This window comes from Hahella sp. CR1, from assembly GCF_029813005.1.
In the GTDB taxonomy this organism is placed as follows: Bacteria; Pseudomonadota; Gammaproteobacteria; order Pseudomonadales; family Oleiphilaceae; genus Hahella.
The window spans coordinates 345540-403210 of sequence record NZ_JAPELK010000006.1 but is presented as its reverse complement, the minus strand read 5'-3'; the positions used below and the strand labels follow the sequence as shown (position 1 = coordinate 403210).

The 57671-nt window shown below is 59.1% G+C and carries 34 protein-coding genes (2 of these 34 cut by a window edge); 6 read left to right on the top strand and 28 right to left on the bottom strand.

Translation table 11 applies throughout. From position 1 onward, the window contains the following. Window positions 1-234, bottom strand: the 5' portion of a protein-coding gene (locus ONV78_RS17230; protein ID WP_279504951.1) for a thioesterase family protein. 171 nt of this gene lie to the left of the window's left edge; the window shows 234 of its 405 coding nt (coding positions 1-234); the start codon lies at window positions 232-234; its stop codon lies off the left edge, out of view. 157 nt (window positions 235-391) lie between these two features. Here ONV78_RS17230 and ONV78_RS17225 point away from each other — a divergent pair, with 157 nt between their 5' ends. Together ONV78_RS17225 and ONV78_RS17220 are read left to right on the top strand one after the other, a co-directional pair. Then, window positions 392-751, top strand: a complete 360-nt coding sequence (locus tag ONV78_RS17225) for a MerR family transcriptional regulator (protein WP_279504949.1) — start codon at window positions 392-394, stop codon at window positions 749-751. 73 nt (window positions 752-824) lie between these two features. Continuing rightward, entirely contained in the window at window positions 825-1403 is a 579-nt protein-coding gene (locus tag ONV78_RS17220) for an NAD(P)H-dependent oxidoreductase (protein WP_279504947.1), read from the top strand. Between the two features lie 73 nt (window positions 1404-1476). On the opposite strand, the gene ONV78_RS17215 is transcribed toward ONV78_RS17220, so the two are convergent. Further along, complete coding sequence (locus ONV78_RS17215) at window positions 1477-2046, bottom strand: rhomboid family intramembrane serine protease (protein ID WP_279504946.1); 570 nt, start codon at window positions 2044-2046, stop codon at window positions 1477-1479. 420 nt (window positions 2047-2466) lie between these two features. Here ONV78_RS17215 and ONV78_RS17210 point away from each other — a divergent pair, with 420 nt between their 5' ends. Both ONV78_RS17210 and ONV78_RS17205 read left to right on the top strand, forming a co-directional pair. Then, on the top strand, window positions 2467-3855 hold the full coding sequence (locus ONV78_RS17210; protein ID WP_279504944.1) for an undecaprenyl-phosphate glucose phosphotransferase: 1389 nt from the start codon (window positions 2467-2469) through the stop codon (window positions 3853-3855). A 72-nt stretch (window positions 3856-3927) separates the two neighbouring features. Beyond that, window positions 3928-5460: a hypothetical protein gene (locus ONV78_RS17205; protein WP_279504942.1), complete on the top strand. Its 1533-nt coding sequence runs from the start codon at window positions 3928-3930 to the stop codon at window positions 5458-5460. A 183-nt stretch (window positions 5461-5643) separates the two neighbouring features. On the opposite strand, the gene ONV78_RS17200 is transcribed toward ONV78_RS17205, so the two are convergent. From ONV78_RS17200 to epsL, 15 genes are all read right to left on the bottom strand, one after another. Next, window positions 5644-6759, bottom strand: a complete 1116-nt coding sequence (locus ONV78_RS17200) for a hypothetical protein (RefSeq protein ID WP_279504940.1) — start codon at window positions 6757-6759, stop codon at window positions 5644-5646. Window positions 6760-7136: 377 nt separating this feature from the next. After that, the gene (locus ONV78_RS17195) at window positions 7137-7619 is read right to left on the bottom strand and encodes a glycosyltransferase (RefSeq protein WP_279504938.1); all 483 of its coding nucleotides are present in this window, start codon (window positions 7617-7619) and stop codon (window positions 7137-7139) included. After that, a complete protein-coding gene (locus tag ONV78_RS17190; protein WP_216740000.1) occupies window positions 7616-8059 on the bottom strand; it encodes a UDP-N-acetylglucosamine--LPS N-acetylglucosamine transferase in 444 nt (147 codons plus the stop codon). The genes ONV78_RS17195 and ONV78_RS17190 overlap by 4 nt, the downstream gene beginning before the upstream one ends. A gap of 2 nt (window positions 8060-8061) precedes the next feature. Continuing rightward, window positions 8062-9171, bottom strand: coding sequence for a glycosyltransferase family 4 protein (locus ONV78_RS17185; protein ID WP_279504932.1), 1110 nt, complete (start codon window positions 9169-9171; stop codon window positions 8062-8064). Next, window positions 9168-10241, bottom strand: coding sequence for a polysaccharide pyruvyl transferase family protein (locus ONV78_RS17180; RefSeq protein WP_279504931.1), 1074 nt, complete (start codon window positions 10239-10241; stop codon window positions 9168-9170). The genes ONV78_RS17185 and ONV78_RS17180 overlap by 4 nt, the downstream gene beginning before the upstream one ends. Before the next feature lie 4 nt (window positions 10242-10245). Next, a complete protein-coding gene (locus ONV78_RS17175) occupies window positions 10246-11511 on the bottom strand; it encodes a glycosyltransferase family 4 protein (protein WP_279504929.1) in 1266 nt (421 codons plus the stop codon). Beyond that, window positions 11508-13109, bottom strand: a complete 1602-nt coding sequence (locus tag ONV78_RS17170) for a hypothetical protein (protein ID WP_279504928.1) — start codon at window positions 13107-13109, stop codon at window positions 11508-11510. The genes ONV78_RS17175 and ONV78_RS17170 overlap by 4 nt, the downstream gene beginning before the upstream one ends. Then, window positions 13106-14611, bottom strand: coding sequence for a hypothetical protein (locus ONV78_RS17165; protein ID WP_279504927.1), 1506 nt, complete (start codon window positions 14609-14611; stop codon window positions 13106-13108). The genes ONV78_RS17170 and ONV78_RS17165 overlap by 4 nt, the downstream gene beginning before the upstream one ends. A 69-nt stretch (window positions 14612-14680) precedes the next feature. Beyond that, window positions 14681-15361 carry an exosortase-associated protein EpsI, B-type gene (gene epsI, locus ONV78_RS17160; RefSeq protein ID WP_279504926.1) on the bottom strand — a complete coding sequence of 227 codons (681 nt, stop codon included), beginning with the start codon at window positions 15359-15361 and terminating at the stop codon, window positions 14681-14683. Further along, window positions 15354-16232: an exosortase B gene (gene xrtB / locus ONV78_RS17155; RefSeq protein ID WP_279504925.1), complete on the bottom strand. Its 879-nt coding sequence runs from the start codon at window positions 16230-16232 to the stop codon at window positions 15354-15356. Before xrtB ends, epsI begins: the two co-directional genes overlap by 8 nt. Before the next feature lie 29 nt (window positions 16233-16261). Then, window positions 16262-17131, bottom strand: a complete 870-nt coding sequence (epsG, locus tag ONV78_RS17150) for a chain length determinant protein tyrosine kinase EpsG (protein ID WP_216740008.1) — start codon at window positions 17129-17131, stop codon at window positions 16262-16264. Then, window positions 17131-18579 carry a chain length determinant protein EpsF gene (epsF, locus tag ONV78_RS17145; protein WP_279504924.1) on the bottom strand — a complete coding sequence of 483 codons (1449 nt, stop codon included), beginning with the start codon at window positions 18577-18579 and terminating at the stop codon, window positions 17131-17133. Before epsF ends, epsG begins: the two co-directional genes overlap by 1 nt. Window positions 18580-18607: 28 nt before the next feature. Continuing rightward, complete coding sequence (gene epsE / locus ONV78_RS17140) at window positions 18608-19444, bottom strand: polysaccharide export protein EpsE (RefSeq protein ID WP_216740010.1); 837 nt, start codon at window positions 19442-19444, stop codon at window positions 18608-18610. Between the two features lie 14 nt (window positions 19445-19458). Further along, window positions 19459-20421 carry an EpsD family peptidyl-prolyl cis-trans isomerase gene (locus ONV78_RS17135; protein WP_279504920.1) on the bottom strand — a complete coding sequence of 321 codons (963 nt, stop codon included), beginning with the start codon at window positions 20419-20421 and terminating at the stop codon, window positions 19459-19461. 109 nt (window positions 20422-20530) lie between these two features. Continuing rightward, window positions 20531-21712, bottom strand: a complete 1182-nt coding sequence (gene epsL / locus ONV78_RS17130) for an XrtB/PEP-CTERM-associated polysaccharide biosynthesis outer membrane protein EpsL (RefSeq protein WP_279504919.1) — start codon at window positions 21710-21712, stop codon at window positions 20531-20533. A gap of 472 nt (window positions 21713-22184) precedes the next feature. Here epsL and ONV78_RS17125 point away from each other — a divergent pair, with 472 nt between their 5' ends. Continuing rightward, window positions 22185-22478: a hypothetical protein gene (locus tag ONV78_RS17125; RefSeq protein WP_279504917.1), complete on the top strand. Its 294-nt coding sequence runs from the start codon at window positions 22185-22187 to the stop codon at window positions 22476-22478. A 208-nt stretch (window positions 22479-22686) separates the two neighbouring features. Here the strand turns inward: ONV78_RS17125 and ONV78_RS17120 are convergent, their stop codons facing one another. Then, window positions 22687-23364: a PEP-CTERM sorting domain-containing protein gene (locus ONV78_RS17120; RefSeq protein ID WP_216740014.1), complete on the bottom strand. Its 678-nt coding sequence runs from the start codon at window positions 23362-23364 to the stop codon at window positions 22687-22689. A 708-nt stretch (window positions 23365-24072) separates the two neighbouring features. Here ONV78_RS17120 and ONV78_RS17115 point away from each other — a divergent pair. Further along, window positions 24073-24819 (top strand): hypothetical protein, encoded by a 747-nt coding sequence (locus ONV78_RS17115; RefSeq protein ID WP_279504916.1) that lies wholly within the window; start codon window positions 24073-24075, stop codon window positions 24817-24819. An 89-nt stretch (window positions 24820-24908) separates the two neighbouring features. On the opposite strand, the gene ONV78_RS17110 is transcribed toward ONV78_RS17115, so the two are convergent. The 10 genes from ONV78_RS17110 to ONV78_RS17065 all read right to left on the bottom strand — a co-directional run. Next, entirely contained in the window at window positions 24909-25760 is an 852-nt protein-coding gene (locus tag ONV78_RS17110; protein ID WP_279504915.1) for a 3-hydroxyacyl-CoA dehydrogenase family protein, read from the bottom strand. 85 nt (window positions 25761-25845) lie between these two features. Then, window positions 25846-26553 (bottom strand): GNAT family N-acetyltransferase, encoded by a 708-nt coding sequence (locus ONV78_RS17105; protein WP_279504912.1) that lies wholly within the window; start codon window positions 26551-26553, stop codon window positions 25846-25848. Window positions 26554-26660: 107 nt separating this feature from the next. After that, window positions 26661-27482, bottom strand: coding sequence for an alpha/beta fold hydrolase (locus tag ONV78_RS17100; RefSeq protein ID WP_279504910.1), 822 nt, complete (start codon window positions 27480-27482; stop codon window positions 26661-26663). After that, entirely contained in the window at window positions 27475-28584 is a 1110-nt protein-coding gene (locus tag ONV78_RS17095; RefSeq protein WP_279504909.1) for a cupin-like domain-containing protein, read from the bottom strand. The genes ONV78_RS17100 and ONV78_RS17095 overlap by 8 nt, the downstream gene beginning before the upstream one ends. Window positions 28585-28596: 12 nt before the next feature. Then, window positions 28597-33591, bottom strand: coding sequence for an SDR family NAD(P)-dependent oxidoreductase (locus tag ONV78_RS17090; RefSeq protein WP_279504907.1), 4995 nt, complete (start codon window positions 33589-33591; stop codon window positions 28597-28599). Window positions 33592-33667: 76 nt separating this feature from the next. After that, window positions 33668-40063, bottom strand: coding sequence for an AMP-binding protein (locus ONV78_RS17085; RefSeq protein WP_279504905.1), 6396 nt, complete (start codon window positions 40061-40063; stop codon window positions 33668-33670). 75 nt (window positions 40064-40138) lie between these two features. Next, window positions 40139-46651 carry a non-ribosomal peptide synthetase gene (locus tag ONV78_RS17080; protein ID WP_279504904.1) on the bottom strand — a complete coding sequence of 2171 codons (6513 nt, stop codon included), beginning with the start codon at window positions 46649-46651 and terminating at the stop codon, window positions 40139-40141. After that, entirely contained in the window at window positions 46641-49769 is a 3129-nt protein-coding gene (locus ONV78_RS17075; protein WP_279504902.1) for a serine hydrolase, read from the bottom strand. The genes ONV78_RS17080 and ONV78_RS17075 overlap by 11 nt, the downstream gene beginning before the upstream one ends. Then, window positions 49762-56310 (bottom strand): type I polyketide synthase, encoded by a 6549-nt coding sequence (locus tag ONV78_RS17070; protein ID WP_279504900.1) that lies wholly within the window; start codon window positions 56308-56310, stop codon window positions 49762-49764. The genes ONV78_RS17075 and ONV78_RS17070 overlap by 8 nt, the downstream gene beginning before the upstream one ends. Beyond that, window positions 56307-57671, bottom strand: the 3' end of a protein-coding gene (locus ONV78_RS17065) for an AMP-binding protein (protein ID WP_279504899.1). The gene runs 1956 nt beyond the window's last position; only the last 1365 of its 3321 coding nucleotides appear in the window; its start codon lies off the right edge, out of view — the gene reads right to left on this strand; the stop codon is at window positions 56307-56309. Before ONV78_RS17065 ends, ONV78_RS17070 begins: the two co-directional genes overlap by 4 nt.

The following is a 57671-nucleotide window of genomic DNA, read 5'->3' as shown; positions in this document are numbered from 1 at the left end:
GCTAATGTCGATGACATCGTCCCAGGCCATGGGCGCAAGAAACTCAATGGAAAGCGCCCGCGCCGGCGGCAGAATGCCCATGTCCAATATCTCACGGATTCCCGGCGCGCCAAGTTTATGGGTCAGGAATTCGTGCACCGCCTCTATCACGAAATACGAGATACAGGGCGTATAGACAATCCCGGCTGGGTCACAGTCTCCAAACAGGATTGTCCGCTTTGTCGTAAAACTCATGGCGTTCACTCGTTAATCACTTCTTTTCCGTTAATTTTTCGCCGCGCCAACCTTGGTCACGCGACCCCTACTCGAAATCCTGAACTTTCAGCCTCATCTCTATGCCGAACAAGCATAGAATACTCGCTATCACGTAGATTTCAGGAGACCGCTGCACATGTATATCGGCAAGTTGGCGAAATTGACAGGAACCACGCCGAAGGCCATTCGCCACTATGAAACGTTGGGTCTGTTGCCTGAGCCCCAGCGCAGAGAGAAATACCGCGTTTACTCTGACGATGACGTGGAAGCGGTCACGCTGATCAAGCAGGCCCAGTCGCTTGGATTCAAATTGTCCGAACTCAAAAAACTGGTTGAGGACGTCAATGTATCCGACGGCTTTCCCTTCGATGCGGCGATAGCCATGGTCAAGATGAAACGGCAAACGCTACACGAAGAAATGCAGGCGATGCAAAGTCTGGACAAGCGCCTCAGGCAGCTTCAGGAAGATCTGCAAAACTCATCCTGTCGTTGTTGACTCTGCCCCTAAGGACAGGGTTTAGCATCTGCGCCATCAAACGGATATCTGATTAAGTGTTTGGAGGTAGTAGATGAAGAAAATACTGGTGCTCAACGGCAGTCCTAAAAACGGCGGACTCACTGGCGCGCTGTCTCAGCAGTACGCAAGCGTCGCAGAAGAAGCAGGGTTTTCGGTTAGCAGGGTGAATCTGGGTGAGTTAACTTTCGACCCGAATCTGGCTTCCGGTTATGACGTTATTACCCCCTTAGAGCCGGATTTAATACGCTTGCAGGCGCAGATCCAGGAGGCGGATCATCTAGTGATGGCGTATCCCGTCTGGTGGGGTGGCGTTCCCGCCCTGATGAAGGGCGCACTGGATCGCACTCTGTTGCCAGGTTTTGCATTCCGATTTGAAAAAGGGGCCTCCTTTCCGCAGCCACTGCTGGCGGGCAAAACCGCACGCCTGCTGGTCACGATGGATACGCCGCCCTGGTATTACAAACTGGTTTATGGCGCACCCAGTCATAAGATGATGAAGAAAACCGTGTTGGAATTCTGCGGCGTCAAACCCGTCAAAATCAGCGCGTTTGGGCCGGTGATCAAATCAACGCAGACCCTGCGCCAGCGCTGGCTACAGCAAACGGCGTCACTGGCGATGAATGGAGATTAAAACGTTACTCGGTAATTAGTAATTAATAGTTGGGCGTTTGTTTATACGTAATAACTCAGGGCCCTTATTGCCGCTAAGCGGGCTCAGGCAGAGATACCCACAATGCAATAATGGCCGCGCTAGCCATTATTGTGACGCATGCTAGACTGAGCGGAGAAAGTTGGCGCGCGTCGCGGGGAATCAGCAGCGCTCCCAGAACCAGGCCAGTAATGAGCCCTCCTCCGTGAGCGGCGTTGTCGATGCCGTCCACCAGAAAACCAAAGAGGATGGTGAGCAGGGAGAAAATGGCGGCGCCGAAAAAGATCCAGCGGAACTCAATCAAAGGCACGCGGGTTCTATTCAGCCAGAGGTAACTGAGTAACGCCCCGTACACGCCGAATATGCCTCCCGAAGCGCCTGCGGAGACGACACTGACACCATGGAAAGTGAGGGAAAATAGATTGCCGACAAGCCCGGACGTTATAAAGATGAGTAAAAATCGCGTATGCCCGTACATGCGCTCCACCCACTGTCCCCCATCCCACAGCGCCCAGACGTTCAGCGTCAGGTGGATAATGCCGAAGTGGAGAAAAACCGCCGTACCCAGTCGCCACCATTGTCCGTTCTGCGTCGCCGGGCTGACGTTGGCGCCCCACTGCAACATGGCATGACTCGATACATGCCAAAATTCACCGTTTTTTAACCATGTAAAGACAAAAACGAGTATAATCCCGAGAATGATTATCATTGAAGTGTAAGTAACGGCGACTCTTTCTTTTAGCTGTTCATAGAAAGAAGGCATGGACGCGCTGGATTCCCTGCGAAAGTTTTTAACTTGTTGAAATTAAAAGGACATATTGGCTCGGTATAAATGGAAACTATCATACCCCGGGCGCAGACGCACGTTAACACGATGAACAGACACAGACTTTCACTGCGACGCCTGACGCCGCCTTTTTGGGGCCCGCGAACATTTGTTCCCAGCCCTCCCACCTCCGGACCCTAGAGGAGACTCACGCTCTTTCGATAGGACAAAGAACCAAGGAAGTAAAGGATTAGATGTACACAAGGATTAGAGGTACACATGGACAACCTGCAACGATCAATGAAGATCGGCTTTGGCCGTAAAAATCTGCATCAGTTTTGCGAGGCGCTGTTAGACCCCCTCGCCCTGTTCATCAGCATATTGCTGGTGAGTTATTTATTCGAAGACGCCATTGAAGCGCCCTCGATGATCTCCGCGCTATTTGCATTCTGCGTCGCCTTCCCCGGGCAGTCGCGACTGCACCAACCCCTGAGCCGTTGTCTCGTCGACATACTGTTGAGCTGGTTCGTCATCGCCTTTTTGATTCTGTCTTTAGGCTACGCCACGCGATCGATCGACTTGTTCTCACTGTCCACCATTCTTCACTGGCTGTGGATCGGCCCCGCTTTACAAGTCAGCGCGCACCTCGCGTTCCGCTACTTCACGGTATTGCTGCAACTGCGCGGCGATCGACAGAAAGTGGTCATCGTGGGCATGAATGAACAGGGGCTGGAACTGGCCAAGCGCCTGTCCCGCAGCCCCTATTACAACGTCGAAATTCTGGGCTTTTTCGATGACCGAACGGCGGACCGACTGCCCAAAGGCGCCGACTGGCCGGTGTTGGGGGACTTTTCTGAGCTATACGACTACTGCAAGGAGCAGCGCATAAACAGTATTTATCTGTCGCTGCCCATGACAACGCAGCCTCGCATTCTGGCGATTCTCGATAGCCTGGGCGACACCACCGCATCGATATCGTTTATTCCCGATATGTTCGTGACCAAGCTGATCCAGGGCAACGTCTACCAGGTTACCGGCATGCCGGTCGTCTCTGTCTGCGATACGCCGTTCCGGGGCGTCAATGGCTTGATCAAGCGTTGGAGCGATATTGTGCTTTCCGCGTTGATTCTGGTGATGATCGCGCCGGTGTTGGCGGTGATCGCGGTGATGGTGAAAGTCAGTTCGCCTGGCCCCGTTATTTTCAAGCAGCGTCGTTACGGTTTGGATGGCGAGGAAATCATCGTCTACAAATTCCGCTCCATGACCGTCTGTGAAGACGGCGATGTCATCAAACAAGCGCAAAACGGCGATAAGCGGCTCACGCCTATCGGTGGTTTCCTGCGCAAAACCTCATTGGATGAACTGCCGCAATTCATCAATGTGCTGCAAGGCAGGATGAGCATTGTCGGTCCCCGTCCTCATGCGGTGGCGCACAACGAGCAATATCGCAAGCTCATCAAAGGCTACATGGTTCGCCACAAAGTTCGGCCGGGCATCACCGGTTGGGCTCAGGTCAACGGTTTGCGGGGCGAAACACAAACCCTGGAGCGCATGCAGGCGCGGATCGAATTCGATCTCGACTACCTGCGCAACTGGTCGCTGGCGTTGGACCTGAAAATCATCCTGATGACTGTTGGCATGGTCTACAAGGACGAATATGCATACTGAAACCGGACCTGGAACATCATCCGGGCGCCGCGCAATGGATATGACCTCCCACTTATTTGAGAGATATTTGCAATGAAAGGCCTGTACATTAACGTTACCAACGCGAAAGCCGAGGTAGAGTTATTTTCTTCTTCGATCGGCGCTCCCTCGGACATACATGAGTTCGACTCCCCACTTGGCGCCCACATTTTAGTGGATGTGCATCGCGCCAACTGGCCAGAGGGCGTCGCCTACGCCGATGAAGCGTCGCGCTCGCTGGCGGTGGGCTGCGGACACTTCGTCTTCAACGGACGTTTAGGCAATATCAGCGAGTTCGCCCGCGCCTTCTTCCGAGCGGAGACGGAAGAGGAACGCACCGCGGTGTGCTCCCTGATCGAAGCCGGCAGTTACCTGTTCTATATCGAAACCGGCGGCGAATACTATCTGGTGACCGATCCCTTCGCGCTGGTTCCGCACTTTCAGGATGTGCAGTCCGAAACGCTGCGTGTCGCGCCTGCGCCTTGCTATATCGCGGACGACAAGGACGTGGACCCGGTGCTGCAAAACATCCTGAATATCAAGCGACACCTGTTTGGCGGCTATACCCTGTTCAAAGGCGTCGAGCGACTGGAAGTGGGCGCGATTATGTCCCGTGACCGCACGTCGTTCTATTTCGATTACCTGAACGGCTCCGGCGACCTGCACAACGTCAATGAAAAGATGCGCAAAGGCATGGGGATCTTTGGCGACCGCAAAAAGATTCTGCCTTTGAGCGGCGGACTGGACTCCCGGTATTTGCTGTCTCTCGGCAAGACTCATTACGGGTACACCTACGGACCGGCCAATACCGGCGACCGCCCCGTCGCCCGTAAGTTCGCCGGCTTCTTCGATGACTACCGTGAGTTTTCTCTGCTCGATCTCAGTTATCCTAAACTTTCGCAACAACTGGGCGAGAAAATGTTCAAAGGGTTGGTGTCGCGCCCGCTCTCCGAGCTGCTGGTGGTGTACCGTCACTTCTATGAAGCATGGGGCGACGGCAACCTGTTCGTCGACGGCTATCTGGGGGGCACCTTGCAAAGGGGGTATTACTTTAACATCGAGTCCACCTGGGGGACGTTGTTCCGTATCTTCCCTTCCCTGATGTTCCGTTTCATCACACCGGAAGACCTGATCCGTTATCGCTACCGTCAGTTAGACGCCGCCGGCAAAGAATTGTTGTTGAACAACTTCCATGCCGCCACGGCGCGTTTCAACTGCGACGGCTGGAAGAAAATATTCCTGTATGAAGCGCTGTACGGGCGCAGCGGGCGCTGGATCACCCATGGAGGCTGTGTAATGGCGAGTCAGTTCTTCACACCGGTGCAGCCTTTCGTCTTCTTCGACGTCTTCCGCACCTTCATGTCTCTGGACGTGCGCAAGTTCAACAGCTTTTCCCTGCTCTCGCCCCTATGGAAAACACTGCCGAAAGGCCTGAGCGACGTGGCCACCCTCGATTTATATCGCCCACTCTGGCCCGCCATGCTGAATCGCTGCCTGCACGTGGCGTCACGGACGACCGACAAACTTTCCCTCAGCAATCGCTTTGATAACTACAAGGAAGAACTGCCCAAGGTGCAATGGGAGTGAGTTTGTCCGCAGCTGCAGTCCAGACGTAGATGACGCAGGCAAATTTTGTAAAGTAAGAAAAAAGTAAAGCAAGCAAAGTGAAGTGAGAGAAGCGAAGCAATAAAGAAGATAATAAAGACGTTACTGAATGGGTTCGCCGAGTCTGCCGAGACAGGCTCGGCGAACCGCTATTGAATCCTTCCGCTAATCCAACTCCAGACTGGGTCTTTTGGGAATCGCCATCCTGACTTTTTCCGGAATGGACGGATCGGGCTCACAATCCGCAAGCGAGTTGCAGCCGATCATCTTCATATCATCCCACTGAATCGTCAGCAGCCCACCGTTGGCGGTGACGTAATCAATCAACTCCGCAGAAGTATAGAGTTTCATGGGGCTGATAATACTGATGCCATCCGGAGAGGGATCGAGAGGATGGCGGGTGTAATTGTGAATGTCGAAAATAGTCTGGGGCGCCTGATTGTCCAGCGCCGCGGTCATCTGGAAACGTCCAGTCTCCGCATCCCCCTCAATAAAGGTGTACTCAAGAGATATCCACTGTCCCACGGGGACTTCAAAAGTCTGGTTGACTTCACGCCATAGCGCGTCGTCCCACTTCTGTGTGGTCTGATTGAACGTGCGCGCCCGTATGGCGAAACGTAGCTGATTCTGCCCCTCCTTTATGCTGGGTTTGTTGATATTCACACTGACCACAAACGGATAAGGATTGCCATCCCAATGAGGATTGTTCCACCAGGAGGACAGGGACAGCCAGTCAATGGTTTTCGGGTAGGTCCGCAGCATGCTGAAGCTGTTGCTCAGATACATGCGCACCTTCAGCTTTAACTCTTTAAAGCCGGTCTTGCCAGTGACGTCTAACTGCACTCTGCCTTTCTCGTTATTGACGTTGGGTTTTTTCAACGCGAAAGCGAGCACCTTGTTATTGGGGTTATCCAGCGCTGGCTGCACTTGCGCCCAGCGTTCGGTGAGGTCGCCGCCTTCATAGTTGATGAACGCGCCGCCAAATCCCATGGTGGTTTTCTGTTCATTGGTCCAATTGCGTACGCAGGAAAACTGATTGGTGCCTAGTTTGGGCTCTGCGGTTTTGCCCGGCTGGATGTCCTGAAAATATAAGCCTTCGTTGAAGTCCGAGCTGAAAACGACCCGATTTCCGTCGTTACATGACCAAAACCAGTCCAGTTGCGGCGTTTCCGCCTGGACCGAATCAAGGGGCGGAAGTAAACACCCCAGAGCGGTAAGTAGAAGCGCCCGTCGTTTGGCAACGTCGGGCGAATTGGTCGAGTTGGCTGTCGGCCTGTCCATAAGCACTCTGACTCCTATTGGTTAGACTGACTAAAAAAATGGCGCTGCTCCGCAGCGACCGAGTACGGCTTGGCAGTGTATTAACCAAAGGTTCATCCGCGACCACGGATAGAAAAGGGCCCGATTGCAATGACGGGGACCTCCACCAATGCTTGGATAAGTCGAAGTCGTTCAGGCCCGATAATGCTTTTCCGGTTGGCCAGCCACTTCGCGGCGGACAACTGATGCTCTAAACGGCGCTCGCCGGAACACGCTTACGCGGCTGCTCGATGTCCGGCGCTGCGTCGCGCCGGCGGGCGGATTATGTTGAGGTGGCTGTAGGTTTCTCCTAGCGGAATGACTCCTGTTAGTTAGTCTGACCTTATTAATAGTAGTCGTCATTGCAGGGACTGAATGTAACGTGACAGCTTTTTAACCAAAGCGCCATCCGCCACTTCGGAGATCGCAGGGCCGGATTCCAGCTGCGCGCGCCGGTCCAGAAGGCGCGGCAAATCCGACGCCTCCCAGGCCACAATGATGCCCTTGCGGTTGGCCAGCCATTTCGCGGTGGCCATTTGATGCTCATTGCGGTGTTCGCCCAGAGACGCTTTGCGCGGCATGATGATCACCGGCTTGCGCAAATACATGGCGGTAATGATGGAGCCCATGCCCGCGTGCGAGACGATCAGCTCCGCCTCGCGCATGTAGTCGGTCACCTTGCCTGGGGCGAGAAAGTCCGCAAATCCCATGTGTTGCGGCATGTATTCCGCCGGTCCGGTCTGCGCATAGACCACTACGTCCTGATTGCGCCCCGCCCAGTCGTCCAGTGCGCTGATCATGCGATCAAACGCAAGTTGAGTGCCTACGGTTGCGAAAATCACAGCACGGCCCCCCAGTAATGTGGCCCGCTGGGCTTGCTCAGATGCTCCCATTGGGTCAGCCAGACATGCGCCCATCTGCCGACTTTGGCGCCGGACTGGGACAGAGCCTCGCCGTTGGCGATACTGTCTATCCAGATCGTGCGCGCTCCTAAGAGTCGACCATACAGAATAGCGGCGAACCCGGGCGCCGCGCCGGTGGTGACGACAATATCCGGTCGGGTCTTGAGCATGACCCACGCCACCTGCAGGAACATTTTCAGCAGCGCCAGTTTGTTCCACATGTTGGCGTCCTGCACGATAAAACAGGGCTCGTTGTGAGGAGAACTGTAGTCCTTTACGGTGGTCATCCATAACAGTTTGTGGTCCTCAAACGCGCCGCGCAGTCTTTGTAGTTGCACCCAGTGTCCCCCACCTGAGGCGACTAAAAGTATTTTTTTCATTTTTATTCTCCTGTCATTCCCTGAAAGTTCCTTTTTTGAGACAGATTTCCGGCCCTGGGCCGGTTGACGATGCTCAACCACAGCGTCGCCAGTTTGGGGTACACCACCTTTGCGGAAAAAGTATCCGCAAAGCTGGCGTGTCCCCTTGCCGCCAGTTCCGCGCGCGCGTCATCATCGCTGATCGCGTAGCGCAAAGCCCGGCGCAATTCCTGAATATCCCCCGCCGGCGCCAGCAGGCCTCGGCCATCGCTCAATACATTGGCGATGCCGCCCACCGGCGTCGAGATCACACAACAATGCCGCGCCAGCGCCTCCAGAATAAACATCGGCATCGCCTCGTCTCTGGAAGGCAGCACTGCAATGGCGGCGCGGTCCAGCAGATCCATGAGCGCCTGATGGGACAGGCCCCCCACGAATTCAGCGTTGCGCAGCGTCTCGGGAACCACGCCCGCATCAATGATCGGCCCGGCGATAACCAGCTTCCAGGCGCCGACGTTAAGCGTCGGATCGACATCGCCCTCAGCCTGCAACTCTTCCCAGGCCTGCGCCAGCACATCTACGCCTTTGCGATAGGTGACGCCGCCGCCGAACACCGCCAGCTTCTCCTTGTCGCCCGGCCTGCCGGTGGCCACCGCATTGGGGATATACACAATGCGCTCCGGCGCCAGGGTTTGGGCCACGATAGCGCGAGTCTCTTCACTCAGAACATGAACATAATTCGCCCGCGAAAGGACAAAACGCACTAGTTTCGGATAACGCCGACTGAACTCGGCGAAACGACTGCCGTGTAACTGCGCGACCACCCCAAAGCCCAGCAGTTGCGCCAGGGTGAGCAAACTGCCCTCACGTACGAAAGAACCGTCCTGGGACAAATGCACCACTATGGCGTCCTTGGTTCTGCGTCCACGCAGGCGCAGAATTCTCCACATGGCGCTGAAATACAGTCCCAGCGCTTTGACGCCTTTGGAGCCGTCCCGAGACGGAATCACTTCGACTTTGAGGTTTTCAAACGGCCAGTTCAGGTAGGCGTTGATCACCTGGGTCATACCGCCCGCCACCTCGCCATGTCGCCCTACGTGCCATACCACGGGCGTCGACTTGTTTACGCTCATGCTTCACGCCTCCGCACCGCCTCCACGAAAGACACCAGCTCTTTGCGGATTCCGTCCAGGGACGCCCTGGCCTGCCCCAGCGTATTCAGATAACTTTCCCGCTGTCGCAGCGTATCCTCCAGAAACTGGCCGATGCGCTCCGCAGACCAGGTCGCGGCGCTTTGCCCCACGCCTTTCAGTCCAATGGCCTCAAAGTGCCGGTCCACCTTGCTGGAATTATCCGTGGTCAGACCCGCCGGCGCGGCGCCTTCCGTATAGGCGGCGATGAGCACGTGGAGGCGGTCGCTGACTACCAGCGCCGCGCGCCGATAGACATCCCGCAAACGCTGCTCCTGCTGCATATGGTCATGGCCGTCCCAGTCCAGAACCTGTCCGCCCAGGCTGCCGGCCAGCTCGCGGGAGCGCGCGGAGTCCATCAGCACCTGAGTCACCGCCATGATTTCCAGGTGGTGTTTCTGCGCAAATTCGCGGACGGCCTTCCGCCAGGCGTCGTTGGGCGCCGGCCGGTCGCCGCGCATGGACACAATCAGATAGCGACGGTTCTCCATGGAGGAAATCCGGCTGAGTTCGCCGCCCTCCGCAAATGCCAGATCCGGCATCACGCCGCCGTGTCCCAGGTATTGGAAAGAGCCCTGATCGCGCCAGTAAGTGAGATCGGAGACTTTCAGCGAAGGCGTTATCAGGCGGCGATAGAAGCTGGAGAAATTACGCACGCCAGAGCCCAGACGCGCGACGCTGCCGCCGCGCGCCTTGAAGCGTTTCGCCATAGGCAGCACGCCAAGGTGCTCCTTCATGCCTTTCAGACTCAACTGAATTTCTCCGGGCTTGAACAGATAGATGCTTTTCTGGCGCCGACTGGCTTCCATACCGGCGCGATACCAGGACAGAAACGAAGTATAGACGTGATCGTCCGGGCGCAACTGCAGCGCCTCGGTATAGCCGGCGGGAGCGTCGCCGGTAAACACATGCAATCGCGAATCGCCCTGCAGCCACTTGGCTAACGGGCGTCTCAGGATGATGTCGCCGATGTTCTGGTATTGACCGATAAGAGGTAAAAAAATCGGGGTCATGATTTCAACTTCCTTGCTTCAGAGCCTCGTGACAGGCTTTCTCATGGATGGTGAAGTAGGTTCCAGCCAATTTCCTTGCAATGACTGGATAGTCCCTGTGGGTTCTTAGGTAGCGAATGGCGTTCTCCATTCTTTGCCGGCGCGTTTCCGGCGCTTCCTTGAGCAGCGTTTCCGCCGCGTTCGCAAAGTCTTCCGCAGTATAGGGAACGCAAAGTCCGGCGCCGGATTGCTCGATCACCATTTGCTGGTCCGGGTTGTCGTTACAGACGACGGGCACGCCCAGCGCCATGTATTCGATCAGTTTGGTCGGCGAGGAGCAGTCAAGCAGCTCGCCCCGGGGAATGGGCGACAAGCCCACTTCCGCCTGGCGAATGTAGCGCCAGGCTTCCTGAATCGGCAGCCAGCCGGTCCAGATCAGAATATCGTCGACGCCCAACTGGCGCGCCCGCTCCTGCAGCCACGCCTTGTGCTGTTGATCATGGGTGTCGCCGACGATCAGCAGCACAATATTGGGAAGGCGCCAGCGCAACAGCGACGCCATTTCAAACAGGGTTTCGATATTGCGCACGTAATCCAGGCTGCCCAGATAAATCAGCGCGCGTCGGCCCCGCATGCGCTTATCGACGCTGACATCGTCTGTGGCGTCCGCATCAAAAGCCGTTACGGAAGCCTGCATGCGCTCCAGATCCACACCCATGGGAACCGAGGTCATGCGCTCGGCGGGCGCGCCACGGTCCGCCATGTCCCGTTTCATTCGTTCCGACTGCACAAAGATATGATCCGCCCGACTCAGCACGAGCCGATACAGAACAAAGCGTCCCAGCAGTCCGCGCAACAGCAAAGGCAGCGAAGCGAGCTTCTTCAAACCGGTGGCCCGGCGGGCGCGGTCTATCTGGCCTTCCGGATAGGGATAAGAGCACCAGTACAGGAACGGCATGCCTTTGAGACGGGCGAATATCAGCGCCATTAACGCGATAAAGGGCATATCCCGCACCTGTACGCCGTCATGCCGGTCGCGTCGGGACTGCGCCAGCGCCTTGAACATATGCATGAATACGGCGAGATGTTTGAGTCGGCGCGGCGGGACCGCCAGAATCGCCTCGCCGCCGCCCCAGGCCTCCTCCTGTTCCTGCGCGCCGGGTTTGCGAAACGCGACAATGTCGGAATACACGCCATGGCGGGGTAAACCGTCGCCAAAAAGCAGGCCCACATCCACTCGTCGGGCGGGGAACAACCCAGGCGTCAGATAAAGCAGTCTCATCGTTCTCATGCCGTGCGCGCGCCTCTCTTAACTAGCGATTTCAACAATCCTGTCTCCTCTACGGTGAAAGGCCGGAGCAACCACACTGACACCACGAAAGCGCCAACGATCAGCAGTGAATAACCCAGCAATGGAATAAGGCCGGCGCCGAGCGCCGCGACCGAAACGTCCGGGCTGATCGCGCCGGGAATGATCGCCACCGCCATGGCCAGAATGAGTTTGGTCTGATTGAGCCAGTCGAAGGCGTAGTCGCACCGCTGCTTGAGGCCCGCGATGATGAAGCTGTTAAACAGCACATGTCCCAGCCCGATGGCGATCACCGCCGCCCACACGCCGATGCCCAGGTGCAACAGCGCCCACAGGCTGGGCAACGTGATCAAGCCCAGGGCTGCGCCCCATTTACACAGGTTGGCCTGATCCATCGTCACGGCGGCGGTTTCCAGTAAAAGCCGCTGGCTGTATGGGATCAGGCACAACAGGAATCCGAAGAACAGGTAGCCGGAGTCGCTGAATTTGCCGCCGGAAATAAGCTGAATAAGTTCGTCGCCGAATACCGCCGCCACGGACACCAACGGCAGCAGTATCACCAGACTGACTTTGCCGGCGGAATTGGTCAGGCGACTCAGCTCAGGGGCGCCGCCGCCGTTGACGTAGACCGCCACCAGTTTCGGCCGGATCAGGCTGAACAGCAGCGACGCCGGCAGGTAGCGCGCAATCTGGTCATTCAAGGTGCGCAGAAAGCCGAACACCGCGGAGGCCTCCGGCCCCAGGTATTTCTGCAGCAGATTGACCAGCGCCTGTGGGCTGTACAGCAGGGTCAGCAAGTGCGCGAAATACATGTGCAGGGATAGCCACCATTGCTGGCGAATGGACGGCTCCGTCCAGCCCGCCTCCCCCTGTAATCCGCGCATCGAGCGACAGAATTTGATCAGGCACGCCAGCGCGACGGCGGTTCCAAATGCGGACGCCGCCAGTTCGATCAACACCACCGCATAGAGACCCATCCCAGGCTGCGCCAGGGTTTGCGCCGACGGTAAAAGTATTAGTATTGGTTGGGCAAGGCCGGAACCGGAAAGCCGCCACAGTACGAGCAACCCAGCCAGATAAAGCAGCTGCCGCCCCACCATGCTGGCGCGAATACCGCCCTGCAACAGCAGCGGCCCGAGCACCGCCTCCCGCAGGAAACGGCCAACGCCTTCCACCAGAAAGACGCCCAGAAATACCAGTGCGGCGGGTCGGAACGCCTCCAGCCCCGCCCAACTGAGATAAGCATCCATCAGTCCTGCGAATAACAAGGCGCAGGCAATTAGCGCCGCGCTTTGCCATGCCACGACGCGGCGGCAAAACCCAATCAAACGAGGACCATCCGCCTTGAGGCGATATTCAGGAAGCTGTCGCGCAGTGAGCCAGGCCAGCCCCAGTTGCGCCAGGGAACGGCCAATTTCCGTCATGGCCAGCAGAGTGACGTAGGCGCCGTATTCCGTCACCGGCAGCAAACGCACCGTCACCAACAGAATGCCGAGGGTCAACAAGGCAGAGATAACTTTGCCGGACAGGAACTTCTTCGTGCCGGAAATCAGCGCCTGACGTGAATAAGGATGACTCATGCCGCCTCCTCCGTACGTCGGGATTCACGGTAAAGCCACGCCAGATACCCCAGCATGCCCCAGAACAGAATCTGAAAGGGCAAACCCTCCAGCAAGGTGCTGCGATAAACCGGATAGATCATGCAAAGACTCAGCGCCGCCTGGATGCCGGCGGCGTCCGCCATGATCCGGCGACCAAATCTCGCGGCGCGCATCCTGCCGGCGGTCAGCCAGGCCGACACTAATACGCCGTAGAACAGCAGAGAGCCCAGCAGCCCCTGCTCCCACAACAAGGAAGACAATGCCGTGAGGCTGACCCCGAAGCCCGGATAACGCAGCGCAATGGTTCCGCCGGTGGCGTCGTGGGCGGAGCCGATGCCGCAGCCGAAGAAGAAAGAGACGGGGTCATGCAGGCCTTGCTGATGGAACCAGAACAGCAACCCGGTGAGGCGATTCAAATAGTAGCCACCGTAGCCCTTGTCACCCATGTTGTAGGCCATGGTGTCGGACAGCATTTCCGACAGGCTCTGCGCCTTCACCAGTTGCAGATAGGCGTAGGCGGCGCCCAGTGTCAGCAGCGCGCCGACGATCAACGCCAGCACCGCCAGGTGGGGCTTTCTCAACAACTCCCGGCCATACAGGGTGACGAACATCACCGGCAGAAAAATCACCACGACCTTGGTTTCACCGAGGAACAGCGGCGTCAGAGCGAACAGCCCCAGGACTGCAAAGTGGCGCGGCGATATCAGCTTTTCGCTGCGTCTGGCCAGCAGAAAGCCCAGAGCGATGACCAGAAAGCTCGCCATTTCGGCGTTGGCGCCGCCGGCGTAGCGGGTTGCGCCGAAAGTGCCGGCTACTACGTCGATGGGGATCATGCCGGGATAGGCGTATTGCAGGCTTTCCCTGACAGGCACGAGCTTGAGCAGCTCATAGAGCGCGAACGGCAATTGCACGATCACCAGCGCCGCGAACAGCCGCACCCAGCGATCCATGTCCGCGCGGGAAAAACTTAGCCAGGCCAGTGCGAAACAGACGCCCATGACCTGAAAGTAGCGTTTGAATCCGCTGGCGAGTTCGAAGAGCGTCGATTGCGCCGCACCGTTTAATAAGGCGTAGCCGACGAACACCAGCGCCAGCCAGATAAACAGCGGCTGCTTTTCGGCGCTGCCGGGATTGAGCAGGCGGCGCGAGGCGGCGCTGAGGAACAGAATAAGCCCCAGCACGGAAATGCCCCACACTGCTTTCTTGCTCAGGCCTTCCGCCCAGATGGGCGCCAGGCCAGCTACGAACAGACCCAAAAATAGGATCAACCACAGGGTGATGGCGGCGTTGGCGAACGCCAGCAGGCCGACGATCATGCCCGCCGCCAGACCCGCCAGCAACAGGTTGCCGGTGGAGGCGACCACGCCGAATACAACGGCGGCGCCCAGCGCCCCCAGAATGATCAGCGCCTCCACCCCGTATCGCTCAAAAAATACCAACGCGCTGCCTGCGCCGGCTTGCAACTGCTGACTGAAAATCATCGAACATCCTTTCGATTAAAAGTAAGAGTCCTTCCGGTTATTTAATGCGTCAACCTGTTATGTGAATCCTTACTGAGTCAAACCCGCCAGACGCTGTCGCGACGCTGGCGATATTTCCGTTAAAAGCGCGTCCACCAGCTCCCGCTGTTTCTGAAACGCGCGCAGGGAATCTTTATCCACGGAGGACACGCGAAATAGCAGTCCATCCGGAATGTAACCACGGAAGCCGTAACTGACCTCCTTCAATTTTTTATCGACCTTGTTGGCGATCACCTTCTCCCCCACCGTCGCCCAATAAGTCACCGGTTCATGGCGCTGCCCCTGCGACGTCAACAGACGGGTGATGCGAATCTGGCCATAATCGGTCTGCAACAGCCCGGAGGTCTTGTCCGCCAAAGTGAAACCCTGGGCCGGATAGCAGACTTCCGGATAGTGCATCTGAATGGCGTCGCGCTGGTCTTCGCCGTATGCAATGGAAACCATTACTCGGTAACCCGATTCGTCTACGTAGGTACGGGACAGCGTCTGGTTATAAATGCGATTGATCGTCTCCCGGGTCTGCGGATCGACGATTTGGTTAGTGGAGTGCGTGACTTCGCGCCACCCGCCGAACACTTCAGGAATCATTGCATCCAGCTTCACTTTGGCGATGTGATCCGAGAGCATTTCCCTCGGCGTCAGGGCATACGCCGACACCGCCGAAATCACCATGGCCGCGCAGGCGATCAGACTGGTCTTGTGATTACGCATTGGCCTGTCTCCTCCTTGTCGCCGGTTTCAGCGCCAGATGCAGAATCGAGTCGACGCCAATAATGAGCAACAACGCGCTGACAAACAGCACGATGCCGGCGAATCCATGCAGAAAGCCCTGCCCCGCCTCATCGCCGTAGTGATAGGTGATCAAGGTCAGCGCCAGCACCCTGATGAAATTGGCGACAAATGAAATCGGAACAATGGCGATGGCAAGGGCGACGTTACGCCAGATCGATTCGTGGCGCACGATGTGCAGATAGAACAGCCCCATCGCCTCCAGCGTAAACAAGGTATGCAATCCCGCGCAGGCGTCGGCGATCAGCAGGCGGTATTGGCCGACCTGCAGAATCACTCCTGATCGGGATACCGGATAGCCCGCCCAGTAAAGCACCTGATCCACGGACCAGGACACCGCGGTTTTCATGGGCAGCGTCAGCGCGCTGACCAGCGGTCCCGGCAAGGGCGCCATAAAAATCATGAACAGCAGCGGAAACCACATCATTTTCACTGCTTCGCGACCTCGCAGCAGCAGAAGCAGTCCTGCAACCACTGGAATCTGCGAGCCCACTTCGAACAGCAAAATGTCCTGCGACCGCCCCAACACATATAAAATCAGGCCGCCGCCCAGGGCGACGCCGCCTTCCAGGGAGGCGGGAGCGAACTCAAGCCGGTGAATGTCCTGGCGTTTTTTCCAGAAAAACCACAGCACCAGAGTGAGAATAATCGGCTCATGCCCCTGCTCACCCGACGCCCACAAAGAACCGGCCAGATCGTAGTAGGTGGGCAGATAAAGCACGACAACGCCTAATAGTACGGGCGACCATTCGCTAATCGCCGGAATATGGGGTCGGGTGATCGTCTGCTGCATGATGTTTCAGTGCTTCGCGCGCGTGAGTGTCAGGTTTTGTTTAATAGACTCCCGGCGATGGCGACGCCGTTTTGCTCCAGATTCGCCACCAGGGATTTAAGGCCTCTGACGTCAGTTTTGTGCTGGCTCGCCACCACCAGCGCCCCGCCCGCCTGGGCGGAAATCGGCTGCGCGTCGGAGACCGACGCTCCTGGCGGAGTGTCGAAGATGACGATGTCGTAGTGCGCCTTCAATTCCTCCATCAGACTGGGGAAACGCGGTCGGCTGAGCAGCTCCTGGGGATTGGGCGGAATCGCCCCGGCGGTCATCAGAAACAGCCCCTGCAGGCCTTCAATCCGTCTCACCGCCTCCCGCCAGGGAATGCGATCAGCCAGCACCGTAGAAAAACCAAATTTATTGGCGCGCTTGAACAGCTCATGCTGCCGCGGCGTACGCAGATCGGCGTCCACAATCAACGTGCGCTCTCCCAGTTGCGAGAACACCACCGCCAGATTGGCGGCGACAAAACTGCGGCCTTCGCCATGATTGGCGCTGACCACGGACAAGGCTTTGCGCCCGTTCTGCGCGTCAAACCAGCGCAGCAGCAATTGGCTGCGCAGCGCACGCAGTTGCTCGACGATATGACTGAACGGGTTGAACGCGGCGACCACTTCCTGACTGATGCGGTCGTCGGACGCCTGCAAATAGGAGTAAACAAACTGCTGCGACAACGCGAACTGAATATCCTGGTCGTCCAACAAACCCAGTTGCATGGCGGCGTCGCCAAAACGCAGACCGGGCTTGCTTTGCTGCAAACGCAGAATCTGCTCCGCAGCGGCGGGCTCCAGACGCCCGCTGTCGATCAATATGGCGCCAATAGATGGCGAATGACTGCTGAGGTTTAGAGCTTCCATGTTCATCAGGCTTCTCCCGCCAATGGATAAGAGCCGCCCGCCATCGCGCCGTTCTTCAGTCCCGACGGTCTGGCGGTATCGGTCTTCCCTTCTTTTTTCTTCGTCATGGATACCGGCGCTTTACTCAATTGCGCCAATACGGGAACGCCAAGTGCGGATTGCAGATCTTCTACAGAGCGCACCCTAGGGTTGCGTAATTCCAGAATCAGCGCCGCGCCGACAGACAATAGTCCTCCCAGCATCACCGCGATAACAAGATTGAGAAACAACATGGGCTTGCTGTGCTTGAGGGGCGGCGACGCCGGCGTTAATACGGAGACATTGGTCTGCACCGTTTGCGCCTCCAGCTGACTTTGCGTGAGACGCTGACTGATGGCGTCGAAATCACGCTGCGCGGTTTCCACCTGATGGGACAGAATCTGAATCTGGTCGTGCTGACTTTTCAGCTCCAGCATTTTCTTTTTCTGTTCTTCGATGGCTTCTTTCAGTTCCGCCTGTTTGGCTTTGCTGACGCGCCCCACGGTGGAAATGGATTCCGCGATCTTGGCGGTTTCCATGCGCAGACGGGATTTCATGCTGGCCAGTTCGGACGCGGCGCTTTTGTATTGCGGATGGTTGACGCCATAGTCTTCGGACAACTCCTGCAGTCGCGACTCCATACGCGCAATGTCGGTTTTGAGCTGGATGATCAGCGGATTGCGCATGATTTCCGGCAGCGTGTCGCTACCCTGGTTGAAGCCCTGCTTGCTGGAGGAATCCGTGCCTTCCGCCAGGGCCAGACTCAACTGCGCGGTCAGCTCGCCCAGTTTCTGGTTTTCGAAATCCAGGCGATCATTGGTCACTACAATGCCGGTTTCCTGTTGAAAATTAGACAGCGCCTTTTGCGCTCTTTGCAGGCGCTCGCGCTGGGTTTCGTATTGCTGCTCAAACCAGGCGGCGTATTTTCTCGCCGGCTCCGCCCGCAGATCGATCGTGGTGTCGATATAGGCTTGTGCAAACGCGTTGGCGGCGGTGGCGGCGAATCTAGGGTCCGTGGCGCTGAACTCCACGCTGATGACATTGCTTTCCCGGGCGGGACTGACTTCCAGATTTTTCTTCAGACCCGGCGCCATCCACACGGCGATGGTTCCCTGGCCGCCGGTTTCCTCCAGCCACTTGTCGCGGGTTTCCGGGTTTTCGTCCAGTTTCAGCAGGCGCACTACGCCCTGGGCGACGCGATCGCTGGTGATGATATCCATCTGCGTCGCCATATAACCCGGCGACATCATGCCCGGCAGCACCATGCCGACAATGCGGTCGGGGGTCTGCACGTCCAGCACCACAGTGGTGGAGGCGGTGTATTCTTTGGGAATGAGCAGGCTGACCACGGCGGTGGTCGTTATCGTGGCCAGCAGGACGCTCAGCACTACCCAGCGCCGCGCCCACAGAACCAGTAATACATGTTTCAAGGTCATTACTTATCTTTCCTGGAACAGATCTTTCCTAGAACAAACTTTCGCGAATGTAGATAACGTCATCGGCGCGCACGAGGTCGTACAGCTCCGATTCTTTCAACTCCACATCGCCTTTGGCGTCCTTGCGATACACCTTGATGCCATTGTCGGTGCCGCGCAGGCTGACTCCCCCGCCCTGGGCCAGAGCCTGTTGTACGGTCATGTTGCGTTCGACCCGATAGACACCGGGACGCTGCACCTCGCCGTAGATGTAATACACCGGGGCCTTATCCACAAAGATCACATCGCCGCCAGCCACCAGGATGTTAGCGTTGCGCTCCCCCTGGGCGAAGATGGCGGGGAAATCCACCTCTCTGTGGAACGGCCTGCCTTCGCGAATCCCTGACACCACGACAATGTCAGAGCCTGAATCGGTGACGCCGCCGGCCATCGCCAATACGTCGGAAAGCCGGGTCTTTTGCGTCTCCAAAGGAAAGCGGCCGGGGCGGCTTACCTGCCCCAACACCGAAACCTGATTGCCGCGAATTTCCAGCAGCGTAATGGTGACCTGCGGGTCTTTCACGTACTTGCCTTGACGCAAACCTGCGGCGATTTGTTGTTCCGCCGCCGCCAGGGTTTCGCCACCCAATTGCAGGCTGCCGATCAGCGGGTAAGTAATACTTCCGTTTTCAGAAATACGGGTATCCAGAGTCAGGTCCGGTTGTTGAAATACGTTGATGCGAATCGCGTCCCCAGGGGCCAGGCGGTAATTCAGGCCGGCGACCTCCGCCCGGACTGGCGTAAACAGGATCAGCGTCAACAGACCCAGCACTATCTTTGTTCGCATTTGCGTCAATTGCATGACGTAAGAAAATAAAGCTTCCATGTTTTTAGTCGCCGTTACGCATCACTTCCCAGTTGTAAAGAAACGGCGTCGGCATTGCGGATATCCTCTCCGCCCTCGACGCCGCTGTTTTCAGTTCCTATCTCCACGCCTGCCTCCCCGCCTGCGGCAGGGATGGCGAGCCGCTTGAAGTCGCCGACATACTCAATGGCGGCGCTGTGTTTTAAGCGCTCGACTTCTTCGGTAACGGTTTTTTGTACCTTCAGATTATGAAGATATTGTGTAATGCGGGGCTTGGCGTCTTCTTCCGACACCGGTCTTTCCTGCGAGGCCGCCACTCTGACGACCAAATAATTGTTGGGGCCCTGGAACAAGGTCATCGCGCCGTCTTCCAGCCCGGCTACCTGGGTCAACAATTCCAGACCGATCTGCTCCGCGGAGCGGTTCGCCGCATTGACGCGGTATTGCACGCCCTCTGATTTCAGCCAGGAAACGATGTCTTCCAGTTGTTGGGCGTTATTAACTTTTTCATTAAGTGGCGCAAGCAGTTCCTGCCGCGGCTCAATGGCGACTTCCTGCAGGCTGTACAGCTTGCGCTCAGCGAATAACGCGGGATGTTCTTCGTAATATTGGTGAATGTCTTCCTGAGAAGGCTGCGACAGCGCGCCAATCACCTGTTGCAGATACGCGCGGGCGATGATGCTTTTCTTCATGGATTCAATCGCCATGACCACATCGGGACTGCGGTCCAATTTAAGCTCTACCGCTTTGTCGTAGGCGACTTGCTGCTCCACCAGCTCATCCAACGCCTGCGCCCGCGCCATGTCGGAACTGACGCCCTGAGAAGGCTGCTTGGCGAGTATGGCGTTAAGCTGATGAATAGAAATTTCCGAACCGTTGACTTTGGCGACTACCTGGGTTGCGTCCGTCGCCTCGCCTGCGCCGCCGCACCCGGCCAAAGAACCCGTCAGGGCGGCCAGAAAGACAAACTTCGGATAGGAAGTTCTATGGAGAAACATTGCTAAATCCTTTAGTTAATATGTGCGGCGCGATTGACCACACAGTTACACATTCCTACATGTGGGCTACATACTAAACCTAAAAAATTTCCAGTGATAGTGATTCTCACTAAAAAGTAAAGGTTAACGACAGGGTCGCCATATCGCTGTTGAAATCTGCGTTCGCCTGGTTCGAAGCACGCCTCTCCCGCTGCAACGCCGCGCCTATCAGGACGCAGTTGACGGGGCTCCAATCGCCCCCTAAAACCAGCGTTTGCAAGCGATCTTTACGCCCATCCAGTCCGGTCAGCAAACCGCCCTGATAGTCCCTTTCTTCATAGCGCCAGCGGGCATGCAGACTCACTTTGGCGGAGTAGCGCCACAGTGGCCCGATAGAGACCAGACGTCGCCGATAATAACTGCTGTTATAGTAAGCCTGACTGGTCATCACTTTACCGACATCCGTAACCGGCGAGCTTTGATAGGACACCAGATTCTGTTCGACCGCCGCGGTCACACGGGTTGATCCTGTCCATTGATAATCCAGACTCAGCCCGCCAATGGCGCCTTGATAGTCCCGCTCGCCGTAGTGATCGTGTTCGCGTTCGACATAGCCAAGGTTGCCGCGGATTTTTGATTTACCGCTGAACATCCACAGGAAGCGCATTTCCGCAAGACTCTGTTCGAAACCGGAATCCACACGGTCCGTCGTGCTGATGACGCGATTGGCGTAATCGCCGTCTGTCTTGCGCAGCGAGACGGAAACATTGCTGCCGGAGGGCGCCTCATATCCCATGCCCAGTTCGAGAGAATCAGATTGATAGTCCCCTTCAACGCGATACAGGGAGCTGTTTTCCTGTTGATAGTGGGCGCCGCCGGCCAGTAGCTTCCAGCCCCCGGCGACACGCCAGTCCGCGTCCAGGTAATAGCGACGAAGGGTGCGGATATTCTGCTCGGTTCCGGAAAAGTCGGCGAAGCTGTTGATGGATTCGTTGTAGTCGGCGCCGAGCACGCCCTGCAGTCGGCTGGTGGCCAGCCAGTCCCAGGCTGCTTCGGCCTCCCAGGCGGAGTAATCCAGGTAGTCGTAATGATGGTAGCGGTTATCGGAAAACCGGGCGTCCAGTTTCAGGTTCTGGCGGGAGATCGCCTGCTCGCCGCTGACCGCCGCGAAGGTGGAAACAATCTGCTCATTTCTTTCGTTATCGGAGGTCGACCGGAACAGGTTGTCTTCATGACGCAAAAGGCTGCCTGCGCTGAATTCCCAGGCGTCGCCGACTTTACCCTGCGCCGCCGTGCAGTATAACAATGACAAGCCCGCTGTAATCCATGCGGTAGGTTTGATCGGACAGAACATTTGAATTCGTCACTCACATAAAGAACGCGATCCTGCGCTCCAAAGAATTTTAAGGCAGACGCCGAACACCCTGCGCTGAAGTCGTGAATGACCTGAATGAAAAGAATCGAAGCCATGACGCACGCTTCAAGCGACGGAAAATCCAAGATCCCTGGATGGCGTCTGTGTAGCACAAAGCGAAGGCCATTCTAGAGGAGATTCCGTTTCCTTACTATTACGAAATAGGATGCTTATATTACGAAATCAGGATAATTCGGCGGAGTTGGTTGCAAGCCCGCAGCCTCTTCGTGGCGGGCCGCGTTGAGAATAGAGGTTTGCGCAATGACTCCACATCGGAGCGAGATGAGCTAGACTGGTTAGGTTAAGCAGTTGAACAACAAAACAGGCCATTAGGGACCACAAAGAGCTGTGATTAGGGAGAACAAAAAGGATGACTCAATCTTTGATTGACGGCGACTGGCGCCAGCTGCTCATTGACGACAACGTGTGCGACGCCCCCAAGCATCAGGTTATCGACGCCAAGCGCAAGCAACTGCAGGATCTCAAAGCACGACCGGACACCCCCGTCCAGGTTCGGCGGCTGATTATCTCCGCCAGTGATGCGCTGGAGCGTTTGAAGGGGTATGTCGGCGCGGAGGAGTTTTATGTTTATTACGGGCGTCTGACTGACTTGCTCAGAGTCATTGGCAAGGAACTGGAGGTCTGCGGCATCGCCGTTGACTAGCCCTATTGCGCACGAGCCGTCGCCTTAATATTTGGATATTGGGTCGGCGACGCGCAGCCGCCTATGAGAGCGGGAGTATTGGTCGCCCATGTCTCCCGCTTAGGTTTCAGACTATCAATCCGTCAGACAAATAACGTCCGTCTATTTGTCTGCTAGCGACCTATCTGTCAGTGAACGACAAATTGTCTGCAAACTACAAAGTGAAAGCTTACGCTTTCTGGCTGCGTCGACGGGCCACGTAGCCCACGATGCCCAGGCCGGCCATCCACATGGCGTAGGCGTCGGCTTCGGGAACCATGGTTACGGCGGCTGCGCCGAACTGATTGGAAGCGAAGTAAACGTCACCGATCAAGATAGAATCCGTGGCGCCATTCAGGTTGAGGTTGATCTCGCCCAGCTTGGTTTTCCATCCATCAAAAACGCTGCTGTTATAAGCGCCGATAATGCCTTCGTTCGCCGGGCCCGCATACCATTGAAAGCTGGTAATGTTGCCGTCTACGATGGTCAATACGCCGCTGTCGCCGTCCTGGGTGCTGTCGGGAGTCCAGGTGACGCCATCCGGCGCCTCTTGACGGGTCCCTTCAATACCGCCAAGCATGCCGCTCACAATCGCCAGATTCAGGCCATTGGAGTTGAGGCTCACCTGGTGCGTACCAGTCAGGTAATTATCGAAGTTGGGAAGAATAATCTGACCGAGGAACGTCGCGTAGGATGCATCCTCCATGAATATGTCAGTATATTCGTCAATCGTTTGCTGGCTGTGATAATTCGGGTCAAAAGTCAGGTCGACGCTTCCGGAAAAATCAAAAACCAGTGTGCTGGCGCTAACGCCCATACTCACTGCCGAAAGCGTTGTCGCCAGGACTGCCCCTCTAAAAGGATTCATGTTTAACTCCTTGTTTTATTGGGTTGAGGTCCATTTCCATAGGCGATACAAAGTTTCTAACTATTACGACTCATAATAGAAATACGACGTCGCCGACATGAATAATACTCATTCGTATAAAAAGAAAACAACTGTTGACACAATAAAAGTCCAACAACCGTTACGCGATTTTTCATTGGGTGATCAAGATATCGAGCGATGTGATAAAGCGTTCCGAATCCAGCCTGCATCCGTTGAATCGCCTGCCTGGACAGGGTCTACCACTGTTCGGACAACGTCATCAGTACTTAATACCATCGCCCCCGAAACCACCGAATAATCCGCGCTGTATTTGACTTTAAGCAGGCCAGCGCGTCTTTGTTTTTACCGCTTTATTCCATTTTTTTTATGGACGTTACAATCGCTTATATATGCAGCGTTCTCTTTTTATCTTTTAAAAACACAATAAATCAGATATGTATCAATTAGATTACGGATACATAATTATTTTTTAACTTTTTGCAGGTCTTTTCATACATAGCGCCTCATAACAATTGGTTATAAATTCGCCTTGGCAGTGCGCGCCTTATATAAATATCTAATAAAAATAATCTGTTGCAAATTACGCTGTCACAGGAGCAATAACGGCTCTCCTGCCGGGGCGATGGATTTGGACTAAGCTGATGGAGTCGGGTTGTTTTGTTCTATCACTGGAATAAGGAAATTGCTATGAGCGACTATGTGATTGGCGGCTGGACGCAAAACCCTGCAGATTCTTCTCCTCAGTCTTTTTCTTACACCATGTACGGCATGGTGACCAACCTTTCCGGGCTAACGACCGGCACGCCTCAGTCTCCGGGGTGGAGTCCGGACACGACTGCTGCGCCTGGCGGATCAGGCAAAGTGCTTTGGACCTACGGCGGCGGTGGCTGCACGCCGAACAACATGCCCCAGAACGCGACGGAAGTGAGCGCCATCGTCAATGCCACCCAAACCAAAAACTGGGCCGGCGTGGATTTTGATGACGAGTGCTACATGAACGTGGACATGCTGGTTGAGACGATGAGCAAGCTGAAATCGCTCAACAAAGAATGCAGTTACACCTTTCTCGCTGGCTGGGATTACAACAACCCCAGCGCCTCCAGCGAGGGAACTAAAATTAATCAGGCCGTGCAAACCATGGCGCAATCAGGCGCGGTCAACCGCTTCTGCCTGATGTGCTACGCCGAAGCCATGTGGAGCATGAGCGATATAGAGGCCAATGTCGGCCCGGCCATTAAACGCACCATATCCAACGGCGTTCCCGCCAAGCAGGTGATACTGGCGCTGACGCCTGCCGGATTGAATCAGCAGAACCTGACCTACTTCCTTGATCAGGTGACGCAAAACGGCATTGGCGGTCTCTTCATCTGGGACTACCCGGCTCTCCCGAGCAGCTATTTGCAGCAGATTGAGCAAACGCTATTGGGCGCCTGAATTTCAGGTTAAGCGACGGGACCTGCGCGGGGCAGGCCCTGTCTTCCGCGGCTTGTCGCGTTAGAGAGCAATGCTGGTAAGAAGAAAAGTCAGTAAGAGTAAAACCCCTTGCCAGTCTTGCGACCCAAATGGCCCGCATCCACCATGCTGCGCATTAACGGACAGACCCGGTACTTCGAATCCTGAAAGGTCTGATAAAGCACATCCAGCGAGTTCACCACGGTGTCGACGCCGATCAGGTCCGCCGTCTCCAGCGGCCCCATTTTATGACCGAAGCACTCCTTGAAAATGGCGTCTACATCCGCAGGCTGCGCGATGCCGTCCTGAATGGCGAACGCCGCTTCATTCATGAACAGGTGGGAGATGCGGTTGGAGACAAAACCAGGGCCGTCTTTCACCACTACCGCTTTTTTGCCCAGCATCGCCAGCATTTCCAGGCAGCGGTCTTTGGTTTGCTCTGAGGTATTCAGGCCCAGTATCACTTCCACGGTATGCTTCAGGTAAACCGGGTTCATGAAGTGAACGCCGATAACCTGCGCCGACGTTTTATGAAAAGACCCCAGCTTGGTGATGGGAATACAGGAGGTGTTGGCCGCCAGAACGGCGTTGGGCGCAATAAACTCGGCCATGCGGGTATACAGCGCCTGTTTAAGCTCGATGTTTTCCGGGATATTCTCCACCACGAACGCGCAATCAGAAATCGCGCTCAGCTCATTCGTCCAGCGAATGTTGTCCAGAATATCCTGTGGTTTCTTCCCTTTCGCCAGTGGGCTGAACAACGGCGCGTATCCCGCCGTCTCCAGCACGCGCGCCCGACTTTGCTCGCAGGACGGCTCGTCTTTTTCAACCACGACGACATGATGGCCGCGCAGTGCGCAATCAAACGCCAGGCTGGAGCCGATGTTACCGCCGCCGATCACGGCAATGTTTAGTTTTGACATACAAACTTCTTCCTTGTTGTGCTTTAAAAATCTGTTTTCCGTTGACTCATCTGTTTTGGTTTACTCACCAGTTCGTCGCCCTTGATCAGTCGGCGGAATCCGGCGAGATCACTTCCCACTTTCCAAACCAGGTCAGCCCAACCGCCTTCGCCAATGACGCCGACGCCAGGTTATCGAACTGACAACGGTATTGCGGTTCATACCCCCTCTCACTGGCGCGTCTGCAAATCGCGCGCACGACTCTGCGGGCGTAGCCTTTTCCTCTGAAAGGCGACAGCGTCAGCACGCCCAGGTCGGCGATGCGCGAGTCGTCGCCGGGATAGCTGTCCCAGGGATACATGCTGGCGGCGCAAACCAGGCTGTCGCCGATAAACGCGCCGCAGACCTCCCAGTGATCCAGTTCAACGTAAGCGTCATCCAGGTCCTGCTCTGTTGCTGACGCCTGAAATTCAGCGAAAACGGCCTCATCCTCAATGTTTAGCGGGCGGATGTCGCCTTCTGCGGCTTCCTGCATCAGTGTTTCTTTATCCTGCGCAGAGAAATATAAGATCTCATCGGCGCCATGCAGAACCACTCCCGCGTCCTGCAATGCCTGGCGCAGAACCGTCGCCGACAAGGCGTCCAGCTGATAGACGCCCAGCTTATCCGCCATCGCCGGCGTCATGACCGCCATGACGCGCCCGTCCGACAGTTCCAGCATCATCAGCCGTCGTTCCTCCGGCAACGTCGCATTGGCGATCACCGTCAGGCTCCCGGTTTGCAGCAAAACTTCCCCATTTGTAAAAGGGGTCATCCAAAAATCCATTATCGTTGATGAAAATACAGACATACTTCTCTCTCGACTTCGTTGTCATTAATTCGGCGGACAGGTCGCTTCCGTCTGGTCCGCCAATCACTCAATCACAATACCTGTGATGTCAGGTCCTGTTTATCACTGCTCGGCGCCGCGCAGGCGCGACTGTCCTGCAAGCCCGCTAACTCGCTGACCCGCGCTTCAATCCATGGCGCCGCCTGATTATCGGAGAACAGATAAAAATGGCCGCCGGTGAACACCCGCTGCGTCAGCGGCGCAGCGAACGCCCGCCGCCATCCCGCCAGGCGGGACACCGGCACGCGATTATCGCTGTCTCCTCCCGCGATAAACCCATGAACATCCAGCGGCGGCTTCGGCATGCCGGCCAGGGCCGCCAACAGCGTTAGATCATTGCGCATCACGCCAATCACATAAGACCGCAACTCAGGGTCCGCCAGCACCTCGGGCGGCGTCCCTTCGTACTGCTCCAGCAAACGCAGGATCTCGTCATCGGACAGCGACTCCCGAGGTCTTCCGCGCAGGTCAACAGGATCGATGTAGCCGCGCGCGGAGAGCATCACTCCCAGGCGTATTTCCGGCGCCTCGCTTCTGAGGCGATGGGCGGTCTGGTAAGCCAGCTCCGCGCCCAGGCTGTGACCGCATATCATCAACGGCTTATCGCGCCCCAGTTGCAATCGCCCGATGGCGTCGAGAATCTCCTCAAGGACTGCCTCGGCGTCGGCGTTAAGAGGCTCCAGAAATCGCGCGCCTCTTCCCGCTAGCTCAAGGCAATAGACTTCAATCGAATCGGACAGATTCTGCGCCAGTTGCATATAGGTGTAACTGGAGCCTCCCGCATGATGCATAAACAGCAATTGCGCGTCGGCATCCGGCCTGTTTTTCGCAGCAAACAAGACTGAATCAGACAAGGCTCACTTCCTCCCTGGCGTCAATCCCGGAAATGGCGCGCTTCTGATATACCGACTTGAACGCCGACGCTGCCGCAATGGGAGCGCCGGCAATCCATCCCGGACCGCGCGCGCTTTTGAATTTAAAATAGTCGTCGTACTCTGGGCTGGTGACGAAGTTGTAAGTCAGGGAAATGCTGGGCGAGAGGGTGTGCACCTCATGGGGCAGCCCTTTAGGAATCAGCATGATCTCCCCTGGCTCCAGATCGAAACGCCAAATCCTGTCCGCTTGTCCGCCAGGCTCATTGGCGGCGGCGGGCGAATCGGGGAAAGATCGTCCTTCCGCAAGGGTTCTGGCGGAGCCTTCCAGCGACGAAGAAAAAATCCATCCCGCCTTTTTTCCCACCACCTGACACAACACGGCGTTGGTGCGCATACCGTCCACATGCAGACGGGTGCAGGCGCCAGGCGCGGAGAAATAGAGTCCCCAGTCCTGACACATCCGCTTGTTAGGCTCTAAAGAGCCCATCTGCACCCAGGGAATCCGGTAGCCGCTCTGCGGTAGAAAATAAGGTCGGCTCCAGTGCCGCTGAATGCGCTGAAACGCGAGGAAGCTGAACGACTGCGTTTTCACGCGATGACCAAATCCCCAGGTAAACAACAGGTGCTTGAGGAAGGAGTCGTAGGTATAGCGCAGGTAGTCCAGGTCATTGCTCATACACCCCAGCTCCACCTCAGGAAGCGTAGCAATCTGCTTCAGGTAGGCGCGCAACTCGACATTGTCTTTTGGTTTGAATCCCGCATCCTGCAAGCGTACGGACAGGTCGCCGAACTCTTCACAAAAGAAGTCGAAGTTCCAAAGTTGCTGCGCCGGCCAGTCCTGCAATCCATCTGTGACAATCACGGGTTCATTGCGCATCAGATAGCGCTCACTGAACGCCGCCGAGTCAATACCCGACACTTTCTCCACCTGACGGTAATCCGCCCCTTGCAGACGCGACGCCGCCTCGCTCTCTTCAATCAACGGCTGCGTTTCCCGTTTGCGCCGATAGATGCTGGCTTCTTCATAAGCCCATAACGCCACATCGCCCAGCGCATTGCATATATCGCCAATAAAACTCATAACCGCCCTTCCCTAAAAATCAAATTCTAAGTCCACATCCCTGTCCGCCGTTTGCACAGCGTCAGATTGGACGGGTTGGTAATCGAGATTTTGCAGTAAGTCCTGCACTTCTGTTTCCGGGTCCGCGAGGATGGCCCCCAACAGTTCGAAGTAGTATTGGAACATCGCTTGTATCGTCGTCTGGTCAAACATGTGATTGCGATATTGGATAGTGCAATCGAAGCCCTCCCGGGTTTCAGACACCTCCAGCACCAGATCAAACTTCGCAGTATCCGAGCCGATATCCAGTCGCGACAATCCTGCGCTCTGGCTATCTTCCGCTGCGCCGTTGAGGCTTTGCGGCAAATACCCGAAAACCACATCGAACAGAGGGTGTTTACCCTGGCGATGCTGACAATAGGATTCCGCGCTCAAGTCCTGTAAAAGCGCGCTCATGGGATAGGTTTGATAAGGCGCGCACTCAGACCACTGTTCGTTCAGATCCAGCAGATAATCCGCCACCGGGAACTCCGCCTCCGGCTCAATCTTGAGGGCGAGCATGTTGACCAGATACCCGACCAGTTGCATTTCTTCCGGCTGCGTGCGTCCGGTAACTGGAACGCCAAGCAGTAACGATTCCGTGCGGGCGATCTTGCTCATCAGCACGCCAAACGCACCGAGGAAGAACGTAAAGGTCGGCAGACCCAGGTCCTCGCACAGATGTTTGACGTCCTCGCTGATCTGCCGGGGCAGCGCCTGGATCAGCGTCGCGCCCCGATTGCGCCCGGATTCATCGCCGTCATCGCAACCGTCCACCCGCGGCAACGCCAGCGGCGCCGGCAAGGGTAATAAGTTGGCGAGCCAGAACGCTTTGTCCTTGCGGATTTTTTCCTCATTTTCAGACGCCTGTCGCACCTGACGGAACGCGGCGTAGCTGTATTCCAAAGGCGCCGGCGAACGCCCGGCGAGGAAGTTCTGCAAATCGTCTGCGAGAATGCCGAGGGACACCGCATCACAAACAATATGATGGACGACGATCAACACTTGATGCGGCCGCCCGGCGCCGGGGCTGGTTATCATCATGGCGCGAATAGGCAGCATGGTGTGCAGATCGAACGGCATGCCGGCGAACTGCTCCAGGCGAGCCCGATTCTCCGCCTCCGCCGCGGCGGGTTCGAATACCGCCAGACTGGTTTTGGCCTGGACCTGGGGTTCCATCATCAGGTTGGCGCCCTGTCGCTTGAACAGGCACTTCAGCACCAGATGCCTGTCAGCCACCTGCTCAATCGCCGCCGCAATATCTGTAGGGCTGTATGATGCGGGACATTCAAAGGCCACCGGCATGTTATAGCTGGCGTCCTGAAAGGTGGTCTGATGCATGTAAAGCAGTTCCTGATCCGCGCTCGCCAAGATGGGCGCGGCGGGATCAATGTCCAGCGCAGGGACTTTGACATCCTCCTGCTCCAGCAGACACTGACGTTCGATTTCGCGAATAGTCGGCTGCGCGAAAAAGTCCTGGATAGCAATCCGTTTACCCAGCTTTTTATACACTTTTTCCGCCATCACGATAGTTTTGAGACTATCGCCGCCCAGCTCCATGAAACGATCGTCGATCCCTACGCCTTCCACGCCGAGGATGCCGCTCCAGATGGCCGCAATCTCTTCCTGCAATGTATTGCCGGGCGCTGTAAACGCCGCCGCCACGGTCGCCGGCCGCGGCTTCAGCTTAATGCTGTTGACCGAGGTCGAAGCCTGTCCCTCGCCGTTCGCCGGGCGCCGACCGCCCCAGGCGTATAAACGATCGCTAAACTGTCCGGCGGAGAAGATCTTTTGATCCTCACGGTCGAACTCGCGCAAACTGCGTTCGAACAAGGCGGGAAACTCCGCTCCCAGCAGCGCCGTTTCGTTGGCGCCCCAGTCGTTGGCGTCTTTTGGCGACGCTTCCTCGAAGTGGATGGTCTCCCAGTTCACCGTCACCCAGCGGGTCGCCGCCAGCCGGTTGTTGCGCCGTTGGCTCCAGCCATCCAGAAACAGGTTCGCGGCCGCATAAGGCGCATGGGCGATTCCACCGAAAAACGCGGACATGGAAGAGGTGACAAAACAGGTCTCCACAGGCACGCTTTCGAACACCTGCGCCAGCGTCTGCGCAACCCGCGCTTTCGGCCCAAGTTGAGCCAGATAGCGATCTGCGTCGAGCTGGGCGAGCGGCGCAAAGGAATCGCCATCCGTCACCCCAGCGGCGTGAATCACCACCTGTATTTCGCCCAGACGCTGGCGAATGCTCTCAAACAGCGCCAGGGCGTCGCTTTCTGATTCCAGCGCATAGGGAAACACTTCCACCGCGCCAGCGCCGGCCGCCGTCAGTTCCTGCCGCAGGTCTTGCATGGCGGGAGAGTCCGCTGGCTGACGGCTGATCAGAGCCAGTCGCCCCTGAAAGCGCTGGGCGAGGGTTTTCGCCATCGCTCTGGCCATTCTGCCCCCCGCGCCGGTAATCACGAAGGTCCCGCCAGTAAAACTCGACGCCTCCAGCACCTCGTTTTCGTCTGCGTCAGGACAGCGAAAATCCTCGACAAACAATCCTTCTTCGCTCAGCTTCAAAGGCCCATGCATGGGAGACGCCAACACGCTGGCGAGCGCCGCCGGCGTCCATCTCTCACTGGGATTGCAAATCTCCACACAGGCGCACGCGATGCCGGGTATCTCCTGAGGCGCCACCAACGCCAGGGATTTCAACGCGGCGGCCGTCAGCACCTGATCGGCTTCCTGCTGCGGGTCGTCCACGGCTAAAAAGGAAGGCGCCAGCAAATAAATATGTACGGACGCATACCCTGAAAAATCCTCGTCCGTCAGCGCCCTGCCCAGTTCAGCAAGCGCCTGCAGGGACTCCGTATTCATTGACAGGCCGTCCGCGGGAAACGCCAGCGCCAGCATCAGGGATTGTTCGCGGCACGCGCCTGCGGCCAACTCCATCAATGCGCTGCGCAATTGCACTGAACATAAGGGGTTACCGTCCAGCACTTCGATATCATGCCGGGAGAGCCCTGCGGTCAGCGCCTCTGTCGAAGTCGGGGCGAGCAGCACGCGCCGGGCTCCGGGTTGCGCTTGGGTTTTGCGAAGACGTACGGGTTTCCAGAATGGCGTCAGCATGCCCGCCGCGTTTTTGGAGAGATTGCCGCCTTCCGGCGCCGACAGAACGTCCGCGATACGTCCCCAGGTTTTATCCGAGACATGGCCTGCGCCGTGATCTTCACGGGCGAAAGCGTAACCCGGAACATCCTTCAGGGGCGCTATGGATTGATCGCCGAATAGTGACGACGGCAACGCCTTTGCGGTGCCTGTGAGCCACTTTTCGATGCCTTCGTTATCAAGGGGAGCCTGTCTCCCATTCAGGGTCTCCGGCGCCAGTGACGCCAGGGTCGAACGGATCAGAGACGGCGTATCGCCATCCTCTGCGAGCGCCAGATAGCGTTCGATTTCCCGCATTAAGCCGAATTGGGAGTCCGCCGCCAGCAGCGCCCGACAGGGAAAGCTGTGACGTTTGCTCAGCGTAAGGGAGAGCGCGCGAAGATCAGGATTCTCCTGCGTCACCAGCCACTGGGACAGGGCTTCCAGATGCTGCGTCAACGACGCTGAGTTGATAGCGGAAAAAGGGAAGAACAGCGGTTCTCCCTGCTCTTTTTCGACAGCTTTCTTCGTCGGCGCTGGCGCATATTCCTGCAGCACGATATGGGCGTTGGTTCCGCCAATGCCGAAACTGCTGACGCCGCCGGTGCGCAGCTTGCCGTCCTGTGACGGCCAGAGTTCCGCCTCTGTATTGACATAGAAGGACGACTTTTCAAAATCCAGTTGCGGATTGGGACGCTGGAAATGCAACGTCGGCGGAATCACGCCGTGTTTGAGCGCCAGCACCGTCTTGATGAATCCGGCGACCCCGGCGGCGGAGTCCAGATGGCCGATATTGCTTTTAACCGCGCCCAGCGCGCACTGGTTCGGCGTGTCGCTGTCAGCGCCGCTCTCAGCGAACACCTCGCGCAAGGCCATGAACTCAATGCTGTCCCCCAATCCAGTGGCGGTGCCGTGGCACTCGATGAAATCCACGTCGGCGGCGTCCACTTCCGCCAATTGCAGGGCGGCGCGAATCACCTCCGCCTGCCCTTTCACGCTGGGGGCGGTGTAGCCTACTTTGCGGGCGCCGTCGTTGTTAATGGCGGAGCCTTTGAGAATCGCCCAGATGGGGTCGTTGTCGGCGATAGCGTCCCCCGCCCGGCGCAACACCACCGCGCCCAGGCCGCTGCCGAACACGCTGCCGCTGGCGTCGGCGTCAAACGCGCGAGTTTTGCCGTCTTTGGAGAACAGCATGCCCTCCTGATAGAGATGTCCATTCTGTTGCGGCAACAACAGGCTGACGCCCCCCGCCACGGCGAAATCGCATTCGCCGTTCAACAGACTTTGCACCGCCTGATGAATGCTGACCAGACTCGTCGAACAGGCGGTCTGCATGGTGAAGCTCGGCCCTTGCAGCCCCAGTTTCCAGGAAATCATCGTGCTCATGGCGTCTTTATTGGCCAATTGCGACGCCAGAAAACCGCCTACATTATCCACCTGTTCGGACAGCATGGCCTGCATGGTCCACTGCACGGTGCTGCGCGCCCCCAGAAACAGACCGATGCTGCGTCCGCGTTTGTCGGGGTCGACGCCGGCGTTCTCCAGCGCATGCCACACGCACTCCAGCATCAGCCGGGTTTGCGGGTCCATCAACGCCGCCTCCGCCTGGCTGTATCCGAAGAACTCCGCATCGAAATACTGCGCGCCGCCCAGCACGCCGTTGGCGGCCACGAAGTCCTTGTTGCGTATCTTGTTGGCGTCGTGCCCGGCCTTGAGCAGTTCTTCGTCGGTAAAATGAGAAATGCCGTCCACGCCCATGAGCAGGTTGCGCCAATACTCATGACAGTTGTCGGAACCGGGAAAGCGACCCGCCAGGCCGATAACGGCGATATCCAGATCTTCTCTAATTTCTACAACACTCATAATTCCATACCTTGTTAAACTCTCAGACGAGGTCGTCTGATATAAATCCTTGTGGTCCTTGCTGCGCCCCTGATTACTAAACCGGCTCGGGCTGACTTGCCGAAACGGGCTGCGCCAGGGAGAAATTTGCGGGCGACACGTCATCGGCGCCCAACCTGCGCAAAAACTCAACGTGATCCCCGTGCAGGCGTCGTATCAGCGCATTCGCCGGCGCAGAACGCTGCAACGCGGCGGCGCTTTTCTCATCGGCGTCGTCGGAGAGAAACACCCGCGTCGGGATACAATTCAAAGGGGACGCCGACAAACGCTCAGGGAAGCGCGTGGGCTGGATGAGCTGATGCTGCAACCGGTAGTAACGCCACTCCATAAACAGGGATGGCGAGGCTTCCCGCAGCGCCGCTTCGTCTTCGATCACCGCCAGCGCTTTTGCTGTCTCACTGTCTTCAGCGGACGCGGCGATATCCCGGAACAACGCCAGGAACTCCGCATACAGCGCCGGCCCGTCGAACACGCTGGTTTGCAGGTTGGGATCAAGAAACACCAGCTGCTCAACGTCCTGGCCTAATTCCGGACGCTGGGTCAGCAACGCCGCCAGCATTTCCGCCCCCAGGGAATAGCCGCCCAGCCACAGGGGACGCGCAGGCGTTTCTCGATGCGCTGCGGCCAGCGCCGATAAGGCGTCCGCCAGCGCCGTCTGCAACGCCTCTGCAGAAAGATCGACGGCCGCGCCGGGCTCCAGGGCCAGCACCGATAGCGTCACGGACCCCGCCAACGCATCCGCCAGCCCTTGCAGCTCAACCAATCCACCCAACGCGGGAGGCAGCAGCACCCACTTGGGAAGTCTGGCGTCGTCCGCATTCAGCAAGCGCTCCTGCAGACATCCCTCCACCATGGGTTGGGACTGGCGACGGGTTGCGATCAGGGCCCGCTGGGCGGCCAGGGTGGCGTGGCGAAACGCATCCACCGGACTGAAAGGGACGCCGAACCGCCTCTCGATCTGGCTGGCCAGACGCACTGCGCTCAAAGACGACCCGGACACCTGGAAAAAGTCCGAATCCGGCGTCAATGCGCCCTGGAAACCCAAACATTCACGCCAGCACGCCGCCAGTTCCCCTAGCTCTCCGTCCCAGGCCGGGTCCGTGGCGTCCGGCGCTGCCTGCGCGCGTTCACGCCACGCCTGAAACAGAGCGACGATTTGCGCCCGATCCAGTTTGCCGGTTTCGGTGCGAGGCAAACGCGCAACCGGGAAGATGGCGGAAGGCAGATGCGAGCGCGGGTAATGCCGCGCCAGATGCGCCTGCAGTCCCGCTCCGCCGTCTTCATCGCCTTCTATCGCCAGCACCAGGCAGGCCTCCGGCGTTCCCGCCAGCGCCACCGCCGCCCCCGCCGCGATCACGCCGGGATGTTGTCCCGCCCGGCTCTCCAGCTCGCCAAGACCGATAAAATTGCCTCGCACCTTGCAGCTGTCGTCCATACGTCCTTTCAGGAAACACTGGCCACTGGCGTCCACCATGGCCATATCGCCGGTGCGGAAATACACGCCCTGATCATCGCTCCCGAACTTCTGCGCAGTCAGCTCGGCCTCATTCAGGTAGCCATGCTGCGCAAAGTCTCCGTAGATCAACAGCTCGCCCCATTGACCTGGACGCAGGCGACGCCCTTGGGGGTCGATCACGGCGAAGGCGACATGATCGAGAGGCGCGCCGATGGACAGCATCGGCGCCGAATCCATATCCGCGCAGTTCGCCATGGAGACGGCGATACAGGTTTCCGTCGGGCCATAACTGTTCCAGATCTGGGTGCGCTCCAACAGGCGGTCGATATCGCCGAGGGCGAGAAAGTCTCCTCCGCTGATGCACACTTTAGGGAGCGGCTCCAGGTTCTCCATGCGGTTCCAGGCGGAAAACAGCGCCGGCGCCGCAGAAATCACATCGGGACGACGCTGCGCCAGAAACGCTTTCGCCCTGCGTTCGTCGAGCAGACTGTAGCGGTCCGTCACAAGACTGGTTCCCTGCAGCGCCCAGGCCAGCAGCACTTCTTCCAGATAGCCGTCAAAGCTGGGGGAAAACTGCTGGGTCACACGCGCCCCGGGTTGCAGGTTCAGCGTGCGGACCAGCGAGTCCAGATATTGCGCGACGGTCTGCGCCGCAACGCAAATGCCTTTGGGGCGACCTGTGGTGCCTGAGCTGTACAGTATCCACGCGATGGGATTGGTCTCCATGGACTTCAGGCTCGCAAACTGGCGCCAGTCGACGTCTTTGGCGGCGATCTCATCGTCCGCATTCAGCACGATATCCGGCTGCCCATGGCGAATCACTTCCTCTACACGGGCTTGTGGCGTTCCCTCCTCCAGGGCGAGATAAGTGGTTCGCGTCAGGAAACACGCCGCCAGAAACGCCTGCAACCGGCGTCCGGGACGGCCTTGGATCAGTGCGCGCCGAATCTCTGGACGGTTCAGACGCTCCGCATAGCTCCCGGTCAGTGACGCGAACTCGGCCCAACTCAGCTCGCCTTCGTCGTCAATCACGGCGGGGCGATCGCCCAGGGTCAGAAAACCATCGCGTAAAATATCTTCAATGGAGCGATACGCTTCACGCCGTTGCGCAGGCCGGAACGCCTGGGCGGCGGATACAAGCAGGTCCTGCAGCGACGGGGCTGAGTCGGCGCCCAACGTTTGTCGCAGAATATCGCGATAGCTCGCAGCAAGTTTCTCCATGCGCTCTTCCGGCAAAGCGGACGCCTGATACTCCAACGTCAGCCGGCAACTCTCCTCGGCGTGCAGCACCGTGAGATTTAACGGTCCGTGAGCTTCCTTGCCGACATCGTCGCCTTCTGCAGTCGCATCGCTGGCCTCGACAGAGTCGAAATAGGAATAGGCGACATTTAGCAGCGGATTGGAGCCAAACATTCTGGGGTCGTGACGCAGTAACGCAAATACTTCCTCCACCGGGAAAAACAGACGTTCCGTCGCCCGCCACTGCGCTTCCGCCAGAGATTTGAGGTAAGCGTCAAACCCTTCTGCGTCGCGATCAAAGCGAAACGCGCAAGGCGCCAGAGACACGAACATGCCTACGGTGTTTTGCGCCTGCGGCGGACGAAAGGCGTTCGCCACGGAAATAGAAAACGCGTCGCTACGGCCTTCCCGCGCTACGGCCAGCCCCCAAATTCCCAGAAAGAATACCGCCGGCGTGACATTGTGGCGGGCGCATAGACGCTTAACCGCCGCCAACTCGGTTGCGGCCAGAGACCAGGAGGTATATTTCACCCCGTCATCGTCATTCACCGCGCCATGACCGAAGGGATCAAAGTCGAGACCCTCAAGATAATCTTTCCAGAACGTCTGCGCTTCTTCCCAGAGCGGTTGCTGACGGGCGTCCGCCAACGCCTGCGCATAGTTGCGGTAGTTCAGGCCGGGTAAAGACGGCTGCTCCCCGCGCAAAAGCTGCTCGAACTCAAGCTTGAGTATCTCCAGAGACGGCTTGTCCAGCAGAATGTGGTGGACTTGCAAACGTAAACAAGCCCGCAGCGTTTGCGGCTCCATCAGGCGGGCTCGCAGTAACGGCCCCTGCTCCAAAGCAAACGCCTGCGTCCATGCCTCGTCAGAGGCGTTCAATATTTGCTCGGCGTAGAGCTGGGGAAGCGCTTCCGCGAAGGGCGTCCCCCGTCCATCAAGAGGGTAACGCGTGCGCAACATATCATGGCGGTCAATCAAGGCCTGTAGCGCTTGCGTCACGGCCTCGCTCCGGACTTCCTGAGGTATGGGTATATCCATCTCCAATACATAAGCCATCGAGTCGGGATGCAGACGGTACTGCGCGTACAACCGCGCTTCCTGAGGGGATAGCGCGCCCTGATCCACGCCACTGGCCGCCTTGTCCAACAGCCTGGAAAAAGTGTCCGCAGCGTTGGCCTGCTGTCCGCCTGAGCGGTCGTCTATCAGCGCCGCCAGGCTGGCGATAGCGTCGTGCTTAAAGAACTCCAACAGTGAGACTACCTGACCGAATTCCTGCTGTATTTCCGCCAGCACTCTGCCTGCGCGCAAAGAGTGTCCGCCTAAAGCGAAAAAGCTTTGATTCGCGCCAATAGCCGTGACGTCCAACTCAAGATGGCGGGCCCAGCACCCCGCCAGCCACTCTTGAGTCGGCCCCTGCGGACGAGTCCCCGCATCGACTGCAGCGTCACTGAGCGCCTGTTTCAGTTTTTGACGATCAAGCTTGCCGTTGCGGTTCATGGGCAGTTCCGACGTCAGAATAATCTGACTGGGAATCATGTAAGCAGGCATCCGCAAGAGCAGCGCCTCACGCAGATTGCGCTCGGATAGCTTCTCTTCCCCAGCCACGATGAACGCGCCCAGGCGCGCATGACCACGGCTGTCGGCCATGCCGATCACCGCCGCCTGAGAGACGCCCGGCAGGCCCAATACGGCTTTTTCTATGGCGTCCAGCTCCACGCGGAAGCCATTTACCTTCAACTGACGGTCTTTGCGTCCCAGAATCTCCAGTTCGCCGTCCGCATTCCAGCAACACAGATCGCCGCTGCGGTAGTAACGTCCTTGCAAACACCCTGTATTCAGCTGTAAAAACGCTTTTTCGCTCAGATCAGGCCGACTCAGATAACCCAGCCCCACCCCCGCGCCGCCGATTAACAGCTCTCCTGGCGCGCCTATAGGACAGGGCTGCATCGTATCGGGAAACACCACCACGCATTGGTAACCATTAAATGGCTTGCCGATGGTTATCTTCTGACCATCGTCCTGGATTTGCTGACAGGTCGTAAGTACGCCGGTCTCACTCGGCCCATAGACATTAAACAGCGCATAGTTGTGCTTCTGAAAAGCGCGGAGACTCTCACCGCCGAAATACAATTGTCGCAGGCCAGGAATATCGCCCAGCGCCATGATGTCTTCCGCCAGCACGGTTGTGGTGAACATCAGGTCGATGTGTTTTTCACGCAGAAATTCAGCGCACTTCGTCGCGTCCGCACGCACCGTCTCTGGAGCGATAACGATCACCACGTCTTCGGTCAACGCCAGCACGCACTCCAGGACAAAGTAATCAAACGTATGATTGGCCAGAGAAGCGACCCGGGAGTTTTGGGTTGGGTAAAGCGCCCGTTTTTCCTGGCAGATATTGAGCAACGCCCTGTGCGTGTTGAGGCAACCTTTGGGCTTACCTTCGCTGCCGGAGGTGAACACCACGCACAGCGCGTCGTCCGATTGTGCGGCCAACCCCTTGCTCAACGCCTCTTCCGTATTGAGAGTTGGCGCTGACGCCACGGTCTCCCCCGCATACTCCGGCAATAACAGTGTCCGACAACCCAGGGCGAGGAAGCCCGCCTGCAGATTTTCACAGCCGGCATCCAGCAGTACAGTTTGTGTCTGATGCGTCCTGGCGATATCGAGCAGCTGTTCGACAGGAGTGATATGTGACTGCAGACAAAACGGCTTGCCAATTTGCATACAGGCCATCGCCGCCAGCGTGGTTTCCACCCCTTTCGCGCCGACGATCAGCACACAGTCTCCCAACGCACCCCACTGGGGCCACTTGGGACTTTGGAGCAATGTCTCCGTGTAGGCCCGCAACTGGTGAAAGTTAACCGTCCGTTCGTCGCATTCCAGAAACACCCAGTCACCTCTATCGCGGGTCGCCGCCGCAACGGCTTCGGCGACATTGCGATAGCGCAGCGGCCGGGCCGGCGCAGGGGTAGACAGCGCGTCAATGCGCGCCTGTTCCGCCGCTGGAATCCAGGGCATGGACGCGAGCACGCCGCCCGGGTCGAACGCCATCGCCTCCATCAGCGTCCGCAGGCGCTCAAGCAGCAACTGCGCCAGCGCCGGGTCCACCTGATTCGGGTTGAAACACAGATGCAGTCGGGTCGCTTCGGGGCGCGCCTCAACGCCAATACAAAGCCTGTACTGAGAAGCGTCAACGCCTGCGCAGGGGACGCCCGTTTCCGAATATCCCACCAGCACCTGCGGCCCCGCCGACATGTCGCCGGACGCGCTTTGCGGCGACAGACCAGCGACCAATCCGGCGACCTGCTTCCACTGCCTCAGCTCCGCGCCGATCAGTTGTTTGACCCGCTGCGCCAATTCTGTTTCCGTCAGCCGCCACTGGGCGGGAATGACGTAAAGGCCGTCATTCGGACCTTGCCCCAGCTCTCCTGCGCCTATCGCCCAGTTCAGCGCGCCCAGGGACTCGCGACTGTGCACAAACGCCAGATGCTTGATACAGGCGGAGAACAGCGATAACCGATGCAACGGAGAGGCGGACGCCATCGCGTAAATCCGGCGGTTAAGCGCCTCAGGAAGCGCGCAGGTAATGGTCGTCGTCGCGTCCGCCTCAGGCGTCGCCTGCGCCATCACAAAAAACGGGCACTCCTGATAGTCCGCCGCCAACTGCTGGCGGACATAGGCTTTGAACGCCTGTTTCCTTGCATTCATTGCAATGGGATCATTCGTGAGCATTTCCATGTTTTACTGCTTCTCCATGTCTTTCTGCTTATCCGTGTTTGCCTGCTAGTACGTGGTTTTTTATCAGAACCCGTTTCATTGTTCCGTAGACTCGCCTTCCAGGATGCGTCGCAATGCCTGCTGGAAGCGGGCGCCCCAGTCTTCCTGCGCCGCCTCGGCGCGATACGCCAACGCCTCCAGCCGGATGTCAAAACCGGCGTCATGTTCCGCCACCTCGCAGGTCAGGCTCCACTGCGACTGCGCTCCGGCCACGCCGGCCAGCTCAAGCTGGCGACAAGGGACTCCGGCGATGCGGCCGGTAAAGCCGTCTTTATTGAAGTAGCCGAAAAAGGCGGAGGGATACAGCGCCTCTCTGGACAGGTCAGGATGACGGGCGCCGAGGTTTTCCGCATCGTACAGGTAATGGCGACAGGCCTCGCGAACCGCCGCGGACACCTCTTGCAACAAGCCGCTCCCCTGCTCCGACGCCATGGCCACCCGCACAGGCAACAGGGTCATCAGCGGCGCGATGACCGTCTGTTGCGCCAGATTGTCGCGGCCGTGGAAGATCATGGAGACCAGTTGCTCCGCCTGCTGGTCGAGCCCGCTCTTGAACTGGGTGAACACCGCCATGAAGTATTCCGGAACGCTGATCTTCAGTCTGGCGGTCAGCGCTTCGATACGCGCCTTGCAGTCGGCGCCCACAGAGACCAGCCAGGCGCCGGTGCGCGGTTGAGCAGCGACCGCCGGCGACGTCGGCGCCCAGCCCTGCAGTTGCGCCAGCCAGTAATCCGCGTGCGTGCGTCGCTGAGCGGCGAAAGCCGGGCTGTAGAACAACTCGGAGTACGCGCTCAGATCGCCGCCGGCGTCGGACTGAGGGGCGTCCGTCGTCAGCTCATGCAGAACCTGGGTCAGTCCCGAGCCGTCAATGCAGGCATGAGAGAAATCCAGCAACAACACGCCGCCCTGTGCATCGGACACCCAGCGACCGCGTACGTTTACGCCATCTTCCAGAGAAAACGGCCGCACAAAGTCGCGCACATCCTCTTCCAGACTCCCCAGGCTTTGCCGTTTTTCCAGACGAAACAGGAAGCGTTTGGCGGGGCGCAGGAAAAGCTCACCTTCCGCCAGCGTAAACTGCGCGCTGAGACTCTCATGGCGTGAAAACGCCGTTTGCAGCAGGTTGCGCAGTAGTTTCAGATCCGGCTCCGCATCAAACGCCAGCGCCACGAAACTGTTGTTGCTGAGATCGCCGGGATGCAGTTTCACCGCCTTGTAAATCGCCCTTTGCGCAGGCAGCGCCCGGATGCCCCGGGTTGACGATTGAGTGGACGCTGGCGACTGAGTCGAAGCAGGCGGCGTAGTTGACGCTGACATGAATGTCGCTGATTGCGCGTCCGCAGTCTGTTCCGCCTGAGAACGGACCAATTCTGCTTCGATCAATTTAGCCTGACTTTCCAAATCCAGATGCGCCACGATCGCGCTCAGGGACAAAGCGAGATTGAACTCCCGCTGAATGCCCGCCATCAGCGCCACCGCCAACAAGGAGTGTCCGCCAGCTTCGAAAAAGTGCGTTTGACGGCCAATGGCGTCGGTGTTGAGTAGAGCGCGCCACAGTTGCGCCAGCCTCGCCTCCACCCCGTCTCTGGGCGCTAGCGCCTCAGAAGGAGCCGCGGCGCTGAAAGACGGCGCCGGCAACGCTTTGCGATCCAGTTTGCCATTGCTGGTGACGGGCATAGTCGCCAGCCAGATAAAGTTGGAAGGAATCATGAACGCCGGCAGGCGGTCTTGCAGATGTTCCCGCAGCGCAAGATTCAACGCGTCTGCCTGAGCGTCCATGTCTTCGGCGTTCGCCAGGGCCAGTGGCGCCGCCGTGATATAGGCGACCAGACGGGCGTCTCCCGGCGCATCTTCGCGCACCAGCGCCACGCATTCCTTGACGCTGGCGTGGGACGCAATCGCCGCCTCCACCTCGCCCAGCTCAATGCGAAAACCGCGCAGCTTGACCTGAAAGTCATTGCGTCCCAGGTACTCAATATCGCCATCAGGTAGAAAACGGGCCAGATCGCCCGTGCGATACATGGCGCGCCCCGCATCAGCGCAGAACGGCGCGGCGACGAATTTTTCGGCGGTCAGCTCGGGTTGATTCAGATAGCCCCGCGCCACGCCCACGCCAGCGATATACAACTCGCCAACGACCCCGACCGGACAGGGTTGACGGTGCGGATCGAGAATATAGAGGCGGATGTTGTCGATCGGGCGACCGATGGGAACCGTCGCGCCGACCTCATTGCCCACGCAATCCCAGACCGTCACGTCAATGGCGGCCTCGGTCGGTCCATACAGGTTATAGAGTTCAACGCCGGGGAATCGCTCCCGAAACCGGCGCACGCTTTGAGCAGGCAAGGCTTCGCCGCTGCAAAACACATGGCGCAGGCTGTCGCTGACGCTGGCCGCCGCCTGATCCAGAAACGGCGACAGCATGGATGGCACGAAATGCAGGGTGGTGACGCGACGGGCGCGAATCAGGTCACTCAGATACACCGGGTCCTTGTGCCCCTCCGGCTTCGCCACCACCAGGCGCGCGCCGTACATCAACGGCCAGAAGAATTCCCACACGGAGACATCGAAGCTGAACGGCGTTTTTTGCAGCACCGCATCCTCCGCCGTCAAAGCGTGGGCCTTCTGCATCCAGGTCAAACGGTTCACCACGCCGCGATGTTCGTTCATCACGCCTTTCGGGCGCCCGGTGGACCCGGATGTGTAAATGACATACGCCAGATGAGAGGCGTTCACCGCCGTTTCTTCGCGGCTCAGATCTACGTTGCGCTTTTGCTCCCAGGCCGCCGTTGCGTTGAGGTCAATCAGTCGCGCGTCGCGCTCTACGGCATAGGCCGCCAGCAGCGCATTAACGTCCGCGGGCGCCTGAGCGTGAGTCAGCACCGCCTTCGGAGCGGCGTCGCGCAGCATGTAGTCGAGACGGTCGCCGGGATAATGCGGGTCCAGAGGCGCATAGGCGGCGCCGGCTTTCAACACCGCCAGCAAGGCCGTCACCATCTCCAGGCTGCGCTCCACGCAGACGCCAACGATGGCGTCCGGCCCGACGCCCACATCTTCCCTCAGATAGCGCGCCAGTTGATTGGCGCTACGGTTCAATTGCGCATAGGTCAACGCCTCTTCGCCGAACTCCACCGCTACCGCGTCCGGCGTGCGCGCCGCCTGCGCTTCGATCAGCCAGTGCAGACAGGCCTCACTGGGAAAGTCGGCCTGGGTCTGATTCCAGCGCCGCACCACCAGATCACGTTCCTGCTCGGGCATGGCGCTCAGGCGGCCAAGTCGGGTTTCAGGGGCCGCCTCCAGGGCGTCGACGATTTCCCGCAGCGCCGTCTCAAAAAAGTCGCACACCCGCTCCGGATCATGTCCCAGCGCCACCTGCGCGTTGACCACAAAATCATCGCCAAAATCGTCCACATTCACCGACACTGGATAGGTGGTGCGCTCCATCACGCCGGAGTAGCTGACGCCCGCCACAGCGGAGGGATTGAGGGCCTGAAACGGGTCCGCTGACGGAACGTTGCGCACGTCACTGTGACGGTAGTTCAACATGGTCGTGAACAATGGCGTCTCGCCCTGAATCTGCGCGGACTTTTGCGCCTGCGCCAGGGAGGCCTGTTCATGTTTCACCAGTTGCATCAGCCTGTCCTGGGCGTTCCACAATCCTTCCAGCACCGGCAGCGAGCCCAGGCGCAGACGAATCGGCAGCGTGTTGATGAACTGCCCCATGGCGCTTTCCGCTTCGTCGCCGGCGAACATGCGACCCAGCAGCACCGTGCCGAACACCACGTCATCACGCCCGCTCAGGCTGCCCACTACCTGCGCCCAGGCCAGATGAATAATCGCCGCGACGCTGACGCCGTGCGCCCTGGCCTGCCGCCGTATCTGCGCGGATTGCGCCGGAGAAAGCGAGCGCCAGGCTTCCGTAACCGCATCCTCGCCGGTCAGATACTGTTCCAGGCCAAGGGGAGCCGGCCCCGGTTCATAGTCCTGCAGCATGTCGTCGAAGAAGGCTTTGCGCCCCTCAACGTCGACATCGGAATACAGGCCGGACCGGGTTTCGGAGAACGACACGGCGGACGCCGGCGCAAGCGGCCGCCCCAGCATTTGCGCTTCTATCTCCTGCAGCATTTTTTCTACAGTGGCGTGGTCCACGGCCAAGTGGTGCAGCAGGTGCAGCAACACCCATTGCCCGTTCTGGGCGTCATAGCAGTAATAACAACGCTGCAGGGGCGCCCTGGCGATATCGAAGCGTTGCGCGGACGTAGCGCAGCGTCGCTTCAGGGCGGTCACGGCGTCTTCGCCCTCCCGTTCCGCATGCACTTCCTCTACGGCCAACGGCACCTCTCGCCAAACCACCTGCAGCGGTTGCGTCAGCCCTTCATAGGCAATACTGACGCGGAAAGCGTCGTGCCGGGAGATAGTGTTGCGCAACGCATCCAGATAGCCATGCAACAGAACAGCGCTGGCGAACCGGGTCGCCTGCCATAACACATAAGGGTCCGCCGCCGGATTGGCGAGAGCATGATAGAACATGCCCTGCTGCAGCGGCCCCAAAGGACAGACGTCCTTGATATTGGCGGGTCCGCCCGTGACGGCGGCGATGGCGGTCTGTTCCTCCAGACTCAGTTGCGACCACAACGTCGGCCGGGTTTCGTTCGCCGCCGAAGTCGCCGCCCCCTGCTGCGGATCAAACCGCCGCAGCTGCGTCGCCAGATCCGCCAGGACCGGGTGCTGATACAGGGTGTGCGCATCCACGATGAAGCCGCGACGACGCAGCGCCAGCATCATTTTTACGATAAGCAGTGAGTGGCCGCCCAGGTTAAAAAAGTGCGCATTGCGGCCGATGTCCTGCCCCCCCAGCAGTTCGCTCCAGACCTCCGCCAGCAGGCGCTCCAGCGCAGTTTCTGGAGGCGTGGCGTCGCCGTTGTTCGCAGCCCTGTGGGCGATGACCGGAAAGGCTTTACGGTCGACCTTGCCGCTGGCGGATAACGGGAAACGCTCCATGATGACCACCGCAGCGGGCCTCATGTAGTCCGGCGCCTGCTCCTGCATATAACGGCGAATGCTTTCCTGAACGCCTTCTGACGTCTGGCGTTGCTGCGCACGCTCCGAAACCAGCACGAAAGCCGCCAGACATTTGCTGTCCGCATCCTCTCCCTGCGCCACCACGACCGCATCGCGCACCGCCGGATGCCGCATCAGCATGGCTTCGACTTCACCCAGTTCAACCCGGTAGCCGCGTATTTTGACCTGAAAGTCGATGCGACCCAGAATGTCCAGCAGCCCGTCCGGCCGCCATCGCGCCAGATCCCCTGTGCGATACAGACGTCGCGGCCCGCCGCCGTCCACATCGATATCGACGAACCGGGCGGCGGTCTCCTGCGGACGCTGATGGTAACCATAGGCGAGTTGCAGCCCGCCGATGCACAGCTCACCCGGCGCTTCGTCCTGTAGCGGACGGTTGTTCTCGTCCAGCACATACAGCTCAACCTGATCGATGGCCGCCCCCACTGAGGGCAGATCCGGCCATTGCCGGGGATGTCCGCTCAGCGTGTGCGACGTCACCACATGGCTTTCCGACGGACCGTAGTGGTTATGCAGACGGCAGTTGGGTAAAGCGCTGAAGAATTGCCTGATGGCGGGAGTGATCACCAGCTGCTCGCCGGCGGTCACTACATCAAGCAGCCCGCCGGGATAGCGATCCTCCGCCACCGCCGCCAACGCCAGGCTGTTCAGCGCAACATAGGGCAGGAATATCCGTTGCGCCTGCTGCGACTCAATCAATGATAACAGCGCCACAGGGTCCAGACGCAGTTCATTGGCCATCAACACCAGCTCACCGCCGCTGGCCAGCGTGGCGAAGATTTCCTGGAACGACACATCAAAACTCAGCGGGGAAAACTGCAGGGTTTTCTTGCCCGCGTAATCGCCCTGCTCGCGAATCTGCCAGACCAATAAGTTCACCAGGGCTTTGTGGGGCATGCACACGCCTTTGGGCGCGCCCGTGGAGCCGGAGGTATAGATAAGGTACGCCAGATCCTCCGGCGTGCAGGCGCGGGGTGGATTCTGCGCCTCGTCGTCGTTTGCGTCGCCGGAAAAGTCATAGGCGTCCATATCCAGGAAGGCGAAGGTTTCGGGCAGCGTGCGGATAATCTCGCCGCTGGAAATCACCACCGAGACATTGGAGTCGCGCAGAATATAGGCCTGACGCTCAAGCGGATAACTCATATCCACCGGCGCATAGGCGGCTCCGGCTTTTAACGCGGCGATAACAGCGACGATAGCGTCTATGCCGCGATCCAGGCAGACGCCCACTACCGCGAGTTCGTCGCCATAACGCCGGCGCAGTTCATGCGCCAGCCTGTTGGCGCGGCGGTTCAGCGCATCATAGGTCAGGGTTTGCGCGCCAAAACGCAGCGCAACGGCATCCGGGGTGCGCGCCGCCTGACGCTCGAACAGATCGTGCACGCAATCGTCCGCGACGGCGTCCGTACCCGGGTCGGTTTGGTCGAGATGGCCAGAATTACTGTCTAACAACGATTTAGTAAACATAACTATCTTCTTTAAACTCAATAAGTTGACCGTTTTTCATGGTGATCAGGGCGTCCGCCTCGGAAAAATACTCATCATCATGGGTCACGACAAAAACGATGCGTCCCTGGGCTTTCAACATAGGGACCCATTCCTTGTAGAACCGGGATTTGGAGCGCGGGTCCTGGTCCGCGGCCCATTCATCCAGCACCACCACCGGACTGGGGTCCGCCAGCAGCATGGCCAACGAGAGGCGTTTACGCTGCCCAGTGGACAGCTTGATGTTGTCGAAGGCGCCGTCGTCCAGCAGCGTGGACTTATCCGCCATTCCCAGCAGCGCAATGTTGCGGTTGATAGCGTCCCGCGCCGTGATCAGGGCGGGATCGTATACCCGCTTGAACAGCCAGTTGTCGCTGAATATGGCGCGGGTGTGCTCCAGCAACTGGCTTTGCGACACCTCGACGCCGTCTATCCTGAGCGCGCCCTGGGCGGGGGCGTAGAGGCCCGCCAGAATCATCGCCAGGGTGCTCTTGCCGGAGCCGTTGCCGCCTGTCAGGAAGTAGGCCTTGCCGCTTTCCGCCGTCATGGAGACCGGCCCGACCCCGAAGCATTCGCTTTCCCCGCCCGGCGCGGGATAGTTGAAGCGAACGCCGTCCAGTTGCAGGGTTTTGACCGGTTGCAGAGACGCGCCCGCCGCGCCGGACTCGGCGCTCTGAATGGACTGACTGAACGCCACCATGTTGCGCATCAGACTGCGCAGCCGCACCAGTTCGGGCATCGCCGACATGACCGCGTTCAGGGGTCCGATCAGATACAGCAGGATGATCAGATACTCTTTCGACGCCGCTCCGTCGAACTGGGAAATCAGCAACGGAAACAGCAAGGCCACCGCCACCAGCAGCACCGTCAGCAATGACTCGCCGATGAAGAACGCGCTCAAGAATCCGCGATCATATTGAATTCGCAACGCCTTGAAGCGGTCTGACACCGCCTGGGCATGGCGGTAAAAACTGCGCTTCACCGCTTCACGACGCAGCCCTTTGTAGCCCTTCTGCAGGTCTTCGACGGTGTCCATGAACTCACTGCGGGTCTGCAACGCCTGCGGCATGATGCGGTTGGCGCGCTCGGACACGTAGTAGTACAGGCCAATCATGGGAACCGCGCAGGCCAGCAGAATGGAGGTCGCCATCGCGGATTTGAACGCCATCAGATAGGCGAACAGAAACACAATCGTCAGCAGGTTGGCGAAGAACGGCACAAAGGCGAGCACGCTTTTGGCCAGCTCCTGGGAATCTTCACCCACCACAGACTGGATTTTGCCGGGGGACAGGCGTTCAACGCTTTTATAATCCGACTCCAGCAGCTTACGAATGATCTCCATGCGCCAGCCCTGCACGAAGGCGTGGCCGAATCGCATAATCTGCAGTTCCGCGGCCTTGCGGGCGGAAATATAGAAATAGATGCAGTTGAACAACAGCGCCGCGCTGTAGGCCAGATTGGCCGCCGGGCTGTCAATCGCCTGGATGATGCACAACACCAGCGCCGAGTTGAGCAGACCGGAAACCACCGTCAGGCCGACCACTTTGGCGATCATCAGCGACGAAAAGGTTTTGCTGTCGAACTGTTCGCTGTGACGGGACGCCTGGAAAAAGAACAGGCTCAGAGCGTTGACGCAGACAACCAGTCCCGCCGCCGCCGCCAGCAGGCTTGTTGGGCCCCACACCAGCAGGTTCGCCCATCCCAGTCCCAGGGTAAGAGGGGGCGCGATTATCAGCACCGACGCCAGCGCGACGTTCAGCACCAGCAGGCGTCCCAGGAATGCGCGCCAGCTCACCCTTTCCGCAGACTGCACGAAACTTTCCTGCACAATGTCCGCGCCTACCTGGGAGCCCTTGGCTTCGCCATCCACCGGCTCCGCGGAACGCGTTTGCAGACGCCGCAGTACAGGCAGCGTCAGCAGCGCGCACAACCAGAAAACCACGGCGGCGACGGTCGCGCCCCAGTCTCCCGTATCTGCGGCGAAGCGCTCCGGCAGAGGCTGCGGCGACGCGCCGCGCAGGTGTTCGAAGACCGCCCGGCCCAGCTGAATCACTTGCGGGCTGTTGCTGTTGCCCAGCAGCGCAACGCCGACTCCGGTTTGCGGGTCGAACGCCACATAGGCGCCGGCGTTGGGGTTCTGTCCCGGATGACTCCAACTGGTGGTGGCGCCCGCCTCGACATCCCACCCGTAGGCGTAGCCAGAGTCGCTGTCGCCGCCATAGGGACGTTTCGCCTGCTGCAACGCCCATTGCAGGACGTCCAGACGCGCGTCGCTTGGTTTGGGCGGCGGCTGCAGCAGAAACTGCAACCACCGCGCCATGTCCTCCGGCGTACTGAGGATATATCCCGCCGGAGTGTTTTGCAGATAGCGCGGCGCTTCATACGGTCTGGCGACGGTAAAGCTGAGCTTATAGCCCGGTATGCGCGGCGCGGTGGCGGCGGGGTCGCCTTCCACGAAGGTGTCCTTCATGCCCAGGGGCAGAAAGATTTTCTCCCGTAACAGGGTCGCGAAGGATTTCCCCGTCGCCCGTTCCGCCGCCAGCCCCAACAGGCTGTAGTTCAGCGTGGCGTACTCCTCTTTGGCGCCAACCGGATAAGTCAGCGGCGTGTCCCGCAACAAGCCCGGCAATTGCTCCAGAGCGTTGGCGGCGTCGCTGGGACGCAGCAGGTCCAGGGTATCCCCGGACAGGCCACTGCTATGAAACAGCAGATTATTCAGGCGAATGGCGGAATATCCCAATTCCGGGCGCTGATTCAGCTCCGGAATCCAGCGTGTGATCGCATCCTGCCGGCTCAACGCGCCTTCCTGCTCCAACACGGCGATCAACAGGCCGGTGAAGGCTTTCGAGCAGGAAGCCAGTTCGAATACGCCGGCTTCCTGCTCACCCAGACGCAGCGTGTGCGCCTGGCCATTGACGACCACGCTCAGTCCCCCGGTGGGGATCTGCGACGCGTCCCAGCGCCGGGTCAGCTCGCTGACCGTCTGCGCCAGATCCGCCGCGGGCTTGACGCTCGCCATGTCGGCGAACGCGCGCCCCGTCAACGCAAACAGGAGGCTGATCAGAAGAACGCCAATGCGGATTAAGCCGACATTATTCATTGACTTCGCTCTCCTGACGCTGGGTCGCGCCCCGCAACTTACGGCGAGCCTGCAACGCCCGTCGCTTGTCGCCAAGGTCCGCCTGTGCGGACGGCGCAGGATCGACCGACGCAGACTCCGCCGGCGCCAGTTCCTTGCTCAGCTCACGCAGGGAGGCGGCTTTAAACAGCAGGGCCACCGGAATCTCACGGGCAAGCCTTTGCTCCAGCCGCTTGGCGAACTGGATCAGATCCAGTGAGGTCGCCCCCAGGTTGAAGAAGCTGGCGTCCACATCCAGCCCGTCCGTGCCCAGGAAGCTTTCCAGCATGGCGCGCATCGCCGTCAGCAGCGTTTCCGCGTCTGCCCCCGCCAGAGATTCCGCCTCATCGGCGGCGTCCGGCGCGCCCTGGGAAGCGCTGGCGCTGAACAGCATCTGCTGAGTGCTCAGTTGTTTCTCCAGCACGACGCCGATCGGCAGTTTGGAGACAGCGGCAAAAGACGATGAGGTCTGGCGCGCCAGGGTCGCCATCGCCAAGGCAATTTGCGTACCTTCCTGGTTCGACAGGCCCTCTTCCCGCAGTTTGGCGGCGAAGCTTCGCTCCTCCGAACGCGTCTCCATCGCAATGACGATCTTTCCGATGTGCCGGCCCTGGGCCATAAACTGAAACGCGTCGGCGATGTCTCTGGCGGCGTAGGCTTTGGTGGGCAGCGGTCTCAGCGCCTCCCGCTCCAGCAGCGCCACGACCTCAGCCCAGGCTTCTTTGTAAGCAGGATGCTCCGCCCCGGCTTGCACTGCGTGGAAACTGCCGCCTTCCGCAAAAATCGACAATCCCAGCTTCCAATCCTGCAGGATGTCCCGCAGGCCAAGCTCCAGAAAACGACCTTGCGGCGCTAATAGAAACACGCTTTCTTCCAGAAGTTCTCCCGCCAGCGCGTTGAGTATCACCTGGAACGGTCTGTCGCCGAGCTGACGTCGGAACGCCTCGCCAAACTCCCGCGTGCGGGAATTGGCGGCGCCCTTGGCGCCCAGACTCACCAGCAGATTGCGTTTCTCTTCCGTACCGGCGGTGACCCAGACTTCCGCGCCCAGATGCAGCGCGATCTGCATGGCCGCCATGCCCACACCGCCAGCGGCGGAATGGATCAGTATGCGTTCGCCCCGTTTGAGATTGGCGGCATGCTTCAGAGCGATCCAGGCGGTGGTGAACGCGACAGGGACACCGGCGGCCTGCTGATATCCGAGCACTGGGGGGATAAGAGCCACTACTCTCTCCGGCATGATGACGTGCTCCGCCAGGCAGCTATGCCCCGCGCACATCACGCGGTCGCCGACGCGAACTTTCGTCACCTCCGCGCCGACCCGAGTGACGACGCCCGCCGCTTCCTGGCCGAAGGTCATGCTCGGGTCGGACGGCGCGGGTAAAACTCCCAGGGCGATCAAGACATCCTTGAAGTTAAGTCCCGCCGCCCTGACTTGAATCTCCACCTCCAGCGGGCCCGGCTCCCGGCGCTGCTCCTGGCGGGATTCGAAGGCGAAATTGCCGTCGCGGGCGTCGCCATTGCGTAAACGCATGACGGCATGACGGGCCGAGTCATTACTGCGTAACGCCTCCGACGCATCCACCAGCAGCAGATCGTCGATCGCCACCAACAAGGCGTTCGTATCCGAATAGATTTTCACCTGTAGCAATTTGCCGGCGCCCAGATCGCTGACCTGCACCCAGCTTCTGACCCGGTCGCCCATGGGCGCATACTGCGTGAACGCGCCGATGGACACCGGCGCATATTGCGCGTCCTCCTGCTCCGGAGAGGCGATCAGGGTGGCGGTGTCCAGCAATGCGACATGCAGACCCTCCGTCGCCGCCTCGCCCTGATAAGCCGCCGGTAACTGCAATTGCACGGCGACGGCGTCGGGGGCGACGCGATCCACCGCAATCACATTGCGCCAGCGCGGTCCGAAGGCCAGCGCGCCGTTGGGGCTGACGCCGACGCCATCACGAGCGCGGAACAGAGGCTCCCTCCGCCCAACGGGCTCCTCGTCACCCACTGACTCCTTGCCACCAATTGGCTCCGGGCCCGCCTGTTGCGATGAAATCGCGCTGTCGTCAAGGCGGATTTTGCCGGTTGCGTGGCGGGTCCAGGACTCGGTGGAGAATGCGCCAACGCCGGAGAAAATCGTGAAAGCGGCGCGGTCATCGGAAAACGCCACCGCCACGTCTAACGCCACTCCGTCCTGCACCACCAGCGGCCTTTCAATGGCGACGCCGTGCAGAGAAAACCGTTGCGCCAGCCCTTGCTCAGCGACGGCGCGATGGGCCAAGGTCACCATGCCCATGGCCGGCATCACCGTTGTGGCGGCGTCCATGCGGTGCTCGTCCAGCCACCAGTCCCGCCTGGCGTCCAGAGGGCGGCGCCACAGCAAGGCATGCTCCGCTTCGGACCGCACAGGCTGTTTGAGGGCGGCGTCCAGTTGCTGCGCCGATCGCGTCGCCATGCCGGATTCCGCCCAGTCGTCCCAGGCGATGGCCAGGGCGCGGCCGCCCCGTCGGCGCACCTGCTCTGCGTAAGCCTCCAGACAGGCGTTGGCCGCCACATAGGCGACCTGCCCGACCTTTTCCTTCGGCAGTAAATTGCCCAGACTGGAGAACAGCAACATTGTCGGTTTCCCCAGCCGCTCCAGGTTGTCGCACAGGAAACGGGTTCCCGTGACTTTCGGCGCCAGGGTGGCGAGGGATTCCGCCTCCGAGCGCATCTGCATCATGGCGCCTTCGCCGCGACCGGCGGTATGGAACACATAGTCGACGCCAACGCCCTGCGCCGCGAGCTGGAACACCGGCGCGAAAGCCTTGTTCAGGGTCGCTTCGTCGCCAAGATCTCCCTGCAGCAAGGTGACGCGGCCGCCTTTGCATTCAAGGTTCAGCACCCATTGCAGAAACTCAGCGTTGGCGCTCTGACCGGCGATCTCCGCCGACCAGTCCCGTCGCGGCGGTAAAGACTTACGTACCAGCAACAGCAGATGACAGTGGTAGACCTCCGCCAGATGCTCCGCAATCGCCGCGCCCATGCCGCCATTGGCGCCGGTGATGAGCACCCAGCTGTTACGGCTGATGTCTGGGAGCGCGCGCGCCAGAGGTTGCTCCTGTATCCGTGCGCTCACACGTCGACGCCAGAACGCATCGCGTCGCAAGCAATAGAACTGGCCGCCGCGCCAGCCGTTTTCCAGCCAGGGTTTTAGAGCCAAGGCGACGCTTTCCCCGTCCGCCTGTCCGCTCGTCAGGTCTATGCACAGGGCTGACAGATCCGTGTATTCTTCCGGCGCAATCAGCAATGGGCCCAGCAACTGGCTTTTTTCCGCGCTCGGGGTTTCCGTTCCCTCCCAGGCCGCCATGCCGACGGTAGGAAATACCAGTCTTAATTTTGGCGAGGACGGCTGCGCCGCGCTCCACCTGGCCAGCGCCACCGGCAGCCAGAACGCCCAGAATTGCGCCTGTGTGGCGTCCAGGTCATCCAGCAACCCGGTGACAATCACGTCCATCGCCGCGGACGCCCGCAACCCCTGCTGCGTCAGCCAGTCCTGCAACTCAGCATGGATATTGCTGAAATCGCCTCGCCACTCGCCGTACTCGATCACACCGCAGCGCTGGTTGTGGGTTTCCAGCGCCTGCGCCAGATCCCGCTCTCGTTGCGTCAATTGACGACAGATAATCCAGGTATCCGGGGTTTCATCCATCGCCAAACGTTCGGGCGGTTGCGCGCCAATGCTTTCCCATTCCTGTCCATAAAAATGCGAACCAAAGAACAATGAGGCTACCGTGTCGGCGTTCTGCCTGGGAGCCGCCGCAACAGCGCTCGCCAGCGGCGCGCAGACGCGACGCTCAAAGGCGTGCCCGGGCAGATGGCTGCGCAGGCTCTCTTGATCCCGCGCCTGCTGTGGGTACAGCTGCGACCAGGCGATGCGCACGCCCTGGGACCAGGCTTTGGCGATGAACTGGCGTAGCGCCGTCGCCTCTTGCTCCACGCCCGCGGCGCCCAGACTTGGCGTCAATCTTGACGCCTGCAGACGCAGCCATTTACGCGCATGCTGCAACAAATCCACGCCGGTTCCGATTTGCGTATAGAGCGCATCAGGAAACGCCGCATTCACTTCCGCCAGCGCCGCGCCCCACTGCACCGGCGACAGCATTTGCCGCACCCAGTATTGCGGATCGCACATGTCGCTCTCGTCGAGCTTGCGTCCCGTGGCGGTTGAGAAAATGACGCACTGCGCCGGTTGTAGCGCGCAGGATTGCAGCAATTCGCCGAACGCCCGCGCCGCCGGTTCGATCAACGGCGTATGGAAGGCGTGGGACACCGCCACACGTTTAAATGTCAGTCCCTGACGCGTCAGCCAGGCTTCCGCCGACGCAGCGCCCTCCTCCGAGGTCGCCAACGTCCAGGTTCCCGGACTCAGTTCTGCAACCCGCCACAGCTCAGCCGGCAACGGGTCGTCAAAGCCTTGCTTGCAGCTCACGGCGAACACTGCGCCTTTGGGCGTGGCGTCCATCAACCTCGCGCGGGCGACCACCAGCGCCATCCCCTCTTCCGGGGTGAAAACGCCTGCGACTGCCGCCGCGGCGAATTCACCCAGACTGAAGCCGCACAACGCCGCCGGTTGACAGCCCATCTCGCGCAACCAGACGCCCAGGGCGGTTTGCAGCGCATAAATCAGCGGTTGTAGATACAGCGTCGACAGGGATTCCGGCTGCTTGAGGCGTTCGATCAGGACATCCCGCTCAGCGCCGGGCTGTGCGCCCAATTCTGTGATCAGCAATTGCGCCGCCTGCTCCAGCAGACGGAAATACAGTTCGCCGAATTCGGGAAATTCCGCCGCCAGACGCAGCCCCATTTGCGCGGATTGCGATCCCTGACCCGGGAACAGCCAGACCTGCTCGTCTCTGGGCATCTCGGCGCCGTCCGTCCATTGCCATGCGTCCAGTTGCTGCTTCCAGTCCGCGCCGTCGGTGGCGACAAAGGCCGCGCGAGAGGCATACTCGCTGCGGTTGTCCTGCAACTGCCGGGCGATTAGCGACAGATCCGCGCCGCCCTCTGCAAGGTCCAGGTCCAGATGCAAAGCGTAGGCTTGCGCCAAACGGGCCAGCGCCGCCGGCGACGACGCCGACAACGGCAGGATATGCCGCTGCGCCGTCTGTGTCTCGGCGGTCTTCACCGCTGTCTCCACGGAGTTGGCTGCGTCCAGATCCTCGATGCGCGGCGGTTGCTCTAGCAATACATGCACGTTGGTGCCGCCGATGCCGAATGAGCTGACTCCCGCCCGGCGAATGGGCTGTGCGGAGGGCCAGTCCGCCGCCTGGGTCGGGGCCCAGAAAGGGGTTTTATCCAGCTCCAGATGGGGATTGGGCTTATCGAAATGCAGTGTGGGGGGAATTTTGCCGTAGCGAACGCTCAAGGCGGCCTTAATCAGACCGGCGACGCCCGCCGCCGCATCCAGATGCCCCATGTTGGATTTTACGCTGCCGATGGCGCAACGAAACTGCGCCAGTTGCTCCGGCGGCGTCAACGCTTGCGCCGCTTTGTTCAACGCCTGGATTTCTATGGGGTCGCCAAGCACCGTGGCGGTGCCGTGGGCTTCGATCATGCCCAGACTGGAGAACGGAATATCCGCCAGTTGATACACCTGGGAAATGACATCCGCCTGCCCCTGCACGCTGGGGGCTTCAAAGCTCACCTTGCGAGCGCCGTCGTTGTTCATGGCGGACTCCAGGATCACCGCATGAATCGGATCGCCGTCCGCCAAAGCGTCTTCCAAAAGCTTCAGCAACACCACCCCCACGCCATTGCCGTTGACCGTGCCCTGGCCCTGATCCGAGAAAGTCTTACAGTGACCGTCCGGCGACAGGATCATGCCGTTCTGGTACAGGTAGCCCCCCGCCACCGGGTCCGTAATGCAGGCGCCGCCAGCCAGCGCCATGTCGCACTCTCCCGCCAGCAAGGATTTGCAGGCCAGGTGCACGGCGGAAAGCGAGGTTGAACAGGCGGTCTGCACATGCACCGCCGGTCCCTGCAGTTTCATTCGATAGGCGATCTGCGTGGCGAAAGCGGCGGGGTCGTTGTAGTTGCCGACGTCGAACATTTCCGCGATGTCCTGACTGGCGCCCGCGAACTGCTCCAGCCGCTCCATGTTCAGCGTCGAACCGATGAACACGCCGGCGTTAAGAGAGGACGCGCCAGGATTCAGCCCGGCGTCGAGAAAGGCGTTGTAGCTGACTTCGTGCAGCACCCGCAATTGCGGGTCCATTTTCTGGGCTTCCCGCTGCGAATAGCCGAAGAACTCATAATCAAAGCACTCCGCATCCTCAAGCGCGGCTTTGGCCGGCACGTAGTTGGGCAGGTCGATGAGCTCGGATGGCGCGCCGGCGGCCAACAGTTCGTCCCTGGAAAAAAATGACACCAGCTCGCGGCCCGCCAGAAGATTGCGCCAGAACGCGCGCCAGTCGGGGCTTTGGGGGAATCGGCAGGAAATACCAATTATGGCGACTTCGTTACCGCTAAATTCTCGCTTCATGATACTGAACTTCCTTTTACTTTACGCCGTCTGTCGGCCAGCCGGTTCTTGCCGGAACGGGCGGATGACAGGATATGTGCCTGGGTGGACGCAGCGCCGGCGTCAGCCGGGTCCGTCTGCGCGCCGGTATGCTCTGCGGACGCTTCGCTGCGCCTGATCCAGGCGGCGAAGGAGGCGATGGTCGGATGCTCAAAAATAACCGCCACGCCAATGTCCCGGGCGAATCGTTGCTGCAGTTGCGATTGCAGGGTAATAATTTTGATGGAGTCGCCGCCGGCGTCGAAAAAGTTGATGTCCGACGCCACTACCGGGGTCTCCAGAATGTCACGCCAGACCGCCTGCACCTGCGCCTCCACCGGGTCTGTCAGCGGCGCCTGCGCAGCCGCCGTCTGGGCGTCTTCCCGGGCCTGTCGGTCGGCGATATCGAGCAGCCGCCGGCGGTCGATCTTGCCGGTGAGCGTACGCGCAAAACCATTCACCGCCAGAATTCGCGACGGGGTCCAGGACTCCGGCAGATGTCGGCGAATGTGCTCGCGAACACGGGGCTCCAGTTGCGCCGCTGGCGCAGCGCTGTCGACGAACAGCCGCCATTGCCGCTTCCCGCCCGGGCCGCGGACCGGCAGCAGACAACTGGCCTGCACCTCCGCCATGGTTTCCACCACCCGCTCCAGCTCGCGGGGTTCTATGCGCACGCCGTTGATTTTCACCTGATCGTCGATGCGTCCCAGATAGTTGAATCCGCTCGCCGGAGAAAAAGTCACCGCATCTCCGGTGCGATAGAAACTTTGATCCTGATAGTTGACGAAGGCTCTGGCGGTCTCGACCGCGTTTGTGGCGTACCCTCGGGCCACTGCGCGCCCCGCCACCCAGAGTTCGCCGCGTACGCCGGGAGGCAGCGGCTTGCCGAATATGTCCGCGCAATAGGCGACGACGTTCTGAATAGGCCAGCCGATGGCGACCGCCGTATCCGGCGTTTGTCTGGCGCTCAGGCAGTCCACGGTCGTCTCGCTGGGGCCATAATGGTTGCTCACCGCATATCCCTGGCCCAGCAGCTGATCCCGCAAGCGCAACGGCAGTTCTTCCCCGCCAAAGATCCACAACCGCATGGCGGGCAGTATGGGAGCGTCTTCCAGCAACGGCGCAATGGCGCCGGGGATGAAATTGACCAGGGTCGCCTCTGTCTCCTGCATCATGCGGATAAACGCCGTGCGGTCCTGTAAAACCAGTGGCGCGGGGTATATCAGCGTAGCGCCCACGCAGAGGCTGCCAAACAGGTCTTCCACGCTGGGATCGAAATTCAGATCCGTCAGTCCCAGCACCCGGTCCGCCTGGGTGAGGCCGGTTTCACCAATGAACCAGTC

Excerpts from the sequence above, each read along its gene's own strand:
- ONV78_RS17110 (WP_279504915.1), bottom strand. The coding sequence starts at position 25,760 with ATGTCAAAACTAAACATTGCCGTGATCGGCGGCGGTAACATCGGCTCC.
- epsI (WP_279504926.1), bottom strand. The coding sequence starts at position 15,361 with ATGCGTAATCACAAGACCAGTCTGATCGCCTGCGCGGCCATGGTGATT.
- ONV78_RS17120 (WP_216740014.1), bottom strand. The coding sequence starts at position 23,364 with ATGAATCCTTTTAGAGGGGCAGTCCTGGCGACAACGCTTTCGGCAGTG.
- epsG (WP_216740008.1), bottom strand. The coding sequence starts at position 17,131 with ATGAACATGGAAGCTCTAAACCTCAGCAGTCATTCGCCATCTATTGGC.
- ONV78_RS17170 (WP_279504928.1), bottom strand. The coding sequence starts at position 13,109 with ATGAGTCATCCTTATTCACGTCAGGCGCTGATTTCCGGCACGAAGAAG.
- ONV78_RS17095 (WP_279504909.1), bottom strand. The coding sequence starts at position 28,584 with ATGAGTTTTATTGGCGATATATGCAATGCGCTGGGCGATGTGGCGTTA.
- ONV78_RS17125 (WP_279504917.1), top strand. The coding sequence starts at position 22,185 with ATGACTCAATCTTTGATTGACGGCGACTGGCGCCAGCTGCTCATTGAC.
- ONV78_RS17105 (WP_279504912.1), bottom strand. The coding sequence starts at position 26,553 with ATGACCCCTTTTACAAATGGGGAAGTTTTGCTGCAAACCGGGAGCCTG.
- ONV78_RS17115 (WP_279504916.1), top strand. The coding sequence starts at position 24,073 with ATGAGCGACTATGTGATTGGCGGCTGGACGCAAAACCCTGCAGATTCT.
- ONV78_RS17070 (WP_279504900.1), bottom strand. The coding sequence starts at position 56,310 with ATGAAGCGAGAATTTAGCGGTAACGAAGTCGCCATAATTGGTATTTCC.
- ONV78_RS17175 (WP_279504929.1), bottom strand. The coding sequence starts at position 11,511 with ATGAGAACGATGAGACTGCTTTATCTGACGCCTGGGTTGTTCCCCGCC.
- ONV78_RS17080 (WP_279504904.1), bottom strand. The coding sequence starts at position 46,651 with ATGTTTACTAAATCGTTGTTAGACAGTAATTCTGGCCATCTCGACCAA.
- ONV78_RS17180 (WP_279504931.1), bottom strand. The coding sequence starts at position 10,241 with ATGACCCCGATTTTTTTACCTCTTATCGGTCAATACCAGAACATCGGC.
- ONV78_RS17165 (WP_279504927.1), bottom strand. The coding sequence starts at position 14,611 with ATGATTTTCAGTCAGCAGTTGCAAGCCGGCGCAGGCAGCGCGTTGGTA.
- ONV78_RS17075 (WP_279504902.1), bottom strand. The coding sequence starts at position 49,769 with ATGAATAATGTCGGCTTAATCCGCATTGGCGTTCTTCTGATCAGCCTC.
- epsF (WP_279504924.1), bottom strand. The coding sequence starts at position 18,579 with ATGACCTTGAAACATGTATTACTGGTTCTGTGGGCGCGGCGCTGGGTA.
- ONV78_RS17200 (WP_279504940.1), bottom strand. The coding sequence starts at position 6,759 with ATGGACAGGCCGACAGCCAACTCGACCAATTCGCCCGACGTTGCCAAA.
- epsE (WP_216740010.1), bottom strand. The coding sequence starts at position 19,444 with ATGGAAGCTTTATTTTCTTACGTCATGCAATTGACGCAAATGCGAACA.
- ONV78_RS17225 (WP_279504949.1), top strand. The coding sequence starts at position 392 with ATGTATATCGGCAAGTTGGCGAAATTGACAGGAACCACGCCGAAGGCC.
- ONV78_RS17135 (WP_279504920.1), bottom strand. The coding sequence starts at position 20,421 with ATGTTTCTCCATAGAACTTCCTATCCGAAGTTTGTCTTTCTGGCCGCC.
- xrtB (WP_279504925.1), bottom strand. The coding sequence starts at position 16,232 with ATGCAGCAGACGATCACCCGACCCCATATTCCGGCGATTAGCGAATGG.
- ONV78_RS17220 (WP_279504947.1), top strand. The coding sequence starts at position 825 with ATGAAGAAAATACTGGTGCTCAACGGCAGTCCTAAAAACGGCGGACTC.
- ONV78_RS17210 (WP_279504944.1), top strand. The coding sequence starts at position 2,467 with ATGGACAACCTGCAACGATCAATGAAGATCGGCTTTGGCCGTAAAAAT.
- ONV78_RS17085 (WP_279504905.1), bottom strand. The coding sequence starts at position 40,063 with ATGGAAATGCTCACGAATGATCCCATTGCAATGAATGCAAGGAAACAG.
- ONV78_RS17185 (WP_279504932.1), bottom strand. The coding sequence starts at position 9,171 with ATGAGCGTAAACAAGTCGACGCCCGTGGTATGGCACGTAGGGCGACAT.
- ONV78_RS17215 (WP_279504946.1), bottom strand. The coding sequence starts at position 2,046 with ATGTTGCAGTGGGGCGCCAACGTCAGCCCGGCGACGCAGAACGGACAA.
- ONV78_RS17090 (WP_279504907.1), bottom strand. The coding sequence starts at position 33,591 with ATGAGTGTTGTAGAAATTAGAGAAGATCTGGATATCGCCGTTATCGGC.
- ONV78_RS17190 (WP_216740000.1), bottom strand. The coding sequence starts at position 8,059 with ATGAAAAAAATACTTTTAGTCGCCTCAGGTGGGGGACACTGGGTGCAA.
- ONV78_RS17205 (WP_279504942.1), top strand. The coding sequence starts at position 3,928 with ATGAAAGGCCTGTACATTAACGTTACCAACGCGAAAGCCGAGGTAGAG.